Origin of the sequence: Nonomuraea sp. NPDC050536 (assembly GCF_044457685.1) — a bacterium.
Taxonomy (GTDB): domain Bacteria; phylum Actinomycetota; class Actinomycetes; order Streptosporangiales; family Streptosporangiaceae; genus Nonomuraea.
Map to the genome: position 1 here is coordinate 110,312 of NZ_JBITHD010000002.1, position 56,048 is coordinate 166,359.

At 71.1% G+C, this 56,048-nt stretch carries 51 protein-coding genes and 1 pseudogene (2 of these 52 running past the window's edge); 22 read left to right on the forward strand and 30 right to left on the reverse strand.

Annotated features, from left to right (window positions below; all coding sequences use genetic code 11):
- Positions 1-373: the end of an alpha/beta hydrolase gene (locus tag ACIBHX_RS07510; RefSeq protein WP_397065222.1), read on the forward strand. The gene continues 449 nt to the left of window position 1, outside the view; only the last 373 of its 822 coding nucleotides appear in the window; the start codon falls outside the window, past its left edge; it ends in the stop codon at positions 371-373.
- Here ACIBHX_RS07510 and ACIBHX_RS07515 read toward each other — a convergent pair.
- Together ACIBHX_RS07515 and ACIBHX_RS07520 are read right to left on the reverse strand one after the other, a co-directional pair.
- Entirely contained in the window at positions 366-542 is a 177-nt protein-coding gene (locus ACIBHX_RS07515) for a hypothetical protein (protein WP_397065223.1), read from the reverse strand. The genes ACIBHX_RS07510 and ACIBHX_RS07515 overlap by 8 nt on opposite strands.
- Positions 539-748 (reverse strand): annotated as a pseudogene (locus tag ACIBHX_RS07520) (UTRA domain-containing protein); the annotation flags it as partial. The gene ACIBHX_RS07515 and the pseudogene ACIBHX_RS07520, both read right to left, overlap by 4 nt.
- Before the next feature lie 275 nt (positions 749-1,023).
- On the opposite strand from ACIBHX_RS07520, the gene ACIBHX_RS07525 reads away from it, so the two are divergent.
- On the forward strand, positions 1,024-2,427 hold the full coding sequence (locus ACIBHX_RS07525; RefSeq protein ID WP_397065225.1) for a tetratricopeptide repeat protein: 1,404 nt from the start codon (positions 1,024-1,026) through the stop codon (positions 2,425-2,427).
- Between the two features lie 188 nt (positions 2,428-2,615).
- Here the strand turns inward: ACIBHX_RS07525 and ACIBHX_RS07530 are convergent, their stop codons facing one another.
- The gene (locus tag ACIBHX_RS07530; protein WP_397065226.1) at positions 2,616-2,987 is read right to left on the reverse strand and encodes a VOC family protein; all 372 of its coding nucleotides are present in this window, start codon (positions 2,985-2,987) and stop codon (positions 2,616-2,618) included.
- A gap of 60 nt (positions 2,988-3,047) precedes the next feature.
- On the opposite strand from ACIBHX_RS07530, the gene ACIBHX_RS07535 reads away from it, so the two are divergent.
- Both ACIBHX_RS07535 and ACIBHX_RS07540 read left to right on the forward strand, forming a co-directional pair.
- Positions 3,048-3,365: a PadR family transcriptional regulator gene (locus tag ACIBHX_RS07535; RefSeq protein ID WP_397065228.1), complete on the forward strand. Its 318-nt coding sequence runs from the start codon at positions 3,048-3,050 to the stop codon at positions 3,363-3,365.
- Positions 3,362-3,808, forward strand: a complete 447-nt coding sequence (locus ACIBHX_RS07540) for a VOC family protein (RefSeq protein ID WP_397065230.1) — start codon at positions 3,362-3,364, stop codon at positions 3,806-3,808. The genes ACIBHX_RS07535 and ACIBHX_RS07540 overlap by 4 nt, the downstream gene beginning before the upstream one ends.
- A gap of 157 nt (positions 3,809-3,965) precedes the next feature.
- On the opposite strand, the gene ACIBHX_RS07545 is transcribed toward ACIBHX_RS07540, so the two are convergent.
- Genes ACIBHX_RS07545 through ACIBHX_RS07555 form a run of 3 tightly spaced genes read right to left on the reverse strand, consistent with a single transcriptional unit; the run spans position 3,966 to position 7,148 of the window.
- The gene (locus tag ACIBHX_RS07545; protein WP_397065232.1) at positions 3,966-4,298 is read right to left on the reverse strand and encodes a recombinase family protein; all 333 of its coding nucleotides are present in this window, start codon (positions 4,296-4,298) and stop codon (positions 3,966-3,968) included.
- 6 nt (positions 4,299-4,304) lie between these two features.
- Positions 4,305-5,462, reverse strand: a complete 1,158-nt coding sequence (locus tag ACIBHX_RS07550; protein WP_397065234.1) for a cytochrome P450 — start codon at positions 5,460-5,462, stop codon at positions 4,305-4,307.
- Between the two features lie 45 nt (positions 5,463-5,507).
- Positions 5,508-7,148 (reverse strand): MFS transporter, encoded by a 1,641-nt coding sequence (locus tag ACIBHX_RS07555; protein ID WP_397065236.1) that lies wholly within the window; start codon positions 7,146-7,148, stop codon positions 5,508-5,510.
- On the opposite strand from ACIBHX_RS07555, the gene ACIBHX_RS07560 reads away from it, so the two are divergent.
- Positions 7,111-7,611 carry a MarR family winged helix-turn-helix transcriptional regulator gene (locus ACIBHX_RS07560; RefSeq protein WP_397065237.1) on the forward strand — a complete coding sequence of 167 codons (501 nt, stop codon included), beginning with the start codon at positions 7,111-7,113 and terminating at the stop codon, positions 7,609-7,611. The genes ACIBHX_RS07555 and ACIBHX_RS07560 overlap by 38 nt on opposite strands.
- A gap of 186 nt (positions 7,612-7,797) precedes the next feature.
- Here ACIBHX_RS07560 and ald read toward each other — a convergent pair whose 3' ends face one another.
- Positions 7,798-8,913, reverse strand: a complete 1,116-nt coding sequence (gene ald / locus ACIBHX_RS07565; protein WP_397065239.1) for an alanine dehydrogenase — start codon at positions 8,911-8,913, stop codon at positions 7,798-7,800.
- Between the two features lie 95 nt (positions 8,914-9,008).
- A complete protein-coding gene (locus ACIBHX_RS07570; RefSeq protein WP_397065240.1) occupies positions 9,009-10,391 on the reverse strand; it encodes an aspartate aminotransferase family protein in 1,383 nt (460 codons plus the stop codon).
- 231 nt (positions 10,392-10,622) lie between these two features.
- On the opposite strand from ACIBHX_RS07570, the gene ACIBHX_RS07575 reads away from it, so the two are divergent.
- Positions 10,623-11,966: a dipeptidase gene (locus ACIBHX_RS07575; RefSeq protein WP_397065242.1), complete on the forward strand. Its 1,344-nt coding sequence runs from the start codon at positions 10,623-10,625 to the stop codon at positions 11,964-11,966.
- Here the strand turns inward: ACIBHX_RS07575 and ACIBHX_RS07580 are convergent.
- Positions 11,963-12,472, reverse strand: a complete 510-nt coding sequence (locus ACIBHX_RS07580) for a pyridoxamine 5'-phosphate oxidase family protein (RefSeq protein WP_397065244.1) — start codon at positions 12,470-12,472, stop codon at positions 11,963-11,965. The genes ACIBHX_RS07575 and ACIBHX_RS07580 overlap by 4 nt on opposite strands.
- Before the next feature lie 22 nt (positions 12,473-12,494).
- Entirely contained in the window at positions 12,495-13,121 is a 627-nt protein-coding gene (locus tag ACIBHX_RS07585; protein WP_397065246.1) for a winged helix-turn-helix transcriptional regulator, read from the reverse strand.
- 45 nt (positions 13,122-13,166) lie between these two features.
- Between ACIBHX_RS07585 and ACIBHX_RS07590 the strand changes: the two genes are divergently transcribed.
- The 7 genes from ACIBHX_RS07590 (at position 13,167) to ACIBHX_RS07620 (ending at position 19,231) form a co-directional block, all read left to right on the forward strand.
- Positions 13,167-13,670: a pyridoxamine 5'-phosphate oxidase family protein gene (locus tag ACIBHX_RS07590; protein ID WP_397065248.1), complete on the forward strand. Its 504-nt coding sequence runs from the start codon at positions 13,167-13,169 to the stop codon at positions 13,668-13,670.
- A 5-nt stretch (positions 13,671-13,675) separates the two neighbouring features.
- Positions 13,676-14,332 (forward strand): alpha/beta fold hydrolase, encoded by a 657-nt coding sequence (locus tag ACIBHX_RS07595; protein WP_397065250.1) that lies wholly within the window; start codon positions 13,676-13,678, stop codon positions 14,330-14,332.
- Positions 14,333-14,394: 62 nt separating this feature from the next.
- Entirely contained in the window at positions 14,395-14,958 is a 564-nt protein-coding gene (locus tag ACIBHX_RS07600; protein WP_397065251.1) for an ATP-binding cassette domain-containing protein, read from the forward strand.
- A complete protein-coding gene (locus ACIBHX_RS07605) occupies positions 14,958-17,000 on the forward strand; it encodes a YhgE/Pip family protein (protein ID WP_397065252.1) in 2,043 nt (680 codons plus the stop codon). The genes ACIBHX_RS07600 and ACIBHX_RS07605 overlap by 1 nt, the downstream gene beginning before the upstream one ends.
- 28 nt (positions 17,001-17,028) lie before the next feature.
- The gene (locus ACIBHX_RS07610) at positions 17,029-17,595 is read left to right on the forward strand and encodes a TetR/AcrR family transcriptional regulator (protein WP_397065254.1); all 567 of its coding nucleotides are present in this window, start codon (positions 17,029-17,031) and stop codon (positions 17,593-17,595) included.
- A 24-nt stretch (positions 17,596-17,619) separates the two neighbouring features.
- Positions 17,620-18,084, forward strand: a complete 465-nt coding sequence (locus ACIBHX_RS07615; protein WP_397065255.1) for an RrF2 family transcriptional regulator — start codon at positions 17,620-17,622, stop codon at positions 18,082-18,084.
- 28 nt (positions 18,085-18,112) lie between these two features.
- Positions 18,113-19,231 carry an MFS transporter gene (locus ACIBHX_RS07620; RefSeq protein ID WP_397065256.1) on the forward strand — a complete coding sequence of 373 codons (1,119 nt, stop codon included), beginning with the start codon at positions 18,113-18,115 and terminating at the stop codon, positions 19,229-19,231.
- On the opposite strand, the gene ACIBHX_RS07625 is transcribed toward ACIBHX_RS07620, so the two are convergent.
- Entirely contained in the window at positions 19,232-19,753 is a 522-nt protein-coding gene (locus ACIBHX_RS07625; RefSeq protein WP_397065257.1) for a cysteine dioxygenase, read from the reverse strand.
- Between the two features lie 110 nt (positions 19,754-19,863).
- On the opposite strand from ACIBHX_RS07625, the gene ACIBHX_RS07630 reads away from it, so the two are divergent.
- From ACIBHX_RS07630 to ACIBHX_RS07640, 3 genes are all read left to right on the forward strand, one after another.
- Complete coding sequence (locus ACIBHX_RS07630; protein WP_397065259.1) at positions 19,864-20,763, forward strand: LysR family transcriptional regulator; 900 nt, start codon at positions 19,864-19,866, stop codon at positions 20,761-20,763.
- 10 nt (positions 20,764-20,773) lie between these two features.
- A complete protein-coding gene (locus tag ACIBHX_RS07635; protein ID WP_397065260.1) occupies positions 20,774-21,397 on the forward strand; it encodes a LysE family translocator in 624 nt (207 codons plus the stop codon).
- 107 nt (positions 21,398-21,504) lie between these two features.
- On the forward strand, positions 21,505-22,857 hold the full coding sequence (locus ACIBHX_RS07640) for a hypothetical protein (protein ID WP_397065262.1): 1,353 nt from the start codon (positions 21,505-21,507) through the stop codon (positions 22,855-22,857).
- On the opposite strand, the gene ACIBHX_RS07645 is transcribed toward ACIBHX_RS07640, so the two are convergent.
- Genes ACIBHX_RS07645 through ACIBHX_RS07665 form a run of 5 tightly spaced genes read right to left on the reverse strand, consistent with a single transcriptional unit; the run spans position 22,838 to position 29,014 of the window.
- Complete coding sequence (locus ACIBHX_RS07645) at positions 22,838-24,409, reverse strand: acyl-CoA synthetase (RefSeq protein WP_397065264.1); 1,572 nt, start codon at positions 24,407-24,409, stop codon at positions 22,838-22,840. The two genes, ACIBHX_RS07640 and ACIBHX_RS07645, sit on opposite strands and share 20 nt — an antisense overlap.
- Positions 24,409-25,557 carry a thiolase domain-containing protein gene (locus ACIBHX_RS07650; protein ID WP_397065265.1) on the reverse strand — a complete coding sequence of 383 codons (1,149 nt, stop codon included), beginning with the start codon at positions 25,555-25,557 and terminating at the stop codon, positions 24,409-24,411. The genes ACIBHX_RS07645 and ACIBHX_RS07650 overlap by 1 nt, the downstream gene beginning before the upstream one ends.
- Before the next feature lies 1 nt (position 25,558).
- On the reverse strand, positions 25,559-26,572 hold the full coding sequence (locus tag ACIBHX_RS07655; RefSeq protein WP_397065267.1) for a lipid-transfer protein: 1,014 nt from the start codon (positions 26,570-26,572) through the stop codon (positions 25,559-25,561).
- Positions 26,572-27,471, reverse strand: coding sequence for a Zn-ribbon domain-containing OB-fold protein (locus ACIBHX_RS07660; RefSeq protein ID WP_397065269.1), 900 nt, complete (start codon positions 27,469-27,471; stop codon positions 26,572-26,574). The genes ACIBHX_RS07655 and ACIBHX_RS07660 overlap by 1 nt, the downstream gene beginning before the upstream one ends.
- On the reverse strand, positions 27,461-29,014 hold the full coding sequence (locus ACIBHX_RS07665; RefSeq protein WP_397065271.1) for an acyl-CoA synthetase: 1,554 nt from the start codon (positions 29,012-29,014) through the stop codon (positions 27,461-27,463). Before ACIBHX_RS07665 ends, ACIBHX_RS07660 begins: the two co-directional genes overlap by 11 nt.
- Positions 29,015-29,185: 171 nt before the next feature.
- Between ACIBHX_RS07665 and ACIBHX_RS07670 the strand changes: the two genes are divergently transcribed.
- Entirely contained in the window at positions 29,186-29,992 is an 807-nt protein-coding gene (locus ACIBHX_RS07670) for a crotonase/enoyl-CoA hydratase family protein (RefSeq protein WP_397065273.1), read from the forward strand.
- A 31-nt stretch (positions 29,993-30,023) separates the two neighbouring features.
- Here ACIBHX_RS07670 and ACIBHX_RS07675 read toward each other — a convergent pair whose 3' ends face one another.
- Entirely contained in the window at positions 30,024-31,130 is a 1,107-nt protein-coding gene (locus ACIBHX_RS07675; protein ID WP_397065275.1) for an NAD(P)H-dependent flavin oxidoreductase, read from the reverse strand.
- Between the two features lie 178 nt (positions 31,131-31,308).
- On the reverse strand, positions 31,309-32,211 hold the full coding sequence (locus tag ACIBHX_RS07680) for a DUF3068 domain-containing protein (protein ID WP_397065277.1): 903 nt from the start codon (positions 32,209-32,211) through the stop codon (positions 31,309-31,311).
- Between the two features lie 141 nt (positions 32,212-32,352).
- On the opposite strand from ACIBHX_RS07680, the gene ACIBHX_RS07685 reads away from it, so the two are divergent.
- On the forward strand, positions 32,353-33,078 hold the full coding sequence (locus ACIBHX_RS07685) for a class I SAM-dependent methyltransferase (RefSeq protein WP_397065279.1): 726 nt from the start codon (positions 32,353-32,355) through the stop codon (positions 33,076-33,078).
- Positions 33,045-34,253, forward strand: coding sequence for an acyltransferase family protein (locus ACIBHX_RS07690; RefSeq protein ID WP_397065281.1), 1,209 nt, complete (start codon positions 33,045-33,047; stop codon positions 34,251-34,253). The genes ACIBHX_RS07685 and ACIBHX_RS07690 overlap by 34 nt, the downstream gene beginning before the upstream one ends.
- On the opposite strand, the gene ACIBHX_RS07695 is transcribed toward ACIBHX_RS07690, so the two are convergent.
- From ACIBHX_RS07695 to ACIBHX_RS07715, 5 genes are all read right to left on the reverse strand, one after another.
- A complete protein-coding gene (locus ACIBHX_RS07695) occupies positions 34,180-38,223 on the reverse strand; it encodes an alpha-(1->3)-arabinofuranosyltransferase family protein (RefSeq protein WP_397065283.1) in 4,044 nt (1,347 codons plus the stop codon). The two genes, ACIBHX_RS07690 and ACIBHX_RS07695, sit on opposite strands and share 74 nt — an antisense overlap.
- On the reverse strand, positions 38,220-39,344 hold the full coding sequence (locus tag ACIBHX_RS07700) for a glycosyltransferase family 4 protein (protein WP_397065285.1): 1,125 nt from the start codon (positions 39,342-39,344) through the stop codon (positions 38,220-38,222). The genes ACIBHX_RS07695 and ACIBHX_RS07700 overlap by 4 nt, the downstream gene beginning before the upstream one ends.
- Positions 39,341-40,144 (reverse strand): glycosyltransferase, encoded by an 804-nt coding sequence (locus ACIBHX_RS07705; protein WP_397065287.1) that lies wholly within the window; start codon positions 40,142-40,144, stop codon positions 39,341-39,343. Before ACIBHX_RS07705 ends, ACIBHX_RS07700 begins: the two co-directional genes overlap by 4 nt.
- 11 nt (positions 40,145-40,155) lie before the next feature.
- The gene (locus ACIBHX_RS07710) at positions 40,156-40,290 is read right to left on the reverse strand and encodes a hypothetical protein (RefSeq protein ID WP_275956272.1); all 135 of its coding nucleotides are present in this window, start codon (positions 40,288-40,290) and stop codon (positions 40,156-40,158) included.
- 104 nt (positions 40,291-40,394) lie between these two features.
- Complete coding sequence (locus ACIBHX_RS07715) at positions 40,395-41,933, reverse strand: hypothetical protein (RefSeq protein ID WP_397065289.1); 1,539 nt, start codon at positions 41,931-41,933, stop codon at positions 40,395-40,397.
- A 38-nt stretch (positions 41,934-41,971) separates the two neighbouring features.
- Here ACIBHX_RS07715 and ACIBHX_RS07720 point away from each other — a divergent pair, with 38 nt between their 5' ends.
- Positions 41,972-43,780, forward strand: a complete 1,809-nt coding sequence (locus ACIBHX_RS07720; protein ID WP_397065290.1) for a hypothetical protein — start codon at positions 41,972-41,974, stop codon at positions 43,778-43,780.
- Positions 43,781-43,828: 48 nt separating this feature from the next.
- On the opposite strand, the gene ACIBHX_RS07725 is transcribed toward ACIBHX_RS07720, so the two are convergent.
- Together ACIBHX_RS07725 and ACIBHX_RS07730 are read right to left on the reverse strand one after the other, a co-directional pair.
- The gene (locus tag ACIBHX_RS07725) at positions 43,829-46,006 is read right to left on the reverse strand and encodes an acyl-CoA dehydrogenase (protein ID WP_397065292.1); all 2,178 of its coding nucleotides are present in this window, start codon (positions 46,004-46,006) and stop codon (positions 43,829-43,831) included.
- A gap of 102 nt (positions 46,007-46,108) precedes the next feature.
- The gene (locus ACIBHX_RS07730; protein ID WP_397065294.1) at positions 46,109-46,954 is read right to left on the reverse strand and encodes a hypothetical protein; all 846 of its coding nucleotides are present in this window, start codon (positions 46,952-46,954) and stop codon (positions 46,109-46,111) included.
- Between the two features lie 125 nt (positions 46,955-47,079).
- Here ACIBHX_RS07730 and ACIBHX_RS07735 point away from each other — a divergent pair, with 125 nt between their 5' ends.
- On the forward strand, positions 47,080-48,507 hold the full coding sequence (locus ACIBHX_RS07735; protein ID WP_397065296.1) for an AMP-binding protein: 1,428 nt from the start codon (positions 47,080-47,082) through the stop codon (positions 48,505-48,507).
- Positions 48,508-48,526: 19 nt separating this feature from the next.
- Positions 48,527-49,582, forward strand: a complete 1,056-nt coding sequence (locus tag ACIBHX_RS07740; protein WP_397065298.1) for a S1C family serine protease — start codon at positions 48,527-48,529, stop codon at positions 49,580-49,582.
- On the opposite strand, the gene ACIBHX_RS07745 is transcribed toward ACIBHX_RS07740, so the two are convergent.
- The 5 genes from ACIBHX_RS07745 to ACIBHX_RS07765 form a co-directional block, all read right to left on the reverse strand.
- Positions 49,579-50,523, reverse strand: coding sequence for a D-2-hydroxyacid dehydrogenase family protein (locus tag ACIBHX_RS07745; RefSeq protein WP_397065300.1), 945 nt, complete (start codon positions 50,521-50,523; stop codon positions 49,579-49,581). The genes ACIBHX_RS07740 and ACIBHX_RS07745 overlap by 4 nt on opposite strands.
- 58 nt (positions 50,524-50,581) lie before the next feature.
- Entirely contained in the window at positions 50,582-51,148 is a 567-nt protein-coding gene (locus tag ACIBHX_RS07750; RefSeq protein ID WP_397065302.1) for an OmpA family protein, read from the reverse strand.
- Positions 51,132-51,740: a hypothetical protein gene (locus ACIBHX_RS07755; RefSeq protein ID WP_397065304.1), complete on the reverse strand. Its 609-nt coding sequence runs from the start codon at positions 51,738-51,740 to the stop codon at positions 51,132-51,134. Before ACIBHX_RS07755 ends, ACIBHX_RS07750 begins: the two co-directional genes overlap by 17 nt.
- A gap of 84 nt (positions 51,741-51,824) precedes the next feature.
- On the reverse strand, positions 51,825-54,569 hold the full coding sequence (locus tag ACIBHX_RS07760; protein WP_397065306.1) for a BTAD domain-containing putative transcriptional regulator: 2,745 nt from the start codon (positions 54,567-54,569) through the stop codon (positions 51,825-51,827).
- Between the two features lie 3 nt (positions 54,570-54,572).
- Positions 54,573-56,048 carry the 3' portion of a serine/threonine-protein kinase gene (locus tag ACIBHX_RS07765; RefSeq protein ID WP_397065308.1) on the reverse strand. 27 nt of this gene lie beyond the right edge of the window, so the window shows 1,476 of its 1,503 coding nt (coding positions 28-1,503); the start codon falls outside the window, past its right edge; its stop codon occupies positions 54,573-54,575.

The following is a 56,048-nucleotide window of genomic DNA, read 5'->3' on the forward strand; positions in this document are numbered from 1 at the left end:
CCTGATCAAGTCCGTGGTGCCGATCGCCCTGCCCGCCCCGATCTGGGTGGCGTCGGGGGACAAGTTCAACGTGGGCCAGCTCACCTGTCCCGTGCTGTTCCTCAGCGGCTCCAACGACATCATCATCTCGCCGAACTCGGCCGTGACCGCCTACTACAACGCGGTGCCGGGCGCGGCGGCCAAGGCGCTGCTCAAGGGCGCCGACCACAGCACCATCACGGGCACGGGCGGCGGCTTCGTCGGCTACCTGACCGCCTGGCTGATGTACACGCTGCAGGGCGACACCTACGCCAGAGGCGCGTTCGCGGGCACCACACCGGAGATCAACACGAACACGAGCTGGGAGAAGGCGGCAGAGAAGAACCTCACGTGACCGTCAGCACCCGGCTCTCGAACCACCCTCCGCCCCCGGCGTGGAGCCCGCCCGAGTCGTCCGGCTCCACGCCGAGCAGGCGCAGGTAGGCCAGCAGCGGCTGGGCCTGACTGTGCAGGCGGAAGGCGGGCAGGCCGTGGCGCGTGGTCCACTCGCCGAACGCGCTCACTGCTCGACCCCCAGCGCGTTCTTGGCGTCGTTCAGCTCGACGGAGAAGACCGCCAGGTCGCCGCGGGCGTGCCGGATCGTGTACTCCATCGGCAGACCGGCGGCCGTGACCGTGGTGCGCGAGGTGGCCAGCAGCGCCGCGGCCATCGGCACGTGCAGCAGGCCCGCCAGGCGGTAGTCGGCGTTGACCGCGCCCACGGTCTCCCTGCCCGAAGCCGCAGGCCGTACAGCGAGCCCGTGAGATCCTCTCGCAGGATGCCGGGGACCAGCGCGGCGGCTCGCGCAGCTGGTAGTAGCGCGGCACCACGGCGCCGGCGTCCAGAGTCAGGCGGCGTTCCCAATCCATGACGGAAATTGTACGGACGACCGGACCTCTTTGTGCGCTCCAGGTGAGGAAGTCTTCGATTACGCTCCGCTGCCACATGGTCACGTGCAACGCTGTGCGCGAGTAAGGAGGGCACATGCGGCAAGGGAGTTCCGATGTGACGGTGCCCGTGAGGGTTCCCTCCCCGCGGCGCTCCGTGTCCGAGGCCGACGCCGAGCTCTTCGCCGCCGCGCAGGACGGTGATCCGCAGGCGGCGCACCGGCTCGGCAAGCTCTACGCCCAACGCGGCGACCGCTCGGCCGCCCGCCACTGGTGGGAGCGTGCGGCGGCGGGCGGCAACATCGACAGCACCTACAACCTGGGCGTCTGGCACGAGAAGCACGGCAGCCTGGACGAGGCCGTCAGCTGGTACGAGCTGGCCGCCGGCACCGGCGACGCCGAGGCCGCGCTCAACCTGGCCACTCTCCTCCTGGAGCAGCGCGGAGACCTGGCCGGCGCCAGGAGCTGGTTCGAGTCCGCCGCCAGGGCGGGCTCCGGCACTGCGGCCCGCAGGCTGGCGCTGCTGTGTGAGGACGCGGGCGAGATCGCCTCCGCGCGGGACTGGCACCGCGAGGCGGCCGGTGACGGTGACCTGGCCTCGGCCCACGACCTGGGCTTCCTGGCCTACTCGGCGGGCGAGGACGAGGAGACCGTGCGCTGGTGGGAGTACGCCTCGCGCGGCGGCCATGCCGAGTCCGCCTACTGCCTGGGTCTCTTCCTGCAGGCCGGCCGCGATCCCGAAGGGGCCGAGGCGTACTACCGGCTCGCCGCCAAGAGCGAGCACGCCGGTGCCGCCTCGCAACTCGGCGGCATCGCGCTGTCACGCAGGGACCTGCGCACGGCGCTGGGCTGGTACGAGCGGGCCGCCAACGCCGGGCGGCTGGACGACCAGCGGATGGCCGGTTTCGTCTGCGTGGAGCTGAACGACTCTCAGGGTGCCAGCCACTGGTTCGGCCGCGCTGCGGCCAGCGGTGACGCCGAGTCCGCCTACAACTTCGGGCTGCTGCTGATCGCCGAGTTCGGCGACCTGGCGGGCGGGCAGCACTGGTTCCGCCAGGCCGCCCTGGCCGGGCACCACCGGGCGACGCTCGAGCTCGGCGGGCTGCTGTCAGCGGCCGGGCAGCAGCAGGAGGCCGAGCGCTGGCTGGCCGACCCGCCGCCGCCCACCTGGGACCGGCTCGCCGAGCCCGAGCTCACGGCCCGGGCCGAACTGGCCTCCGCGGCCACCGGGCGGCGGGACGGGGTACCGCTCCCGGTGCCGGACCTGACGGAGATCCTCGGCACCTGGGACCTCATGACGCGCCCGCTGCGCGACCACGCGGACGTGGCGGTGTGGCTCGTCGAGCGCAGCGGCCTGCACCAGAGCGCCGTCGACCACCTCGCCTCGGTCCGCACCACCCTCCTGCGACCCGGCACGTCCCCCTGGCCGAGCGCCACGGAGGTCGAAAGCGTCCTGACCACGGCCCGAGCCCTCCGCCACCGCCTCAACCTCCCCCAACGCCACCCGCCTCTGCCTTGTTAAGTGCTCTTGTCTCGTTGAGTGCTCTTGTCTCGTTGAGTGCTCTTGTACGGCAAGCCGCGGTAGCCGCCGCCCACCGCTCTTCGGCTGAGGGCCCGCGACCGGCGCTACTGGCGAGTCGTAAAGATGGCCGGCCATACAGCAGCCCGAGATGGCCTGCTGTACAAGAGGCACTGAAAGCCGAAGAACGATCATCGCTGGCTGAGGTGGAAGGCGTGGCCCTCGTTGTCGGTGAAGACGGCGGACCAGCCCCAGTCCTCCTTGACCGGCGCCTGGGTGAAGTGGACGCCGCGCGCGGAGAGCTCCTCGTGCGCCTTGACGATGTCGTCGGCGTCGAACAGGACGTAGTTGGGCTGCTCGGAGCTGAGCGCGGGCCAGTCGGGGCCGGCCTTGAACAGCACGAGCCGGGCGCCGTCGCCGGGTGGTGTGACCTCGATCCAGCGTGCGCCCGGGCCGTAGGGCATGTCCGTCGTGACGTTGAAGCCGACCTTGTTCGTCCAGAAGTCCACCGCCGCGTCCTGGTCCTCGACGTACAGCGTGACCTGGCTGACCTTGATCTCCACGTGTACCCTCCTTCGTTATATCCGACTTGGATATAACCACTGCGGTGCTATCGTGTCAACGTGCTGACCGCGGCGGGTTTCCAGGTGCTCCTGGCGTTGGCCAGCGGACCCGCCCATGGGTACGCCGTCATGCGTTTCGTCGAGGACATCGGCGACGGATCGGTCAAACTGGGTCCGGGGACGCTCTACCGGACCATCAGCAGGCTGCTGGCCGACGGCCTGGTGGAGGAGACGGAGGAGGGCGACCCCGCCGCGCCGCACGACGCGCGGCGTCGCTACTACCGGCTCACGCCCGAGGGCGTGGCGGCCGCCAGATCCGAGGCCGCGCTGATGGCGCGGATGGTCGCGGCGGCGCGAGAGGCAGGCCTGATCCCTTGACATCGCTACGGCCCACGGGGCTCAGCCCGCACCTGTTCGTCCTGGACACCGAGGCGGCGATCGAGTTCTACCGGAACGCGTTCGGCGCGGTGGAGGTGTTCCGCAACACCCTGCCCAACGGCGTGATCCTCTTCGTCGAGCTCCAGCTGGGCGCCGGCCGCCTCCTGGTCAGCGAGGAGACGCCCGCCCTCAACGCCCTCGCCCCGCCCACGCTCGGCGGCAGCCCCGTCATGATCCTCCTCGAGGTGGACGACCCCGACGGCGTCGCCGCCCGCGCCCTCGCCGCCGGCGCGGAGGTCGAGATGCCGGTGCAGGAAATGTTCTGGGGCGAGAGGTACGGCGTGCTACGCGACCCCTTCGGCCACCGCTGGTCCATCACCACAGCCCGCGAACAACTAACCCCCGACGACATAACCCACCAAACCCCCCACAACCTCCCCTAACCCACCCCCAAACCGCGGCCAGGAACACCACGAGGGGATCCAAACGCCCCACCCCGCCCCCGGTCGGCGGGAGGCGGACGCCCCAGCGCGAGGGGATACGTCCGCCCACACCGCGCGCCGGGTCGGCGGGACGCGGTACGCCGAACCCGGCGCGCATCTACGGCGAACAAGGCGGAAGCACCACGAACGGGCGGGAGCGCCAACACAGGGGGCTGGTAACCGGGGTCAGAGTGTGGCGGAACGAGAACGTACGCCAAGGCTGTATCACGTGTAGGCCGACCTTCCGTGCTCGTAGGTCCGCGCCGAGCGTCACCAGGTGCAGGACCGAGCGCGACAGGCAGTCCAGGCGGGCGGCCTTCAGCTTGTCGCCCTCCCGCGGGAGCTGCAGGACGAGGTCGAGTTTCGGGCGGGGGGCCGAAAGTCGGCCGTGTGCCGTCCGATCGGGCCCTCCCAGGTCAACGAGCTGACATCGGGCCGTCTTCGCCGGCAACGGACATCAGCTCCGCAGGTTCACCGGGAGAGCGGTCAACCGGCTTCCCTGTATGCCGCCGAGGTCGGTCTGCTGGAGTTCGGTGAACGGCACCGCGAGGCGTGCGTCGGGGAAATGGGCCCGCACGACCTCTACGACCGCGCTCAGCTCGAGTTGAGCCAGTTGCGCTCCCGTGCAGTAATGGGGGCCGGCGCCAAAGGTGAGGTCCGGTCCGATCGAACGGCCGGGATGGAGGTTGATGCCCTGGATGTCGATGAGCACCGGGGAGCGGGCGGGGAGCCGGACTCCGGCGAGATCGATGTCGGCGGAGGTGAACCGCCACAGGGTGAAGGGCGCCGGCGCGTGCAGGCGCAGCGTCTCCTTGACGAACTCCTCGATCGTGGCTTCCTTCGCTGGGACGCGGTCGGCGTCGAAGACGCGGGCGAGCAGGAATCCCAGCGACGGGTCGGTGGTGAGCTGCCCGGCGTAGATCAGTGTGAAGATCAGGTAGTGCAGTTGTGTTTCGGTGAGCTCGTCGGGGACCCGTTCGCGTAGCTCGGCGGCCAAGCCGTGTGGGCCTTCGCTGAGCGCGGCGGCGGCCAGTTGCCCGAAGGCGGTCATCGCCGCCCCCACCTCCTGAGGGTTGGTGCTATGCATGCCCCGGCAGGCCGCGATGGCCTGCTCGATTCGGTCGAGTGGAACGCCGAGCACGTCGCAGACCACGGTGAGGGGGAACCGTGTGGTGAAGTCGGCCATCAGGTCGACCGTTTCACCGGTTGCGGCGAGTTCGGCGAGCTGGTCGCGGGCGAACCTCGTGATCCGTTCGGCATAGCCCTGCATCCGCCGAGCGGTGAAGAGCGGAGCGTGCGCTTGGCGCAGCCGGATGTGCGCCGGGCCGTCGAAGGTGGTCAGCGATGGCTGTGCGGCGGCGGTGGGTTCCAGGCCCGCGGTTCGCGGGTCCCAGTGCGCCGGCGCGTAGGCGGGGTCCTTCACGATGTGGGGGTGGACGAGGGCCTCGCGGGCGAGGGCGTCGTCGGTGATGATCCACACCGGGCCGCCGGCCGGTGCGTCTGCCCGGACGATGGGGCCTGCGGCGCGCAGGGCGGCTCGGGCGGGATGAGGTTCGCCGATACCGCGGACAGTCACGGCGAACGGGTCGACGGTGGCACGGGGCGCGTCGGTCATCAGGTCTCCTTGCGAGCTGTCTGGATCGGGGTGGTGAGGCATGCCTCACTCGTGAGGGGTCTGGGCGTGTTTGGGGAGGAGGAGCATGAGCGCGGCTGCGGCGATGTAGCAGGCGACCTGCCAGGGCAGGATCGCGGTGAGAGCGTCGCCGTAGGCGATGAGGCTGGAGGCTCCGTCGGTCAAGGAGTCGTCCAACCGGGTGAAGAACACGACACCGAGGACGGCGACGCCGAGCGCGTTGCCGATTTGGGTGAGGGTGGTGAGGACACCGCCCGCAGCGCCGGCGTCTTTGGCGGGAACCCCGGCGAGAATGACGTTGATCAGGGACGGGGCGGTGAGCCCCAGCCCCAGACCTCCCACGAACAGAGGCGTGGCCAATCCCCAGTAGGAGGGTTCGGCGCCATCGCCGACGATGAGAAGCAGCAGGATCTGCGATACGGCCAGGAGCAGTGCGCCGCAGAAGAGGAGGGCCCGACCGGCGCGGTGAGCGAACCGGACGCCGATCCCGGAGGTGATGATCGAAGCGATGGCGTAAGGCAGGATCACCAGCCCGGTTTCGAGGGCGGTACGTCCGGCGCCGAGCTGGAGGTACAGCGACAGGAGAAGAAAGAAGGAGCCGAGCGCTCCAAAGAACAGCAGGGAAACTGAAAGGCCGCCGGCGAAGGCGCGCACACGCAGGAGCGCGGGATCGAGAATCGGCTGCGCGCCGCGTACGACCAAGCGCCGTTGCCTGATGAGGAACAGAGCCGCCACCGGAACCGAGAGCGCCAGGATGGCGAAGCCCCACCAGGGCCAGCCCCACTCTCGTCCCTGCATCAGAGGCAGGAGAAGGAGCACTGCGGCGATGGCGGCAAGGACCGCGCCCGTCAGGTCCAGCCGGGTGTGGCCCGACGAGCGGGACTCGGGCATGGTTCGGGCCCCCACGATCAGCGCGATGATCGCGATCGGCACGTTGACCCAGAAGATCGCCCGCCACCCCAGACCGAACAGGTCGGCTTCGACCAAGAGTCCGCCGAGCAGCGGTCCGGCCACCGAGGCCAGGCCGAGCACGGCACCGTAGGCGCCCAGGGCCCTCGCGCGTGCGCCGGGCTCGAACGATGCGCGGATGATGCCGAACACCTGCGGGATCATCAGCCCCCCGGCCAGGCCTTGCGCGACCCGCATGCCGATCAGCGCACCGGGGTTCTGCGCCAGCCCGCAACCGGCCGAGGCCAGCATGAACGCGGCCAGGCCGAGCAGGAACACGCGGCGGCGGCCGTACAGGTCACCGATGCGGCCACCGGTGATCAGGCCTGATCCGACGGAGAGGGTGTAGCCGGCCAGCATCCATTGCAGGACGGCCTGGCCGGCGCCCAGGTCCTGGGCGATCGCCGGGGCCGCCACGCTGACGATCGTGGCGTCGAGGAGCTCCATGAAGGATGCGGTGAGGATCGCGGCCAGAACGACGGCGGCCGTGCGCCCGGACACAAGGGTGGCGGGCGGTGCTCCGCCGCCGTTGAGGTGAGTGGGTGTGGTCATGCTGCGCCGTACTCCTCTGCCGGAGGCGATGGGATAATATGACTGCGCAGCGCAGTGACTGCGTCGCGCAGTGAAAGTATCACGGATTTCACTGCGCGACGCAGCGATACTGAATGGGGTGGGTGTCGCGATGACGGCGGACAGGGAAGCGCAACTCTCCGAGATCACCAAGGACGTGGTGCCCAGCTGGGCGATCTTGGTCGTGCAGCTCAACAGCCTTGTCGCCGAGCGCCTGGGTGTCACCGACACCGACGTGCAATGCCTGCACGTGCTGGGCCGTCACGGTCCGACGACGCCGGGCATTCTGGCCAAGCATGTGAACCTCACCACCGGATCGGCCTCGCGCATGATCGACCGACTCGTCGCCGCAGACTGCGTCCGACGGGTGGCCGACCCCCACGACCGCAGGCGAGTGCTCATCGAGCCCACCCAGAACGGCCTCGACCGGGTCAGCGCCGCCTACTCAGGGCTGATCGCGCGCACGCGAGAGGACCTCGGCGACTTCGACGACGCGGAGCTCAGCACCATCGTCCGCTTCATGAGAACGGCCGAGCACAGCACCGCCGCGGAGATTCACCGACTCCAAACCGCGCCCGATGACGCGGAACGCCCCACGGGAACCCACGCGTAGCCCGTCGACCCGCTTTCTCGGAGCACGCGGCGTAGCCAAGGGTGAGCGTCGTACCTCGGGGCGCGAGGGTGCGTGGTCGGGTCGCTGTGGGCCAGGGTCGGCGGGCGGCGCCGGGGGTGAGATGGGCAGAGGGCCCGGCCCGAGGGTGTCGGGGCGGGCCCTCTGGTGGGGCTGTCTGGAGAAGGGTTAGGCGGAGAGGACCTCGGGGACCGAGGTGAAGGGGAGCGCGAGCGCGTCCGCCACCGGCTTGTTGGTGAGCACGCCTGCGTGGGTGTTGAGGCCGCCCGCGAGCCCGGCGTCCGCCTTGAGCGCCTCCTTCCACCCCAGGTCCGCGAGCTTGACCGCGTACGGGAGGGTGGCGTTGGTGAGGGCGTAGGTGGAGGTGTTGGCCACCGATCCGGGCATGTTGGCCACGCAGTAGAAGACCGACTCGTGCACCTTGTAGGTGGGCTCGGCGTGCGTGGTGGGCCGGGAGTCCTCGAAGCAGCCGCCCTGGTCGATGGCGATGTCGACGAGCACGGAGCCCGGCTTCATGCGGGAGACCAGGTCGTTGGAGACCAGCGTCGGGGCCTTGGCACCGGGGATGAGCACGGCGCCGATGACCAGGTCGGCCGCCAGGACCTCCTGCTCGATGGCGTAGGCGTTGGACACCAGCGTCTTGAGCCGGCCCTGGTAGATGGCGTCGATGAAGCGCAGCCGGTCGACGTTGGTGTCGAGGACGGTGACGTCGGCGCCCATGCCGACGGCGATCTGCGCAGCGTTGAGGCCGGAGACGCCGCCGCCGATGACGACGACCTTGGCCGGCGCGACGCCGGGGACGCCGCCGGGCAGGACGCCGCGGCCGCCGTTGAAGCGCATCAGGTTGTAGGCGCCGACCTGCGGGGCCAGGCGGCCCGCGACCTCGGACATCGGGGCGAGCAGCGGCAGCGCGTTGCCCACCTGGACGGTCTCGTAGGCGATGCCGGTGGTCTTCGACGTCAGCAGGGCGTCGGTGCAGGGGCGGGAGGCGGCCAGGTGCAGGTAGGTGAAGAGCACCAGGTCCTCGCGGAGGCGGTGGTACTCCTCCGCGATCGGCTCCTTGACCTTGAGCACCATGTCGGCCTCGGCCCATACGGCGTCGGCGCTCTCGATGATCTTCGCGCCCGCTGCCAGGTACTCCTCGTCCGTGATGCTCGAGCCCAGGCCCGCGCCGCGCTGGACGGTGACGTCGTGGCCGTGGCGAACCAGCTCGTGCACGCCCGCCGGAGTGGCGGCGACGCGGTATTCGTGGTTCTTGACCTCGGCGGGCACGCCGATCTTCATCGCAGGGTCCTTTCAGGAAATATCCGGTACGGCGTGCCGTACCTCATCGTGGGGGGACGGGTCCGGTACGGCATGCCGTACCGGACCCAGGAGCGTCAAAGCCGAGCAGACGCTTCGGTGAGGACGCCGCGCAGGATGGAGCCGATCTCGTCGAACTCCTTGGGCCCGGCGATCAGCGGCGGGGCGAGCTGGATGACGGGGTCGCCGCGGTCGTCGGCGCGGCAGTAGAGCCCGGCGTCGAACAGCGCCTTGGACAGGAAGCCGCGCAGCAGCCGCTCCGACTCCTCGTCGTTGAACGTCTCCTTGGTGGTCCTGTCCTTGACCAGCTCGATGCCGTAGAAGTAGCCCGCGCCGCGCACGTCGCCGACGATCGGGATGTCCTTCAAACCATCCAGGACGCCCCTGAAGACCGGCTCGTTCTTGGAGACGTGGCCGAGCAGGTCCTCGCGCTCGAAGATGTCCAGGTTGGCCAGCGCGACCGCGGCGGAGACCGGGTGGCCGCCGAAGGTGTAGCCGTGGGCGAACATGGAATCGCCGTCCTTGAACGGCTCGAAGAGCCGCTCGTGCGCGATCATGGCGCCGATCGGCGAGTAGCCGCTGGTCATGCCCTTGGCGCAGGTGATGATGTCGGGCACGTAGTCGTACTTCTGCCCGCCGAACATCGTGCCGAGGCGGCCGAAGGCGCAGATGACCTCGTCGGAGACGAGCAGCACGTCGTACTGGTCGCAGATCTCGCGCAGGCGCTGCCAGTATCCGGGCGGCGGCGGGAAGCAGCCACCGGCGTTCTGCACGGGCTCGGCGAAGACGGCGGCCACGGTCTCGGGGCCCTCGAACTCGATGGCCTGCGCGACCCGGTCGGCGGCCCAGCGGCCGTACTCCTCCTCCGACATACCGGATACGCCGGAGGACTCCTCGGCCCGGTAGTAATTGGTGTTCGGAACCCGGATCGAGCCGGGTACGAGCGGCTCGAACGGGGCCTTGAAGGCCGGGATGCCGGTGATCGACAGGGCGCCATGCGGGGTGCCGTGGTAGGCGATGTTGCGGCTGATGACCTTGTGCTTGAGCGGCTTGCCCTTGAGCTTGAAGTACTGCTTGGCCAGCTTCCATGCCGTCTCGACGGCCTCGCCGCCACCGGTGGTGAAGAAGACCCGGTTCAGCTCGCCCGGGGCCTCAGCCGCCAGCCTGGCCGCCAGCTCGGCGGCCTTGGGGTGGGCGTAGGACCAGAGCGGGAAGAAGGCCAGCTCCTGGGCCTGCTTGGCGGCGGCCTCGGCCAGCTCGCTGCGCCCGTGACCCACCTGGACCACGAACAGGCCTGCCAGGCCGTCCAGATAGCGCTTGCCGTGGATGTCGTAGATGTACGACCCCTCACCGCGGACGATGGTCGGGATCTCGGACTGCTCGTAGGAACTGTGTCGGGTGAAGTGCAACCACAGGTGATCCTGCGCGGCCTTGAGGATCTCGTTTTCCGGCTGCGTCATCGTTATCTTCCCTCGTGTCTGAACTCCCCACAGTCTGCATGCTCACCTGCGGTTTGCCAAGCGAAAGCGTCGCAACACTCTGCAAGAAATTCGAGATTCGCAGAACCGGTATGTAACAGCTGCGAAATCCGCATGTAGATTTGGGTCCGGGACACCCGCCTTTCCATCGTGCGGAACCTTCTGTGATCCAATGAGACGTACCTGTCGAGAACCCACCCGGGGGACCATCCCGTGACTCCTGACCAGATCCAGAGCGCCGTCGCGGCGGCGATGCCGCAGGCGGTTGAGGACCTCAAGCGCCTGTCCGCCATTCCGTCCGTGGCCTTCCCCGGGCATCCCGAACAGCCCGTCCTGGCCGCCGCGGCCGTGACCGAGGAGCTCCTGCGCAGCGCCGGACTGCCGCACGTGCAGCAGATCCCGGTCGAGGGCAGCTTCCCCGCCGTGTACGGCGAGGCCCCCGCGCCGCCCGGCGCGCCCACGGTGCTGCTGTACGCGCACTACGACGTGCAGCCGCCCGGCGACCCCGCCGCCTGGCGCACGCCCCCGTTCGAGCCCACCCTGATCGACGGCAAGCTGTACGGCAGGGGCACCGCGGACGACAAGTCCGGCATCATCTCCCACGTGGCCGCGCTGCGCGCCTTCCAGGGGCGGTTCCCCGTCGGCATCAAGGTCATCGTGGAGGGCCAGGAGGAGTACGCGGGCGAGCGCCTTGAGGCGTTCGTCGACCGGAACCCGGACCTGCTGCGGGCCGACGCGATCGTGGTCGCCGACACCGGCAATCCGCGCGTGGGCGACCCGTCGGTCACCACCTCGCTGCGCGGCATGGCCGCCTTCACCATCGAGGTCCGCACGCTCAAGGAGCCCGTGCACAGCGGGCAGTTCGGCGGCGCGGCGCCCGACGCGCTGGCCGCCCTGATGCGGATGCTGACCGCGCTGCACGACGAGAACGGCGACATCCGCGTTCCCGGCCTGCCGCGCGGCGCGTTCCTGGGCCAGGGGCCGTCGGAGGACGAGTTCCGCAAGACGGTGGGGGTGCTGGACCAGGTTTCGCTGGTCGGTTCCGGCTCGCTGGCCGACCGGCTGTGGTCCTCCTACGCGATCACCGTCACCGGCCTGGACGTGCCGAATGTGTCGGGCGCGATCAACGCCGTCCAGGCGGTGGCCAGGGCCCGCGTCACGGTCCGTGTCCCCCCGGCCGGCGACCCGAAGACCACGGTCGACGCGGTGATGGACTTCCTCCGGCAGGTCACGCCGTGGAGCGCGAAGGTGACGATCACCGACTTCGTGGTCGGTTCCGGCTTCCACGCCGACTCCGGCGGCAAGGCGCGCGCCGCGGTCAACCGGGCGATGGAGCGCGCCTTCGGCCGCCCGCCGCGCGACGTGGGTGCCGGCGGCTCGATCCCGCTGGTGAACACGCTGGTCAAGCAGTTCCCCGCGGCGGAGATCCTGCTGTTCGGCGCCGAGGACGAGGACGCCGCCACGCACGCGCCCAACGAGCGGGTCGACCTGGAGGAGCTGCACCGGGTGGCCCTCACCGAGGCGCTCTTCCTGCTGGAGCTGGCCCAGGACGCCTAGGCCGCGGGGAAGCGATACCTGGTCTGGGCGAAGTCGCCCTTCCTGAACGAGAACACCACGACCGGCGCCACCTGGAACACCAGCGCCCGGCCGCCGCCCTCGGTCAGGAAGGCGCCGTCGCCCACCTGGAAGGCCCACTCGGGCCCGTACTTGCCGACGTAGGCCTCGGCGACGGCCTTCAGCGCCCCGGTGTCGCGCACCGGCTCGGCGACGCCCTCCACGACGACGTCGAGGCCGCCGCTCATCGAGCTCACCCCCGTGGTGAGCGCGACGTTGCGGTTGGCCTCGAGATTGAGCGCCTTGCGCTCCTCCGGGCCGGTGGTGAAGTACATCGAGCCCTCGTGCCAGAGGGCGATCAACGTGGTGACGTGCGGCCGCCCCTCGGGGCGCACGGTCGTCAGCCAGTACGTCTCCGCCCTGGCCAGCTGCTGCCTGGCCTGCTCCCACGGGGTGGCCTCGGCGCCCTCGGCGCTGTAGCGCGGGTCGATCTCGGTGATGGGTTCCATACCTGTGTAGACGGCTCCCGGGTCAGGAACTCATCGCGGGGCGCGGGAAGAGCCCGAGAAACCGCTCGACGACCGTGAGGTCACCGGTGACCATGGCGGGATCCACGGCCCGCCCCTCGAAGACCAGGGCGCGCAGCGTGTCCGGGTCCGTCTCCAGCACGGCGTCGGCGCCGCCGGAGGCCCTGGTCAGCGCGAGTCCGCCGGGCGAGACGGAGGCCTGGAAGCGGTTGTGGTCCAGCCGCAGCTCCACCACGGCAGCGAAGCCGCGCGCCGCCTCGGCGTCGAAGGTGGACTTCAGCGCCGTCATCAGCGCGTCCACGCTCAGCGAGGCCGCGGACGTCATCGGCGCCTGCGAACCCCATCTGGCCAGCGCGAGCACGACCGGCTCCAGCGCCAGCCCGCGCTCCGTCAGCTCGTAGATCCAGCTAGCCGCCGGCGGGGGCAGCTTGCGCCGCCGTACGATCCCTGAACCCTCCAGCTCGCGCAGCCGCTGCGACAGCACGTTCTGGCTGGCGGACGGCAGGCCCGCGCGCAGGTCGGTGAAGCGCTTGGCGCCGAGCAGCAGCTCGCGCACGACCAGGAGCGCCCACCGCTCTCCCACGTGATCGAGTGCCCGGGCGACCCCGCACGGGTCGTCGTAGCTCCGCATCGCCACCTCTTGTCATCTAGGACCATCTAGTCCTAGTTTAGGACTATGGACGTGAACACGCTACCCCAGGGAGATGTCCGGCTGCTCGCCCACGAGGTGGCCCAGCAGCTGCTCAGCGGCACGGAGCTGGCCAGGATCGCCTACGTGGCCGCCGACGGGACGCCGCGGGTCTTTCCGACGATGTTCCAGTGGACGGGCGAGGAGTGGGTGATGGGGACGTTCCCCAGGAGCGCCAAGATCGCCGCGCTGCACGCCAGGCCGGACGTGGCCATCACCATCGACACCGCCTCGTTCCCGCCGCAGCAGCTGCTGCTGCGCGGCAAGGCGGAGGTCACCGACGTCGAGGGCGTCGTGCCCGAGTACGCGCAGGCCCACTACCGTTACGCGGGTCCCGAGCAGGGCGCCAGGAACATCGCCGAGGTCGACAAGCCGGGCCTGCGGATGGTCAGGATCGCCGTACGGCCGACCTGGGTGGGCGTGCTCGACTTCCAGACGCGACTGCCCGGCGGCGCGACGCCCGATGAGTTTGCCCGGCGCGGGCGGTCATAACCGATATGACGACTTTCGCGCTGATCCACGGTGGCGGCGGCAGCGCCTACGACTGGCACCTGGTCGAGGCCGAGCTGCGCGCCAGGGGCCACGACACCGTCGCGATCGACCTGCCCGTCTCCGATCCCGAGTCGACCCTGTGGGACTACGCGGACGCGGTGGTCAAGGCCACCGCGAACCGCGAGGACCTGGTGGTGGTCGCCCACTCCTGGGGCGGCTTCGTCGGCCCGCTCGTCTGCGAGCGCGCCAGGGCCAGGGCCCTGGTCATGCTCACCGCGATGATCCCGGCCCCGGGCGAGGCGCCCGACGACTGGTGGGAGCGCTCCGGGTACCCGTCGTCGGGGATCGAGGACGAGATCGAGCTGTACATGCACGACGTCCCGCGCGACCTGACGGAGGCGGTGCTCGCCCACGACAGGGCGGTGTCCAAGGACATGAACATGGCCAGAGCAGGGCGCGAGCCCTGGCCACTGGCCGCCTGGCCGGACGTGCCGACGCGCTACCTGCTCTGCCGCGACGACCGCTTCTTCCCGCCCGGCTTCGTGCGCGGGCTGGTCAGGGAGCGGCTCGGCATCACGCCCGACGAGCTGCCCGGCAGCCACATGGCGATGCTGTCGCACCCGCGCGAGCTGGCCGACTACCTGGTGAGCATCCTCACATAGCACTCCATTTGCGGATGAACTATCTTTTGAACTGACCGGTCAGTTCAAAAGATGGAGCCGCAGTGATCGTCGCCAAGGGCCTAACGGTCGAGGGGGTGTACCCCGCGACCTCGCTCGAAGCGGGCAAGGGCACGCTCACCGTGGTCGCGGGCCAGACGGGCAGCGGGCGCACCAGCCTGCTGCTCACGCTGGCCGGGCGGATGAAGCCTACGGGCGGCACGCTGAGCGTCGCCGGGCACACCCGCCCGCGCGCGATCCGCCGCGTCGCCTCCCTCGCGCTGGTCGACGGCGTCACCGATCTCGACCGCTCGCTCACGGTCGCCGAGCACCTGCGCGAACGCCGGCGCAAGCCGTACACACAGGCGCTGAAGACGGCGGGCCTGGACGTCGACCCGCGCACGCTCGCACGCGAGCTCGACAGGGAGCAGCAGGTACGGCTGGGCGTCGCGATGGCGTTGCTGGACGAGCCCGCCGTGATCGTGGCCGACAACCTCGACGCCGGGCTGCCCGACGGGCACCAGGACAGGCTCTGGGCCATGCTCCGCGAACTGACCGCCAAGGGCTTCACCGTGGCCGCCTCCTGCGTGCAGGCCCCGGCCCGGTTCGACCACCTCGTGGAGTTGTGATGAAGGGCATGCTGCGTTCCCGGCTGACACGGGCGGCGCTGGCGGCGGTGGTCGTGCTGCCGCTGCTGTACGCGGGGCTGTATCTCTGGTCGTTCTGGAACCCGCAGGGCAACCTCGACAGGCTGCCGGTGGCGCTGGTCATGGAGGACCGGCCGTCGGGTGACCTGCACGCCGGCCAGGACCTGGCCGACGAGCTGGAGTCCCGCAGGATCTTCGGCTGGCACAGGGTCAGCGCGCAGGAGGCTGCCGACGGGGTGCGCGACGGCAGCTTCTACCTCGCGCTCACCATCCCCGCCGACTTCAGCACCAGGCTCGCCTCGCCCGCCGAGAAGGGGACGCCGAGCCCGGCACAGCTGGGACTGCAGGTCGACACCGGGCGCAGCTACATCATGGGCACGATCTCCGACTCGGTGTTCAACGAGGTCAAGGCGGCCGCCGCGCGCACCGCGATCCACGGCTACTTCGACAACGTCTTCGTCTCCATCGGCGACATCCACGACAAGACCGACCAGGCGGCCGACGGCGCGGGCAAGCTGCACAACGGTGCGCTCAAGGCAGGCAACGGCGTCTCCAAGCTCAATGACGGCCTCGGCACCGCCGAGAACGGCGCGCAGCAGCTCTCGTCCGGCCTGAGCACCGCGGGCACCGCCAGCGGCAGGCTGCACGACGGTTCCGCCCAGGTCACCCAGGGCATCGGCAAGGCGCGCGACGCGATCGGCACGCTCAACGACGGCATGGCCAAGCTCGAGCGCGGCACCGGCAAGCTCTCCGACGGCGCGAACCAGGCCTACCGGCAGGTGCATGCGCAGATCGGCGCGGTCAACCAGCTCGCCGACAGGTACGTGCCCGTGCTGAACGAGTACGGCCCGCGGATCGCCGACGACGCCGAGGCTCTGGCCCAGCTCGCCGACCAGGTCGACGGCAACCCCGAGCTGGCCGCCAAGGCCCGCGAGGTGGCGGCCACCGCGCGCAGGATCGCCGACGTGGCGCCCGGGCTCGGTGACAAGGTGGACGGCGTGCGCGGCAAGGTCAACCAGCTCGACGACGGCCTGGCCAAGCTGGCGGACGGCGCGGCGACGCTGGACGCGGGCGTCGGCAAGGCGGGCCGCGGCACGGCCAAGCTCTACCAGGCCTCCAACAAGCTCTACAACGGTTCGCAGCAGGTCACCGACGGCATCGGCAAGCTCGGCGGCGGCCTGGTCCGGCTCAGCGACGGCGCCAGCCAGCTGCAATCGGGCGTCGACAAGCTGCACGACGGCGCGGGCAAGGTCGACAGGGGCATGAACCAGCTCGCCAAGGGCTCGGCCGACCTGGCCGACGGGCTCGGCGACGGCGCCAAGCAGATCCCGGCCTACTCCGCCCAGGAGCGCGATGCCCGCTCCGACATGATGAGCGACCCGGTACGGCTGGCCAAGTCGGTGGACAACGCGGTGCCCAACTACGGGACCGGGTTCGCCCCGTTCTTCCTCCCCTTGGCGCTGTGGGTGGGCGCGATGATCGCCTACATGGTGCTCAAGCCGCTCAACCAGCGCAGGCTCGCGGGCACCTCGGGGGCGCTCGGGATCGCGCTGTCGGGTTGGCTGCCCGCCGTGGGGCTGGGCGCCGCGCAGGTCGGCGTGCTGCTGGCGGTGCTGCGGTTCGGGCTCGGGCTCGAGGCAGAGCACTGGGCCGGGGTGGCGGGGCTCCTGCTGCTGGCCGTGGCCGCGTTCCTGGCCGTCGTGCAGGCCATCAACGCGCTGCTCGGGGCGCCCGGACGGGTGGTCGCGCTGGCGCTGCTGATGCTCCAGCTGACCTCGGCCGCGGGGACCTACCCGATCGAGACCTCGCCCGGCTTCTTCCAGACGATCTCGCCGTGGCTGCCGATGAGCTGGGTGGTGTCGGCGCTGCGCCGCCTGATCAGCGGTGGCGACCTGACCGTGGTGTGGCAGGCTTGCGGCGTGCTGTCGGCCTTCCTCGTCCTCGGGCTCGCACTCACCACGCTGGCCGTGGAGCGCAGCCGTACCTGGTCCATCAAGCGCCTGCACCCGGAGCTGGCCCTGTGAGAGAGCGCAGACCGACGGAGTCGGGCCGATGACCAGACAGGACACCCGGCTGAAGGTGTTCGGGGCCGCCGTCGAGCTGATCGCCGAGCAGGGGTACTCGGCGACGACCGTCGACGCCATCGCCGAACGGGCCGGGGTCGCCAAGGGCACCGTGTTCTACAACTTCGGCAGCAAGGAGGGCCTGTTCTCCGCGCTGCTCGAGCACTCGACAGGCAAGCTGGCCGACGCGCTGTCCGCGGCCGCCGTCGGCGACACCGCGCTCGAGGCGCTCGACGGCGTGGTGCTCGGGCAGCTGCGCTTCTTCGAGGAGTACGGGCCGTTCGCCCGCGTGCTGCTGGCAGAGATGTGGCACGCGGCCTGGCAGGAGGCGGTGGCCCGGCTGCGCGAGCAGGTCCTCGGGGTGTACGCGGGGGTACTGCGGAGGGCGGTCGAGAGCGGCGAGATCCGGGCCGACCTGGACGTGGATACCGCCGCGACCGCGGTCTTCGGCATGGTACTGACGGTCTCGATCGAGCACCGGGTACTGCATCCGGAGCGGCCGGTGACCGACGTGCACGCCACGCTCGTCGACCTGATGCACGGCCGCCTCCGCTAATCGGGACGTGTAATATCCCCTTTTATGCGGATCGGTGAAGGGGTTGAGTGGGGGCTGCACTGCTGCCTCACGCTGGCCTGGCTGGACGACGAGCCCGTTTCGACGGCAAAGTTCGCCACGCTCTTCGAGCTGCCGCCCGCCTACCTGAAGAAGCGGCTGCAGGCGCTCGTGCGTGCCGGGATCCTCGTCTCCACCCCGGGCGCCAGGGGCGGTTTCCTGCTGGCCAGGCCGCCGGAGAAGATCACCCTGATGGACGTCGTGGCCGCGGTCGAGGGGCCGGACGAGGCGTTCCGCTGCACCGAGATCCGGCAGCACGGCGTCGCCCACACTCAGGAGTTCGACCGCCCGTGCGGCGTCGCCACCGCGATGCGCAAGGCGGAGCTGGCCTGGCGGCGCGAGCTGGCCACCCAGACGATCGCCGACCTCGTCGCCACCGCCCCCGCCGGGGCGGCCGCGCGCATGCGGCAGCGCCACGCCCGCCTCACCTAGCGCTTTTTTCATGGAAGGAATCGGTACATTGAATATCCCGATTCGGACGCTTGCCGTCGGCACCTTCGCGGTCGGGACAGACGCCTTCGTGGTGGCCGGGTTCCTGCCCGCGATGGCCGCCTCGCTCGGCGTCTCCCCCGCCGCGGCCGGGCAGTCGGTGACCGTGTTCGCCGCGGCGTACGCCGCCGGGTCGCCGGTGCTGGCCACGCTGACCGCCAAGCTCCCGCGCCGCCCGCTGCTGGTGAGCGCGCTGGTCGTGCTGGGCCTGGCCAACCTGGGCTCGGCGCTGGCGCCCAACCTGGCCGTCCTGATGGTCACCAGGGTGGTGGCGGCGTTCGGCGCGGCGGCCTACACGCCGAACGCGGGCGCCGTGAGCGCTTCGCTGGTCGGGCCGGAGAAGCGGGCCAGGGCGCTGTCGGTGGTCGTGGGCGGGCTGACGATCGCCACCGCGCTCGGCGTGCCTCTGGGCGGCCTGGCGGGCCGGCTGCTCGGCTGGCGGCCCGCGCTCGGGCTGGTGGCGGCGGTCTGCCTGCTGGTCGCCTGCTGCGTCCGCGCCGTCCTGCCGACGCTGCCCGGCAACCCCCGTGTCACCCTCCGCACGCGCCTTGGCGCACTCCGGCGGCCCGGAGTCCTCCCCGTGCTTGGCCTGACCGTCCTGGGCATGGCCGCGAGCTACACGGCCTACGCCTACAGCGCCCCCGCCCTGGCCGCCGTCGGCATCACCACGCCCGCCCCGATGCTCTTCGTGTACGGCGTCGGCGCCATCGCCGGCAACCTGGCCGCGGGCCGCGCCACCGACCGCTGGAACGCCCTGGTGGTCCTCCGGTCCGGCTACGCCCTGATGGCCGCCGCCCTGGCCGCCCTCGCCCTCCTGGCCGCCACGGGCGCCACTATCCCGGCCCTGGTCGGCGTCCTGATGACGGCCTGGGGTGCGAGCAGCTGGTGCCAGACCCCGCCCCAGCAACACCGCCTCATCGGCATCGCCCCCGACGCGGCCGCCCTGCTGGTCTCGCTCAACTCCTCCTGCATCTACCTGGGCATCGGTCTCGGCACCGCGCTGGGCGCCCTCACCCTCCCCGCCGTCTTCGCCGTCGGCGCCGCGCTGGCCGTACTGGCCATCCCGCTGACAGCGGCGAGAACCCGATGATCAGGCCCTCACGGGGAGGTCGTAGACGCGGCGGACACTGCTGCCGAGTTTGGCGACGTCGGCGCCGTAGACGTGGAGGGAGACGCCGATCTCCGAGCTGGTGTTCTGGACCTTGTGGATGTCCCCGGGCGGGGCGAAGCCGCTGACCTCGCCGGGCATGTTGGCGGCCCGCCCGATCTCCACCAGGTGGTCGCCCATGTCCCGGTAGAGCGTCTCGTACTCGATGCCGGACAGGATCCCGAACGCGCACCACGACACGTGATCGTGGATGATCGTGCCCTGGCCCGGCCGCCACACGACGGACACGATCGAGAAGTCATCCTGGCAGTAGAGCGGCTTGGAGACGTACCCGTCGGGCGAGCCCTCGCGCTCCTCCTCGGTCAGGATGTCCAGCCCCGGCAGCCCCGCGCGCAGCAGATCCGCCACCGCGAACGCCGTCTCCCGCAGGGGCATCCGCCTGGCCGCGATCCGGTCGATGTCCGTGACGAGCTCGTCCAGTCCCGGGCGCACGATAGTATTCATGGTTTCCCCCTAGGAAATAAAGCCATCAACCCTTCCCCTTCTACGGTGCTCCATCCGGATAAATAGGTCCAACAGAAGTCTTTGGGCCTATTCATAGATAAGCTTGATGAATGCTCGATGTCGTACGGCTCCGCGTCCTCGTCACCGTGGCCAGGCGCGGCTCGCTCACCGCGGCGGCCAAGGAGCTGCACTACTCCCAGCCGTCCGTCAGCCACCACCTGGCCCGCCTGGAGGCCGAGACGGGCGCCAAGCTGATCCAGCGGGCCGGGCGCGGCATCCGCCTGACGGAGGCGGGCAAGCTGCTCGCCGAGCGCGGCGCGGAGATCATCGGCCGGCTCGACGCCGCCTCCGAGGAGCTCGCCTCGCACGTGGGCCTGCGTTCGGGCCGCGTACGGCTGGCCGCCTTCCCCTCCGCGCTCGGCACGTTCGTCCCCGCGGCCGTGACGCGCCTGGCGAGCTCGTACCCGGGGCTGCGGCTGAACCTGACGGAGACCGAGCCGCCGGAGGCGATGCGGCTGCTCCGGTCGGGCCGGGTGGACGTGGCCGTGGTCTTCCGCTACGACGACACCGCGCCTGAAGACGGCGACATCCAGCTGATCCCGCTCTTCGACGACCCCAGTTACCTGCTGTCGCCCACCCCTCCCGGGGAGCTGTGGGAGCACGCGGACTCGTCGTGGATCGCCGGGTGCGACCGCTGCAGGAGCCACCTGCTCGAGATCTGCGGTGCGGCGGGATTCGAGCCGCGGATCTCCTTCACCAGCGACGACATCGTGGCCGTGCAGGCGCTGGTGGCCGCGGGCATGGGCCTGACGCTGCTGCCGGGACTGGCACTGAGCGCCCACCGCAACCCCGACATCCACATTCGCGAGGTTCCCGGCTCGACCAGGCACGTCTACGCCGCGGTGTACGGTGACCCGCCCCACCCGCCGTCCACCGAGGCCCTGCTGTCGACGCTCCTCGCGGCCGCACCCGCGCAAAACCCTCTGGCATCACAACCGCTGCCTTCCTAAGCTGGGCGACATGCCCAGCCCCAGCACGCTGGCGCTCTTCTGCGCCGCCACCCTCGCCCTGCTGCTCGTACCCGGTCCCGCGGTGCTCTTCATCGTCACCCGCAGCGTCGCCCAGGGCAGAGCCGCGGGCCTGATCTCGGTGCTCGGCGTGCACGCGGGCTCGCTGGTGCACGTCGTGGCCGCCGCGCTGGGCATCAGCGCGCTGCTCGCCGCCTCGGCGACCGCGTTCACCATCGTCAAGTACGCCGGCGTCGCCTACCTGGTCTACCTGGGCGTCCGCAAGCTCATGCGGGGCAAGCCGATCGAGGAGCCGCTCGAGCCGCAGATCAAGTCCAAGCGGCGCATCCTCAGCGAGGGGTTCGTCGTCAACATCCTCAACCCGAAGACCGCCATCTTCTTCATGGCGTTCCTGCCCCAGTTCACCAACCCCGCGGCGGGGCACGTCTGGGCGCAGATGCTCGTCCTCGGCCTGATCTTCACCGCGCTCGGCATGGTGACCGACGGCTCCTACGCCTTCATGTCCTCGGCCGTGGCGGGCCGCTTCCGGAGCTCCACCACCGCCCGCCGCCGCCTCGACATCGGCAGCGGCCTGGTCTACCTCGGCCTCGGCGCCTTCCTGGCCACCTCGAAATAGCGCGAGAAAGGGCCGATCTGCCATGCCGGTCGAAGTCGCTCAGGAGGCGTAAGACCGACGGCATCAAAGGTCGTGCCTCGAGTGAAGGTCGGTGGGATAGTGAGGTAGTGGCGGACATCGTCCCTCTGGCCGCGGACACCGCGCTCGACGAGCTTTCCGACCGCCTGGACGCGTGCGGCGACTTCTCCGAGCTGATCGCCTCCGTCCCCCCGCTGCTCGCCGAGTTCCCCGACAGGCGCCGCCTGTGCGGATACCTCGGCTGGTTCCCCGACAGGCGCCGCCTGTGCGGATACCTCGGCTGGTTCGCCGACCGGGCCGCCGTCGCGGGGGCGGCCGACGCCGCCGTGGTGCTGGCCGGGATGGCCGTGGAGGTCCTCGAGGAGCAGGGCACCGACCGGGTGCGGCTGGGCATGGCGCTGGCCACCCTCGGCAGGCTGGAGTACGAACGCGACACCCCCGACCTCGAGCCGCTGGAGCGCGCCGCCGACCTGTGCGACGACATGGACGAGCCGGTCGTCGCCGCCACCGTCTACGCGCATCTGGGCGCCACGCTCGCCGCGCTCGACCGACCGAAGGACGCGCTGGCCGCCATCTCCTGGTCACTGGCCGAGCAGGATCGGGTGCTCATCGCCCGGCCCGACCTGCGGCCGGCGCTGCGCCCCCTGCGCGCGGAGGCCGACCGCGTGCGCGGGCTGGTGCTGCGCGAGCTGGGCCGCGCCAGGGAAGCCATGGACTACCTGGCCAGGGCCATCGAGGCCGCCACCCCGCACACCCCCGCGCAGCGCGTACGGCTGGCCGAGGCGGCCGCCGCCGTGGTGGACGACCTGCTGGCCGAGGGCCGCCCGGAGGAGGCCACGCCGTACGCGCGAGCCGCACTCGAAGCCCTGGCGCCCGGTGCGGACGGTGCGCCGGTGAAGGTGGCGCTGGCCAGGCAGCGGCTGGTGCGGTGCCATCTGATGCGCGGCGAGCTCGAGGCGGCCAACCCGGTCATCGAGGAGCTCATCGCGCTGGCCAGGCAGGAGCCCGGCGAGCCGACCTTCCGCGCGGTGCTGGCCGACTCGCTGGCCCAGAGCGCCGAACTGCTGCCGTTGCTCGGCCTGGACGACGGGCCGGAGGCCGAGGCGCGGGCCAAGGAGTCGATCGGGATCTACGACGAGCTGCTTGCCGCCGGGGTCGACGCTGAAGGCGTGCACACGGGCAGGTCGGCGGCGGCGCTGGCGCTGGCGTGCGCCCTGGAACTGCGCGGCGCCTACGCCGAGGCGGTCGGGCCGCTGCGCGAGGCGGTGTCGGCGCTCGAGCGCTTCGCGCCGGGCAACCGGGCGCTGAACGCCTACCTGGCCAGGGCGCTGCTCATGCTGGGTGACGCGCTGGTGGAGGCCGACCAGGCCATGGAGGCCACGCTGGTGCTGCGCCGCGCCACCCAGGTCGAGGGCGAGCTGCTCACGAGGAAGCCGCGCTAGCGGTCTCCTTGGCCCAGCGGTAGTCGGCCTTGCCGGCGGGCGACCGTACCATCTCGGCGACGAAGGCGTAGGTCCGCGGCACCTTGTAGCTCGACAGCCGCTCCCTGCAGTGCGCGTCCAGCGCGGCGGCGGTGACCTCGATCCCTGGCCGGGGTTCGACGACGGCCGCCACCCTGGTCCCCCACCGCTCGTCGGGGATCCCGGTGACGACCGCGTCGAACACCCCGGGGTGCCCCTTGAGCACGGCCTCCACCTCCTCGGGGAAGACCTTCTCGCCGCCGGTGTTGATGCACTGCGAGCCGCGCCCGAACACGTTGACGGTCCCGTCGGCGTCGACGGTCGCCAGGTCACCGGTCAGCAGCCACCGGGTGCCGCCGGCGTCGGTGACGAACGTGCGGGCGGTCTTGTCCGGGTCGTTGTAGTAGCCGAACGCGATCCTGCCTGCCTTGGCCACGGTGCCCAGCTGACCCTCGCCGACCGGCTTGAGATTCTCGTCCAGCACGGCCAGCCGCGAGGTCGCGTTCGGCTGGTAGCGCAGCCCCTTCTCCGGCGAGGAGCCGGCCACGCCGGAGGCCGTGTAGCCGGACTCGGTCGAGCCGAAGTTGTCGAGGATCATCACGTTCGGCAGCAGCTCCTGCAGCCGTTCGCGCACCGAGCCGGACAGGATCGCGCCCGTCGAGCCCACCACGAACAGCGAGGACAGGTCGTAGGACCCCGTCTCCAGCGCCTCCGCCAGCGGCCTGGCCATCGCGTCGCCGGTGATGGTGATCGTGTTGACCCGCTCGCGCTCGATCGTGCGCCACACCTCGCCGGCGTCGAACTTGCGCACCAGGACCATGGTGGCGCCCATCCACCACGCGATGAACGTGGCCATCTGCGCCGCGCCGTGCATCAGCGGCGGCGCCGCCATCATGATCATCGAATTGGCCTTGGCCGCCTCGTCGATCACCTCCTGCGGTGTCGCGCGTGGCTCGCCGTACGGGTTGCCGCCGCCGAAGGCCATGAACAGGTCCTCGCAGCGCCACATCGCGCCCTTGGGCATGCCCGTGGTGCCGCCGGTGTAGATGATGTACACGTCCTGCCCCGACCGCTCGGGGAAGCCGCGGCCCGCCGTACCGCTCTCCAGGGCCTTGCCGTACGGCACGGCCGCGCCGATGGCCGACTGCCCGCCCACCGAGACCAGGTGAACCCCGTCGGGCACGACGGCGGCCACCCGGGCGTCGAACTCCACGTCGTAGACCAGCGCCACGAGGCCGGAGTCCTGGTAGAGGTAGCGCAGCTCGGCCTCGACGTAGCGGTAGTTGACGTTGATCGGCACGGCGCGCAGCTTGAGCGCGGCCAGGTGCGTCGCCAGGTACTCGATCCCGTTGTAGAGCTGGATCCCCACGTGGGCGCCCGGGCCGACGCCCAGGCTCGCCAGGTAGTGGGCCACGCGGTTGGCCTCGGCGTCCAGCTCGGCGTAGGTCCGCTTCTCCGCGCCGCAGACGATCGCCACCCGGTCGCCGATCGCGTCGGCCAGGCCCTCGAACAGGTCGGCGTGGTTGAACTCCATCAGGGCTTCTCCCGTCCCACGACCCACATCGCGAAGAACTGCGCCCCGCCGCCGTAGGCGTGGCCGAGCGCCCGCCGCGCCCCGTCCACCTGGTGCTCGCCCGCCATGCCGCGCACCTGCAGCGCCGCCTCGGCGAAACGGATCAGGCCGGAAGCGCCGATCGGGTTGGACGACAGCACGCCGCCGGAGGCGTTCCACGGGATGTCGCCGTCGAGCGCGGTCGCGCCGGACTCGGTGACCTTCCAGCCCTCACCCTCGGCCGCGAAGCCCAGGTTCTCCAGCCACATCGGCTCGTACCAGGAGAACGGCACGTACACCTCGGCCGCGTCGATCTGCCGCCGCGGGTCGGAGATGCCGGCCTGCCGGTAGACGTCGGCGGCGCAGTCCTTGCCGGCCTGCGGGTTCACCGTGTCGCGCCCGGCGCGGAAGATCGGCTCGGAGCGCATCGCGGTGCCGTGCACCCAGGCGGGCGTGCCCGTGACGTGCTTGTCCGATGCCAGGACCATCGCGCAGGCACCGTCGCTGGACGGGCAGGTGTCCAGGTAGCGGATCGGCTCCCACAGCATCGGCGTCGACTCGACCATCTCCAGGCTGATGCCGGGGATCTTCAGGTGCGCGTAGGGATTCTTCAACGCGTTCTGCCGATCCTTGACGGCCACCAGGTGGCCGATGTGGCCGGGCGCGCCGGATCTGCGCATGTACTCCCTGATGTGCGGGGCGAAGTAGCCGCCCGCGCCCACCACCAGCGAGGAGTTGAACGGCAGGTGCGTCGACAGCGCCCAGGTCGCGTTGGACTCCGACTGCTTCTCGAAGGCGACCACCAGCACCCGGTCGTGCACCCCGCCCTGGATCAGCGAGGCCCCGACCAGCGCCGTCGAGCCGCCGACGCTGCCCGCGGTGTGCACGCGCATCATCGGCTTGCCCGCCGCGCCCAGCGCGTCGGCCAGGTACGCCTCGGGCATCATCACACCCTCGAACAGGTCGGGCGCCTTGCCGATGACGACGGCGTCGATGTCCTTGAACGTCAGCCCGGCGTCCTCCAGGGCGCGGATCGCCGCCTCGCGGACGAGCCCGGCGATGGAGACGTCGCGCCGTTTGGTCGTGTAGTGGGTCTGGCCCACGCCGATGACAGCACAGGGGTTGCCCATCTCACGCCTCCAAGACCGTGACGAGGTTCTGCTGCAGGCACGGCCCGCTCGTGGCGTGCGCGACGGTACGGCTCGCGCCCTCATGGATCCTGCGCGCCGCCTCACCGATGCGGATCAGGCCGGTGGCCATGACCGGGTTGGCCGCCAGCGGCCCGCCCGACGGGTTGACCACCGTGTCGTCCGGGAGTTCGAGCGCGTCCCTGAGCAGGATCTCCTCGTGGCTGAACTGGGTGTGCAGCTCGGCCACCTCGACGGGAGCCTTGCCGACCCCCGCCGCGCGGGCGGCATCGGCGGCGGAGGCCGACAAGGCCAGGTCTCGCATGCCCAGATAGTGGGGTTCTATGCGATGCGCGATACCCCTGATGTAGGCGGGACGCTCGCACAGCTCGCGCGCCAGGTCCCCGGCGGCCAGCACGACGGCCGCCGCCCCGTCGGTGATCGGCGCGATGTCGCCCGCCTTGAGCGGCTCGACCACGAAGTCCCCTACCTCGTCGGGCAGGTCGAGCGCGTAGGGGTTGTCCCTGCCGGCCGTACGGCTGCGCCGGACGATCTCGTCGAGCCGGGCGCGGTCGGCGTCGACGGCGGCGGCCTGGAGCGCGGCGTAGGACAGCTGGTCGAGACCGAGCGGCGCCAGGTAGTAGGGGTCGAGCTGCAGCGTCATGATCGTGCGCAGGTCGCCCAGCGAGGACTTGCCGAAGCCGTAGACGAGCGCGGAGTCGACGTCGCCGTGCTGCAGCCGGACCCAGGCCTCGTACAGGGCCCAGGCGCCGTCCATCTCGACGTGGCTCTCGGAGATCGGCGGCCAGGCGCCGATGGCGTCCAGCGCGGAGACGAACGAGAACGGCGCGCCTGCCAGGTAGTCGCAGCTGCCTGAGCAGGTGAAGCCGAAGCGCGCCAGGCCGGTGCGCTGCTTGACCTCGTTGATCACCGGGAGGATGAACTCCGGCTCCGACAGCCCGCTGTCGTGGGGGGTGTGGCGGGTCTGGGCGAAGGCCACGATCGCTACGTCACGCATCACAGCTCCACGTCGGGCTCGCCGGTCGGTGCGAACCACCGGATGTTGGACATCGACGGGCCGCGTTCCGCCTCGGGGACCCATTCGGCCCTGACCCGCATGCCCTGGCGTACCTCGTGCGCGGGGACACCGCCGACCAGGGTGATCATCGGGATGTCCGCGCCGTCGAGCAGGATGTAGGCCGAGACGAAGGGCACCTCGGGGGCGCGCGGGTCGGGCAGGTTGTTGATGGCGAAGGTGGTGATCGTGCCGGTGTCGGGCAGCTCGATCTCCTCGGCGATCGCGCTGCCGCACTGCGGGCACGAGCGGCGGTAGGGGACGTACACCTTGTCGCAGGTGGCGCAGCGCCCGCCGAGGAAGACGCCGCGCTCGATCCCGTCGAGGAACCTCCTCAGCGCTCCCCCGGCCTGGAGGCGGTAGGCGCTCCGCACGTTGGACACGATCCTCGTCACCTCGGGCGCGAAGTGCTCGATGTCGGTGATCTGGCCGGTGCGCCGCGAGCGCCAGACCGGCCACACGCGGGCGCCCCGTGCCAGCGCCTTGGGGTTGCCCGCGTCCACGGCGTGCACGAGCGCGGTGTCGGCGCCGTCGAGCTCGATCAGCGCCCAGGCGAACGGGCGGTCGAGCGGGTGCTCGGGTAACGGATCGCTCACCCAGGCCCAGCTCCTCACGGTGCCGGCGGGGCCGACCTCGACGTACTCGCCGGTAACCGGCTCCCCGGTGGCCGGGTCGTACTCCAGCGGCGGCACCAGGACCCGGCCCTCGGCGGTGCGGACGCCGACGATCCGCCCGTTGCGCAGCTCGGTCAGGAAGCGGCCGATGACCGGGCCCGTCGTGCGGGTGTAACCGCCGGGGAACTCCAGGACGTGCTCGGCCACCAGCGGTTCTTCAGATGGCACGGTCGTGGCCCTCCCAGTAGGGTGCGCGGAGCTTGCGTTTGAGGAGCTTGCCGTTGGGCTCGCGGGGCATCTCCTCGATGAAGTCGATGGATCTGGGCCACTTCATGCGCGCCAGCCGTCCCTCGAGCGAGGCGAGGATCTCCTGGGCCAGCTCGGGGCCCGGTTCGGAGCCGGGGGCGGCCTCGACGACGGCCTTGATCTGCTCGCCCCACTCCTCGTCGGGGATGCCGAACACGGCCACGTCGGCGACCTTGGGGTGGATCATGATCTCGTTCTCGATCTCGGCCGGGTAGATGTTCGCGCCACCCGAGATGATCATGTCGGCCTTGCGGTCGCAGAGGAACAGGAAGCCGTCCTCGTCGAGATAGCCGATGTCGCCGACGGTGAAGTGCTCCTTCAGCCTGTTGGCCTCGGTCTTGTCGGGGTCGCCCTTGTAGACGAAGCCGGTGCCGAGCATCTTCATGTAGATCGTGCCCGGGGTGCCGGTGGGGACGGGCTGGCCGGCGTCGTCGACGATGAGCAGTTCGCTGATCGGCCAGGCGGTGCCGACCGTGCCGGGGTGGGACTTCCAGCCCTCGGGGGTGGCCAGCGTGCCGCCGCCCTCGGTGGCCGCGTAGTACTCGTAGATGCAGTCGCCCCACCACTCGAACATCGCCCACTTCACCGGGACGGGGCAGGGGGCCGCCGCGTGGATCATCCACTTGAGGCTGGACAGGTCGTACTTGCTCCGGGTCTCCTCGGGCAGGGCGAGCAGGCGCTTGAAGTGGGTGGGGACCATGTGCGAGTTGGTGACCCCGTACCGCGCGCACAGGCGCAGGGTCTCCTCGGCGTCCCACTTGTCCATGTAGACGAGCGTGTGGCCCATGTGCAGCGCGGTCCCGCCGAACTGGGTGACCGCCGTGTGGTAGTTCGGCGAGGTGACCAGGTGCGCGTTGGGCTGTCCCGGGGTGATGCCGAACAGGCCGGGCAGGAAGGCGAGCAGCTCCGCCGCATCGTCCGGGTCCAGCCCGCTCAGCGGCCGCTTGACGCCCTTCGGCTTGCCCGTGGTGCCCGAGGTGTAGTGCATGGTGGCCCCCGCCGTGCGGCCCTCCGGCGTCGTGTCCGGCTGCCCGTCGGTGAGCTCGCCGATCTGGCGGAAAGGCACAGGAGGTACGGCGGAGCCGATCAGGAAGCGGCGCTCCGGGGTGATCGCCTCGGCGCCGCGCGCGCCCTCGGCCAGGTAGCGCTCGTCCACGATGAAGGCCTTGGCCTCGCTGTCGGCCACGATGTAGGCGATCTCCGGCCCGGTCAGGTGCCAGTTGATCGGCGTGTAGTACCACCCGGCCTGCAACGCCGCCAGGTAGAGCGCCAGCCCGTCGACGCCGTTGGGCACGAGCCCGCAGACGCCGTCGCCGGCCTCGAGCCCCAGCGAGCGCAGCCCGTGCACCAGCCGGTTGGCTTGAGCCAGCACATCACCAGCGCGATGTTCGCGGCCGTCGGGATCGACCGCGGCGATCCAGTCCGGATCCGCCTGCGCCAGCCTCCAGAAACCGAGCGTGCCCATGGGGACTCCTCAGGCCGTCAAATGAGAACCTGTTCTCGTTTGCCAAGGCAGCGTAACCCTGTCGCCGAGACCGTAGCAAGCGCTTGATTCTGCGCCGGACGATGTCGTCGTCTCCGCGCGCCTGACAAGGTAGCCTTCCACCAAGCGCTTGCTCAATAAGGGAGGCACTCCGTGGAGACACTGCCCATCAGCACCCCGCACTGCCGCGTCGAGCGCGACGGCCACGTCGTGATCGTCACCATGGACCGGCCGGAGGCGCGCAACGCGCTGTCCACGGACATGCTGGTGGGCCTGGCCTCCGCCTGGGCCTACGTGTCACAGGAGCCGGGCGTCCGGGTGGCCGTCCTGACCGGGGCGCACGGCGTGTTCTGCGCGGGGGCCGATCTCAAGGCCATGGGCCGGCCCTCTGACGACCCGTCGGTGCGCGAGCGGGCGGCGCAGATCGCCGACTTCCACTGGAAGGGGCTGCTGCGCGAGGACCTGCCCACCAAGCCGATCGTGTGCGCGGTCGAGGGCTACGCGGTGGCGGGCGGCACCGAGCTGCTGGTGGGCACGGACCTGCGGGTGGTGGCGGAGTCGGCCACGCTGGGCCTGTTCGAGGCCAAACGGGGACTGTTCCCGATGGGCGGCAGCGCGGTCCGGCTCCCCCGGCAGATCCCCTACTGCCACGCCATGGACCTGCTGCTCACCGGCCGCGCCATCACGGCGGCGGAGGCGCTGTCGATGGGCCTGGTCAACCGGGTCGTGCCCGACGGGCAGGCCCTCGCCGTCGCGCGGGAGATCGCCGACGACCTCGCGGCCTCCGCGCCGCTGGCCGTACGGGCGATCCTGCGGACCTATCGCGACACGCTCGGGATGGACGAGGCCGAGGCGCTGAAGGTGTCGGACGAGCTGGGCTGGCCGGTGATCGGGTCCGAGGACGCCAAGGAGGGCTCGCGAGCCTTCAAGGAGAAGCGCCCCGCCGTCTGGCACGCCTAGCCCGAGCGCCGCGGCCCCCGGCGAACGGTGGTCAGTCGCCGACGATGCGGTCGAGGCGTTCCACCGCCTCGCCGTACTCCTCCATCAGGCTGAAGATCACGTCGCGGGTGGACCGCACCTGGTTGGTGATGCCGATGATCTGACCCGCGGGGAACGTGGCCAGCTCGGCGGCGTCGGAGCGGCCGATGCGGCGCAGAGCGTCCGAGACCAGCATGAACTGCAGCGGCATCGGCAGCGTGCCCGGCGAGTCCTCGCCCTCCCACGCCTCGGTCCACTCGTTCTTCAGCAGCCGGGCGGGCTTGCCGGTCCAGCTCCTCGACCTGACCGTGTCGCGGGAGGTCGCCTCCAGGATGCGCCGCCTGGCCATCTCCGGGGTGTCGGCCTCCTCGACCGTCAGCCAGAGCGAGCCGGTCCACACGCCCTCGGCGCCCAGCGCGAGGCCCGCGGCCATCTGGCGGCCGTTGCCGATGCCGCCCGCGGCCAGCACCGGTACGTCGACAGCGTCCACGACCTGGGGGATCAGCACCATCGTGGAGATCTCGCCGGTGTGCCCGCCGGCCTCGGTGCCCTGCGCGACGACGATGTCCACGCCCACCTCGACCTGCTTGAGGGCGTGCCGGGGCGTGGAGGCGAGCGCGGCGACCTTCACACCGTGCTCGTGGGCCTGCTTGACGACGTCGGCGGGCGGCGGGCCGAGCGCGTTGGCCAGCAGCGCGATCGGGTGCCTGAGCGCCACCTCGACCTGCGGGCGCGCGGTCGCGTCCGTCCAGCCGAGCAGCACCTTGCCCGCGTCGGCCTCCTGCGACAGCTCGGGCACCCCGTGGGAGGCCAGCAGTCCCTCCACGAAGCGCCGGTGCCCCTCGGGGATCATCGCCTGCAACCTGCCGACCAGCTCGTCGGCGGCGAAGTCGGCGCCCTCGTAGGAGGCGGGCATGACCACGTCGACACCGTACGGCCGGCCGTCCACATGGTCGTCGATCCACTTGAGCTCCAGCTCGAGCTCTTCCGGGGTGAAGTAGAGGGCGCCGAGGACCCCCATCCCGCCCGCCTTGCTCACCGCTGCGACGACGTCCCGGCAGTGGCTGAACGCGAAGATCGGGAACTCGATTCCGAACATGTCCGTGACACGTGTTCGCATGGCCCGACAATACGGCGACACCCAAACAAACTGCAACGCGTTCTACTCTAGAACCTTTTATCGGTACTGGCGAGTAACCTACCAGGCAGAACGAGTTCTAGTAACGGTGCGTGACAAGTCCGGCCAAAAAAGTACGGCGGGACGCACGGAATCCGCGCGGCCCGCCGTAGCGGTTGGATCAGGAGGAGCGGCGGCGCGCCAGCAGCACGCCGGCCACCACGGCCGCGACGCCCACGATCAGCAGGATCAGCGGGACGATGTTCCGCAGCAGGTTCATCTGCGACTTGTTGGACTCGGCGCTGTTGACCAGGTCGGCCACCGTCTTGTCGGTCATCTTGAGCGTGCCGATGAAGGCCGCCGAGCGCTCGATCCCGTCCTGGGTCTTGAGCACCTCGTGCCGCTGCACCTCCTGGTTGACGGGGGCGCCGGTGGTGGGCTCGATCCAGAACGTGGTCTTGCCGTCGTACCAGCGGTCCACCTGCACGTCGCCCGTCTCGGTCATGCCGAGCACCGAGGCGGGGGCCGTGAGCGTGGCCACCTTGGTGGCGGGGACGCTCTGCTCGAAGACGTACACCGGCAGGCCGTTGACCTGGTCCTCGCGCACGAACGTGGCGTCGAAGGCCTTGGCCGCCGAGGAGTTGAACACCTTGTAGGTCTTCTTCTCCACGTCGAACGGGAACTTGTAGATCTGCCCCTCCAGCGTCACGGGGGCCTTGCCGATGTTGACGCCGCAGCAGTTCACGCCGACGCCGCTGTACTTGTCGAAGGCGCTGCGCCGGTCCGACAGGTCGATCTGCGGACGGCTGTTGGTGACGTCGTTGATCACGGTGGCCTCGTCCCAGACGACGCGCTGGGAGTTGGCCTCCTTGACGTCGCCGCGAGTGGTGACGATCACCCGCAGATCCGCGGTGAGGACCTTGAGGTCCTGCTTGGAGAAGTACTGCGCGCCCTTCGCCTCCAGTTCGGTGATGCCGAACTGGTTGGCGGGGGCAGCGATGAGCTTGGGCGCCGCCCAGAACTTCAGGAGCGGGGCGAGCGCGATGAAGAACGCTCCGACCCCGATGAGGACAAGCGTGGACATGCGACCCATCAACGCCTCCGCGTTCCTAGAACCTGTTGCCGAGTATTGGGCAACAAAGTATGACAGAGTGTGACATGCGTCACGGGCCGGTATTGAGCCGCAATCAAATCGATAGAAACAGGTTCTATCGTGGTTTCACATATGAAAGCGGTAGATATCCGAGAGCGCGCCGATCTGGCGCGGTCTATTCGCCTGTTCCGTGCGTTCCGCACCGAGCAGAACGACAGGGACGGCTACTACACCGCCCTGGCCGCCGACACCTCGGCGCAGCTCAGACAGTATGCCGACCTCCAGGGCAAGATCGTGCTCGACGTGGGCGGCGGGCCCGGCTTCTTCGCCCGCGAGTTCGCCCGCCACGGCGCCCGCTGCGTCTGCGTCGACGTGGACGCCGGCGACCTGAGGGAGGGCGGCGGCATCCTGGGCAGCGCGATGGACCTGCCTCTCGGCGACGGCAGCGTGGACGTCTGCTTCTCCTCCAACGTCCTGGAGCACGTGCCGGAGCCGTGGCGGATGGCCGGCGAGATGGTGCGCGTGACGCGCCCGGGCGGGCTGATCTTCCTGGCGTACACGAACTGGCTCTCGCCCTGGGGCGGCCACGAGACCTCCCCCTGGCACTATCTGGGCGGCTCCTTCGCCGCCCGGAAATATCGCGAAAAGTACGGCACGCCGCCCAAGAACCACTTCGGGCGCAGCCTCTATCCGGTCTCCGTCGCCGGAGGTCTCCGGTGGGCGCGGGCACGGCGCGACGTGGAGCTCGTCGACGCCTTCCCCCGCTACCTGCCCTGGTGGTACCGCCCGATGCTCAAGGTCCCGATCGTCAGGGAGTTCGCCACGTGGAACCTGGTCCTAGTGCTGAGAAGGGCATAAAAGCCGAGAATCCGATCGGAGGGAGCCCCGGCGCAAGAGATGGCGCCCTCGACGGCATCCGGGCGCTGGCCGCGCTCGGCGTCTGGGTGCTGCACGTGGGTGGGAACACCGGCGTCATCTACCGCGACGGCATGTTCGCCTGGATGACCACCCGGCTCGGCATCGCCGTGCCCGTGTTCTTCCTGCTGTCCGGTCTGCTCCTGTACCGGCCGTGGGCCAGGTCCGTCATCGAGGGGACTCCCCCGCCGGGCGCCGGCCGCTACCTGTGGCGCCGCGTGTTACGCGTGATACCGGCCTACTGGCTGGTCACGATCCTGGCGCTGGCCGCCTGGGGCACCTCGCTCGACTGGGGCACCTGGGCCAAGTGGCTGCTCCTGCTGCAGAACTACTTCGAGCAGAAGCGCGCGCCCGACGGCCTGTACCAGATGTGGACGATGCCCATCGAGATGGCCTTCTACCTGGTCCTGCCCCTGCTGGCCTGGCTGCTGCACGCCTGGGCGCGCCGCGGCGACCGCCCGGTCAGGCTGCTGACCGGCATCGCCGTGCTGCCGGCGATCTCCATCGGCACCGCGATCGCCGCGCACGTCTGGGACCAGCCGCAGCTCGCGCTCTGGCTGCCCTACCACCTGATCTTCTTCGCCGCGGGCATGGCCATGGCGGTGCTGTCGGTCTGGCTCAAGGAGATCAGGATCATCGACCAGCTCGCCCCGCAACTGCTCGTGCTGGCCGTACTGCTGTACGCGACCCTGAGCACCGAGCTGGCGGGGCCGCGTACGCTCACGCTGCCGTCGCTGTCGCAGTCGCTGTGGCGGATGATCCTGGAGGCCACGGTCGCGATCCTGGTGGTCGCCCCGTTCGCGCTGGCCTCCCGGCACGACACGCTGCGCCACCGGGTGCTCGGCAACCCGGTCACCGCCTACCTGGGCCGCATCTCCTACAGCTTCTTCCTCTGGCACGCCCCGGTGATCACGTTGTTCTACAAGGTGACGGGCAGCCAGCCGTTCGCGGGCAACTTCACCCAGGTGGCGATCTTCACCTTCGTCGGCTCGGTGCTGGCCAGCGTGGGCAGCTACCACCTGCTCGAGGAGCCCATGCTGCGCCTCAGCGGGCGCCGGTCAGCACCTCTGCCTCCGCCGGAAGCCCCGGTTCCGCAGCCTGCGGCTCCTGCTCCGTGACCAGCCTGCCGAACAGCACGCCCATCGCGGCGCAGGACAGCAGCTGCGGCACCTGATCCGTCAGTATCTGCGTGTCCACGCCGTACTCGCGGATCACCATGGCCGCCGCCAGGCTCGCCGTGGCGCCGCAGAACAGGCCCGCCGCCCACCATTCGGCCTGCCGTACGCGGTGGAAGCCGACCGTGGCGATCACCACGGCGAGCATGCCCGGCCAGCCCGCGACCCACCCGCCGAAGGCCAGCCCCAGCACGATCGCGTACGGCAGGCGCAGCCGGGACACGCGCGAGTCGCCCGCCACGGCGGTGGCCATGACGTGCTCGGGACGCGGGCCGCGCAGCACCAGCGAGGCAAGGGCGAGCAGCGCGATCCCGGCAAGGCCCAGGACCAGAGCGAGGAAGTAGGACCGGTCCGGCAGGTACTCGAGCCGCACGGTGCCCGCGGTGCCCGCGGGCAGCTCCCAGGCCTGCTTCCAGCCGTCGATCCTGACCGGGCGCAGCGCCCCGCCGTCGATCGTGGCGCGCCAGCCGGGGTTGTAGTTCTCGTCGACGACGAGGAAGGCGTCCTTGGGCGCGTTCACCTTCACCTCGCGCAGCGACTGCGTCCACGTGCCGCGCACCGCCGAGGCCTCGACCTGCGGCGTGCCGGCGGGCAGCGTCCCGACCACGAGGTTCTCGATCGCGAACGGATCCCAGCCGGCCGCGCGCACCCGGTTGTCCCCGCCGACGAGCCTGGGCTTGGCGCAGGCGGCGAACCGCACGGGCCGCTGCTCGAGCAGGTCGTCGTAGGTGCCGCTGACCTGGGTCTGCACGGCGGCGCCGTTGATCTCCAGCCGCGGCCCCTGCCCGCACGGCAGGCGGAACGGGATGCCCTCCGGCCGGGAGGCGGGCGTGATGCCGGGGATGATCAGCTCGGTGACCTCGAGCCGCTTGGAGACGGGCAGGAAGTGGATCCGCAGCTTCCTCGTGGTGAGGGGCTTGAACTTCAGGACTCCGCCGGCGTTCACCCGGCCGCTGCGGACCACGTCGCCGTCGCCGGTGACGATCACGTCGAGCGGCTGTTTGTCGCCGCCCGGCCTGGCCACCTGCAGCTGCGACACCTTCCGCGCGCCCGACCAGCCGAGCGTGAGCGTGGGCTCGGTGTCGCCGGGCGCCGGGATCCACGTGGTGGAGGCATCGGCGTCGAAGGCGGACCGCGCGCCGGCGACCGGGTCATGGCCCGCCTGGGACGTCCCGGACACCTGGGTCAGGTCGCCGCTGAGCCGGGTGTACCGGTCGACGAGCGCGGGGTCACGCAGGATGGCCGAGCCGCGCACGTTGCCCTTGGCCGCGCTTTCCAGCGTGAAGGTGCGGTCGAAGCCGGCGCCCTCCTCGTCGGGGCGGCCGAGCAGCGGGTTGCAGATCCACCTGTCCTGGTTGCGCATGCACTCGGGACGGCCGTCCAGCCCGCGGTCCATGACGAACGCGTCGCCGCCCGCGCCGGGCAACCGGATCGTGCGGCTGGGCAGGATGCCGGGGATCGTCACCTCGGTGATGCCGACCCGCTGCACGAAGCTCCACTTGGCGTTGTAGGTGGCCAGGATCTTGATCTTCACGTAGCTGGTCGGGCCGGATGCGGTCTTCAGTATCTGCGGCGTGTTGGTCCGCTGCACGTCCTGCTCGACCGTGCCGCCCTCGGTCTCCACCGCGACCCGCCTGATCGACTGGCCGAGCAGGACGGTGTTGGTGAAGGTGACCTTGAGCTGCGGGATCTCCCGCGGCCTCGGCAGGTCGACGCGGAGCCACTCGCCCTGCGGCCGGTCCCAGCCGCCGCTCTCCCAGCCGGTGGTGTAGTCGCCGTCCATGGCCGCCCACGGGCCACGGCCCGCCGTACTCAGGCCTGGGACGGCGCCGGCGTCGGCCACCGAGGAGGAGGCGGTGATGTTCGCGATGCCGTCGTACTGGGCGGTCGCGGCGTCCTGCAGCCAGCCGTCCTCCAACAGGTCGAGCGCGCGCACGCCGGTGAAATCCTCGCGCTTGTCGGCGGTCAGCGTCGGGGTCCAGTTGGACCTGATCTCGCCGAAGGCCCGCTCGCGCAGCCGCAGTGCGTCGCTGACCACGGTCGGCGCCTCGCGCTTGCCCGCATCGCCGTTGACCAGCACGGGACCCTCGCTCAGCAGGCCGAGGTCGCCCATGGTGAGCAGCGACTCGGGCCCGCCGCGCACCCGCAGCGCCTCACCGGCCGGCTGCACGCCGACCAGGTCGCTGCTGCCCGACACCTCGTACAGGTCCAGGGCGGGGAACGGCCAGTCCACGGAGTTGACCACGTCGTCGGTGAAGCCGTCGCCCACCTCGCCGCCGAAGGAGCGGACCTTGGTGATGCCGGGCGAGTCGCGCAGCGCCTGGTAGATCCGCGCCGGCCAGGCGCCCTGCAGGTTCGCCCGGATCAAGTCGTTCCTGACGAGCAGGTAGTGCACGCCCAGCCTGCGCAGCACGTCGGTCAGGCCCTGCGAGCCGTACCCGGCGGTGAGCCGCTGGTCGACGGCGTCCAGCAGCCGGGTCAGGCCGACCGATCCGGCGGCCGTCACCTGGCGGGTGGTCCAGCGGGCGTCGAACAGCGGCTGCATCGGGTCGTCCTGCGGCCTGCCCCACAGGTACTCGCCGAACTTGGCGCCGGGCACGACCAGCACGCCGTCGTCACCGGCGTTCTCGTTGATCCACGCGGCCGCCTGCCGCCAGTACAGCGGCACCTCCTTGAAGTCGCCCGGCGAGGCCAGCCCCTGGTTGAACACGGGCAGCACGAGCCCGGCGAAGGCCAGCAGCGCCAGGGCCCGCAGCGGCAGCCGGATCCTGCCCGCCACGCAGGCCAGCAGGTGCGCCAGGCCGAAGGCGAGCGGCAGCCGTACCAGCGGGTCGAACTTGCGCAGGTTGCGCAGCGGGGCGAGCGGCCCGTCGAGCAGCCAGCGCACGGGCTCGGCCACGACCGGTTCCAGGTCACTGATGTGGCCCGCGACCAGGGCGGACACGCCTATCACGAACAGCGCGATGATGAAGCCCTTGGCGGGCAGGTCACGTCTGGCCAGCCCGGCCAGGCACAGCGCGGCCAGCACGCCGGTGACGACCACGCCCAGGGCCGAGGTGGCGATCGCGTACCCGGCGGGCTGGGTGGTCGTGCCGTCGATGGGCAGGAAGCGCACCCAGTCGGAGGCGCCGCGCAGCACGTTCGTCAGCCCCGTGACCTGCGTGGTGGCCGAGGAAGTCTCGGTGTAGGGCAGGAAGGAGAAGGCGTAGCGGCCTACCAGCAGCAGCGGCAGCCACCAGAACAGCGTGGCGACGGCCACGGCGCCGCTCCACCAGGCCAGCAGACGCCAGCGCGGCACCGGCTTCGGCCTGGTCAGGATGTAGAGCACGGGGGCGATCAGCACGGCGAGCACGGCGACCGCGTTCACGCCGCCGCACAGCGCCACCGCCAGGCCCGACCTGACGGCCGCCCTGGCCCGCTGGCCGGTCTCCGAGGCGGTCAGCAGCGGTATCAGGATCCACGGCAACATCGCGGCGGGCAGCCACTCGATGGAGATCTCACCGATGATCGACAGCGCGCGGGGCGCCAGCGCGTAGGCCAGCGCGGCCACGATCCTGGTGCCCGGCGTGCCGACGCCGAGCTGCCTGGCCAGGCGTTCCACGCCCAGGAAGGCCACGCTCATCAGCAAGGTCAGCCACAGCCGCTGGGTGACCCAGGGTTCCAGGTTGACCAGCTTGCCCAGGGCGAAGAACGGGCCCATCGGGAAGAGGTATCCGGCGGCCTGGTTCTGCAGCTGGCCGAAGTGCTGCAGGTCCCACAGGTGGGCGGCGCGCTGCAGCCAGCCGATCGGGTTCAGCGCCAGGTCGATCTTGGTGTCGGCGATGATGTTGCCCGGCCTGGTGGTGAAGGCCAGTACGGCGAAGCCGAGACAGCAGAGCGCCAGCCACAGCCGCTGCCGGGCCCGCCCGCTCACTGCTCCTCACCCACCACGCGCGAGGCGATCGGCCAGGCCATCCGGTTCCGCTCGGGTTCACCGTGAAGCAGCGCGGCCACCTTGCCCGCGGTCTCGTCCCAGGAGAAGGTCGCCGCCCACGCCCTGCACCGCTCGCGGTAGGCGTCGTCGAGCTCGTCGAGCGCGGCCGTCACGCCCTTGGCCAGGTTCGCGCCCTCGGGGATCAGCCATCCGGTCTCGCCGGGCCGGATCGCGTCGCGCAGCCCGTCGACGTCGAAGGCCACGGTCGGGACGCCGAGCGCGGCGGCCTCCAGGACGCACAACCCCCAGCCCTCCCCCTGCGACGCGCTGACATGCAGCCAGGCCCTGGCGGTGAGCCGGGCCTTGTCCTCCTCGGGCAGGTAGCTGTGCATCGTGACGCCTTCCGGCAGGCGAGCGCGCAGGCGGTCCTCCTCAGGACCACGCCCGACGATGTCCACGGTCAGATCAGGCCACCGCTCCCGCAGCGCGGGTACGGCGTCGAGCAGCAGGTCCACCCGCTTGTGCGCGACCAGCCTGCCGACACACACCAGGGACGGCTGCCGGGTTCTCCCGGCATCTCCTGGCTGGTGAACGCTCACCCCGTTGTGGGCGATGTGGATGGGGCCGCGCCACCCCAGCCGCTCGCGCATGGCCAGCACGGTCGACGGCGACACGGCCACGCTCTCGCGCCGCCGGTAGGTCCACCGTGACACCGGCCCCTCCAGGAAGCGCCCGACCGCGGCCAGCCAGCGCGACATGTGCACTCCGAACTGCCGGTCGTGCACGTGGTGCAGCACGCACAGCACCCTGGTACGGCGCGGCAGCACCCACGGGCTGAAGAACGGGATCCCGTTCTGGCAGTCGAGCACCGCGTCGAACCGCCACCGCCTGACCAGCAGCCAGGCCAGCACCAGCGGGTAGAGGGTGAACGGCCCGCCCATCCGCGCCAGCCGTACCCCCTCGACGACCTCGCCTCTGGTCTGGCCGGGGGCGCGGGCCGTGACGAACCAGACCCGATCGCCGCCGGCCGCCAGGCGCCTGGCCAGTTCCCAGGCATAGGTCTCCGCGCCCCCGGCTGCGGGGTGCCATGGGTCACGCCAGTTGAGCACGGCGATGTTCACGGATAACCGACGGGGTCGAGAGGCGGGTCCCAGGCCGGCTTGGCGCGCGTGCGGGACTCGACGCGCAGCCGTAGCCAGATCCTGGTCAGCTCCAGCAGGATGGCGGTGCTGTGCCGGGCGGGCGAGAAGCGTGAGCCCGGCATGTCCCGCCACTGGACGGGGATCTCCAGCACCGCCGAGCCGCGCCGCACGCAGCGGGCCAGCAGCTCGACGTCGAAGGCGAACCCGGTGACGGACAGCTCCGCCGCGACCTCGCGGGCCAGCGGGCCGTCGAAGAACTTGAAGCCGCACTGGGTGTCGCTCACCCCGCGCACCAGCAGCCTGGCCAGCGCGCGGAAGCCGACCGCGCCCAGCTCTCGTACCTTGCTGTGCCGGTTCTCCACGTCGGAGAAGGCGTGCGCGCGCGAGCCGATGACAACCCGCTCGCCTGACAGCAGCAGGCCCACGGCGACGTCGATGGCGTCCAGGTCGGTGGCCATGTCGGCGTCACAGAAGCCGACGAGTGGAGCCCTGGTCAGCGACAGACCGGCGCGCACCGCGGCGCCCTTGCCCGGGATGGGGCAGGTGGCCAGCCGTACGGGCACGGGACCCGGCGTCCACGCCTCGACGATGGCGGCGGTGGAGTCGGTGCTGTCGTTGTCCACGACGATGACGGCGGTCGGGAACGGTAAACGGGCAAGCTTCGCGCACAGCTGCAGGAGCCCCCCGGGGAGTCGCCGTTCCTCGTTGTACGCCGGAACGACGATCTCAAGCAGTGGTCGTCGGCTCGCCCGTTCGTCCCCCTGATGGGAGGGCGGCATGACTTCGCCGGTTACCGGTCGCCGTAGTTGTAGAGCGGCTTGTTGACGGGTGTCGCGGTGGCGCCGGTGAAAGATACTGTCGTGACCGTGGTCACCAAGGCTGCCACGGCAATGCCGATGATCGCGGCTAGCAGAATCTTGATCACGGGAGGGTTCCTCCTCGAGCTGGGGGCCCCACCTAACCTAGAACCAATTCTTGCTACTCGGAAGTAGCTCAACGAAATCTTAATAAATCCGCTGATCAGTGGACTTATTCGGACGAAGGCCGGGCGACTGGCCCTTCCAGCCGATACAGTCGCAGCTCAGCCGCGTCGACCAGGGGTCGTGCACCCTTCAACCAATGGGTGAAGGCCTGGAGCTCCTCCGGGGTACCGGCATCGACTAGGACATACCGAAACCCTGCTGCGGCAAGGTCCGGCGAAAGCCCTTCTAGTACGTGTTCTACTTTTCGTGCTCGCGGATCCTCGCTCCCGACGCGCGTCGAACCCACCCGCATGACGTCACTGGCGACCACCTGCCGGCCCGGCGTCGCGAAGTACCGCTGCGCCGGATCCAGCACCGCCCGCCCGCCGTTCCAGCCGAACCTGCGGTAGGACTCGAACGGCAGCACCAGCACATCACCCGGCTCGCCGTCCCGCGCGATGACCGCCCGCGCCCGTTCCCAGCTGTCCGGGTACGGCACCGCCGTCAGCCGCCCCGCCAGCCCCCAGGCCATCGTCGGCAGCACCAGCACGGGCACGACCACCAGCGCCGCCACCCACGCCCGCCCCGGCACCCTCGCCGTGAGCTGTCCCAACCCCACCGCCGCGAGCAGGGCGAGCGGAGCCAGGAACTGCTGCGCGTCCCGCACCACCGCGAACCCGCCCCACACTCCGACCAGCCACCTGAGCACGTCCCGCCCGGGCTCGGTCACCCCCAGGCACGCGATCGCGAATCCGGCGGCCGCCGCCACCCCCAGCCCCTTGGCGTACGGCAGGCCACGCCGCGCCAGCCAGAACCCGCCGATCCCCGCGATCATGACGACCAGCCGCGCCACGGCACCCACCACCGAGCCGAACCCCTCGGGCACCGCGTAGGCGTTCCAGATCCCGCCCAGCGACAGCAGGCTCGCCACCACTCCGAGCGGCCCGTCAGCCCGGGCGGCGAACGCGTCCACCCCGGCGGGATCCCCGGTGAGCCCCTCGGGCCGTAGCATCGTGACCGCGAGCCACGGCAGGCTGAAGGCCACCAGCAACCCCACCACGACCAGCGCTCCACGCCAACGGTCACGAACGGCCCTGCCGTACATCCCGATGAGCGGCACGGCCGTGAGGCCGGTGATCAGCATGGCGGCGAACCCGCCCACGGCGGCCGGCAGCAGCGCCACCCACAGCCGCCGCCCGCGGACCATCGCGTGCACCACCCACGGCAGCCCCGCGTACCCGAGCAGCAGCGCCCACTGCCCCATCAGCAGCCGCTCGGCCACGTACGGGTTCCACACGTAGAACGCGCCCGCGACCAGGCCGCCGAGCCTGGCCGCCCCCGCGCACCCCAACACGAAGATCGCCAGGAGCAGCAGCTTCTGCACCAGCTCGGCGGGCAGCACGTGGGCCAGCAGGGTGACGACCGCGTCGCTGGGCACCACCCGCGCCGCCCCGCCCGCCAGCCCGAACGTGAACGGCGAGAACGCCGGCGACGGCACGAAGACCATGTCCTGGATCAGCACGAACCCCTGCCCCAGGCCGGGCCCGAGCGCCAGCAGCCCGAGCGCCAGCCCCAGCACGGGCGCGACTCGGGTCAGTGACGGCATCCAGCTATTGTGGCTAATGTCCTCCCCAGGAGGCACGGGTGAGCACAAGCGGTAGGCGAGCGCACGGCGAGATCGTGCTCGGTGTCGCCCTCGTGATGATCGCTTTACAACTGGCGTGGAAGTTCGACCTCGTCCGCAGGACCTACTTCAGGCAGGACGACTTCGTCTTCATCACCCGTGGCCTGGAGAACAGCCTGAGCTGGGACTACCTGATGCGGGTGGACTACGGCCACCTGGTGCCGGGCCCGTTCGCGATCCAGTGGGCGATGGGGCGGCTGGGCGTCTACAACGACGTGCTGGCCCACGGCGTGGTGATCGGGCTGCAGGCACTGGCCTGCCTGGCGCTGTTACGGCTGCTGCGGCTGCTGTTCGGGGCACGGCCCGCGATCCTGGTGCCGCTCGGGCTCTACCTGGTGACGCCGCTGACGATCTCATCGCTGTCGTGGTGGGCGGTGGCGATCGAGACGCTGCCGTTCCAGCTCGCGCTGCCGATGGCGCTCAGCTCGCACGTCCTCTACACCCGCACCGGGCGCCGCAGGCACGCCATCGCGGCAGCCGCCTGGACGCTGTTCGCGATGGTGTTCTTCGTCAAGGCGCCGTTCATCCTGGTGCTGGCCGTGGTGCTGACGCTCGGCTGGCTGCGGCCGAGGCGCACGGCGTGGCCGCTGTACCTGGCGGTGGTGGCCGGATACGCCGCGGTGTTCTTCCGCCAGCTGTTCACCTCGGTGCAGCTGACCAACGACCTGATCAAGCCGTCGCTGCCGAGCCTGGACGTGACCGCGCGCTTCGCCTGGACGCTGCTGTCGGGCGCGCTGGTGCCCGGCGCGCTGGGTGGGCCGTACCAGTGGCGGCCGATCGGCGACGACTACGCCACCGCCGCACCGCCGCCCGCGCTGGTGTGGGCCGGGCTCGGCGTGGCTTTGATCGTGGTCGCGGTGTCGATCGTCTACCGGCGACGCGCCTGGCTGGCGTGGACGATGCTGCTCGGCTACTTCGCGCTGGCCGACGTCGTGCCGGTGCTGATCGGCCGGATCCAGCAGCTCGGCCCCGAGGTCGGCGGCTACGAGCTGCGCTACGTCTCCTCCACCGCGACCGTGCTGGCGATCGTGGCCGGCCTGGCGTTCATCCCCGTCCAGGGCGAGGAGCAGCCCTGGCGGCGCCCGCTCCCCGCGCTGCGCAGGGTCTGGTTCGGGCTGGCCGCCGCCGTCCTGGTCGGCTCGATCTGGTCGGTCGTCGCGTACGGCAGGCTGCCGCTGGGCCTGCACGTCAAGAGCTACGTGGAGACCGCCAGGCTGGCGCTCGCGCGGGCCCCGCAGGACGCGGTCATCCTGGACGCCAACGTGCCGCCGAAGGTCGCCTACCCGATCTTCTTCTACGAGTACGCGCGCACCTCCAAGCTGCTCGGGCCGATCGCCCCGCACCCGGTCACCTGGGCCACGCAGCTCAGCGGGCCGGTGCGCAACCCGCTGGCCTTCGACGAGCAGGGCCGCCTGCGGCCGGTGGACATCGAGGGCCTGACCATCCCGCGTCCCGGCTGCCTGCCGGTCAAGGGGACCGACACCCGCATCCCGCTCCCGCTGCCGCTGCCCGAAGGCCAGTGGACGGTACAGGTGGGCTACCTCAACCCCACCCCCACCACGCTCTCGGTACGGCTGGGCGGCGCCGGGACCCAGGTGGCCGCGGGCAAGGACTTCGGCTGGACGTTCGCCACGCTCAAGGCCGCCGGGAACGAGCTGGTGCTGCGCACGGTGGACGGCCGTACGACGTGCGTCGGCGAGATCAAGATCGGCGTCCCGCTCCCCGGCAAGGCCGCCACCCCCAGCCCGCTCCAACCCGTCCAGCCCTAGCCGTTGACGGGGAAGGGCGCCTCCCGCCGGGAGACGCCCTTCGGCTGCTCAGCGTCCCGGCTCGGGGTCCCTGGGCAGGCCCAGCATGCGCTCGCCGATGATGTTGAGCTGGACCTCGGTGGTGCCGCCGTAGATGGTCATGGCCCTGGTGGCCAGCACGGCCCTGTTCCAGTAGCCGGCGTCGCCCAGCTTGATGTCGGCCGCCACCACGGCCGCCGAGCCGAGCAGGTCCACCGCGGTCTCCGACACGTGTTGCGCGTGCGAGGTCGACAGCAGCTTGCGGACCGAGGCGTCCGCGCCCGGCTCCGAGCCTGCCAGCTGCTTGAGCGTCACCCGCAGCGACAGCGCGTTGATCGAGTGGCCCTCGCAGATCACGTCCGCCACCGCGTGCCGCTCGACCGGCGTGAGCTCCCTGCCCAGCCGCGCGACCAGCCCGAGCAGGTCGGGCACCGAGGCGCCGGTGCCGCCCGAGCCGGATGACAGCGACACCCGCTCGTTGGACAGCGTGTTGCGCGCCACCTTCCAGCCGTCGCCGACCTCGCCCACGACCAGGTCGTCGGGGACGAACACGTCGTCCATGAAGACCTCGTTGAACAGGTTCTCGCCGGTCATCTCGGTCAGCGGCCTGACCGTCACGCCGGGCGACTTCATGTCGACCAGGAAGTAGGTGATGCCCTCGTGCTTGGTGCCTTCGGAGGAGTTGCGGGCGATGCAGATGCCCCACTCGGCCACGTGCGCGACCGAGGTCCAGATCTTCTGCCCGTTGAGCTTCCAGCCGCCCTCGACCTTGTCCGCCTTCATCTGCAGCGAGGCCAGGTCGGAACCGGCGCCGGGCTCGGAGAAGAGCTGGCACCAGATCATCTCGCCGCTCAGCGTCCTGGGCAGGAACCGCTGCTGCTGCTCCGGCGTGCCGTACGAGACGAGCGACGGGACGACCCAGGCGCCGATGATCATGTTGGGCGTGCGGACCTTGGCCGCCTTCAGCTCCTGGGCGATCAGGACCTGCTCGAGCGGCTTGGCGCCGCGGCCCCACGGCTTGGGCAGGTGCGGCATGACGAACCCGTGGTCGGCCAGGGCGCGGTTGCGCTCCTTGCCCTCCAGCCGGGCGATCTCCGCGATCTCCTGGCCGATCGCCTCGCGCAGCGGCGCGGCGTCCTCCGGCAGGTCGATCTCCATCTCCCTGGCCACGCCGCCGAGCGCCAGCCCGGTCACCGAGTCCGCCCACTCCGCCGCCGGGCCGAGCAGCGCGCGCAGCGTGAGCGCGCGGCGGAAGTACAGGTGGGCGTCGTGCTCGAAGGTGTAGCCGATGCCGCCGAAGGTCTGGATCGCGTCCTTGGCGCAGCGCACGGCCGCGTCCGGCGCCATCACCCCGGCGATCGCCGCGGCGAACTCCAGCTCACCGCCTTCGGCGCGGGTGGCGTCCCACACGGTGGCGCGCGCCTGCTCCAGCGCGACCAGCATGCGCGACAGCTTGTGCTTGATGCCCTGGAACTGCCCGATCGGCCGCCCGAACTGCACCCGCACCTTGGCGTAGTCGGAGGCCGCCCGCACGCACCACGCCGCGATCCCGGCCGCCTCCGCACCCAGCAGGATGGCCGCCAGGTTCAGCACGTCGGGCCCCTCGACCCCATCCAGCACCCGCTCTGCCGGTACGGCTACCGCCACCAGCTCCACCCGGGCCACCGGCCTGGTCAGGTCCAGCGACTCGAGCTTGGTGACCGTGGCGTCCGAAGCGTCGACCGCCACCCACTCCTCACCCTCGCTCGTCGTCACCGGCAGGACCAGCAGGTCGGCCAGCGAGCCGCCCAGGACGGGCTCCGCGGTGCCCTCGACGACCAGCGTGCCGTCCTCGCCGCGGGTGCCGGTGAGGTTGCCCGACAGGGCCACCGCCGCGGTGCGCTCGCCGCTCGCCAGCGCGGGCAGCAGGTCGTGCCGCTTGGAGGCGTGGATGACGGCGCCGGCCAGCACCGTGGGCACGAACGGGCCGGGGGCCAGCCGCTCGGCCAGCGCCTCGATGACGACCGCGGCCTCGAGCAGGCCGTAGCCCGAGCCGCCCGCCCCCTCGGGCAGGTGCAGGCCGAGCAGGCCCTGCTCGGCCAGGCCCGGCCAGAACGCGGGGCGCTCGTCGCCCCCGGACCGCGTCAGCTCGGCGGGGATGTTCCGCTCCGCCCAGCCGCTCACCGATTCGCGGAGTGCTTCGTGCTCCTCGCTCAACCCGATCGCCATCGCTCATCCTCCAGCCGAGTCCAATGCCAGAACCATATTCTAGAGGATGCTTCTGCGGTACCGCCTCCCCCGAGTTCGAAGTGGGGGCAGCCAAAGAGTCCCCTAGAGAGGACGAAGCCCCTTGGCGAGGACGTTCAGGTCGGGCCAGTGGGACTTGCCGGAGTCGGGGATGGAGGCCAGGAGCATGGCGGGCTTGGTCTTGCCGACCTCGACCACCGCGATCAGGGCCTGGGCCACGTGCTGCGCGCCGCCCGAGGTGAAGGTGACCTTGTAGCCGAGCAGCCAGCCCTTGCCGAGGGCGAGCTTCTGCGAGCCGGTCCAGGCGAGCGTGGCGCCTGCCGGGTACTGCGTCCGCATCGTCCACCTGACCGCGCGGGCCGCGAGGGCCCGGTAGTCGGCGTCCGTGGAGGGCTTCTTGAGCGCCTCGTTCCCCGGCAGCATGGCCGAGGCGATCACCGTGTGCGGGATGGCGACCTTCCCGATCCGCTGCGCGACCGAGAACGGCGGGTACGAGCGGGCCTGCCACGGCTTGGCGAAGCGCGGGTAGGTCAGCCCCGTCGCCTTGTCGGCGATCACGCCGTCGGTCACGGTGGCCTTGCCCGGCAGCGGGGCGAGCTTCATCGACTCCGGCACCGCGGGCAGCGCGATCTGCGCCGCGCTCGGTTTGGGCGCCGGCGTGGCCGAGGCCGTGGCGACCTGGCTGGGCCGGTCGCTCGGCGCCTGCTTGGGGACGTCGCCGGAGAAGATCACGAACACCAGCACGACGGCGAGCACGGTCACCAGGATCGCGCCGATGAGGTACACGACCTTGATGGGGATGTCGCCGAGGCGGGCGAGGGGCCCCTGCCTGGGCGGAGGCACCCGGGGCGGGAGCGGCCTCGGCGCGGGCGGACGCGGGATCTTGGTTGTCTGCTCGCTGTCGGGCAGGGCGACCTTCCTGAACGGCATGGTCGGCGCTTCGTAACTGGGTCTCTGTTCGCCGGGGTCCGCCATGGCCTTGAGGCTACGTCACTCCAGGTAGGGATATTTCCGCTATTCACGGAGTAGAACCTCATTCTGTAGTCTCGCGGGATATGAGCGGCTTCTATGAGATCGCGGCCGATGATCCGTCCCGTCCCGCCCTGCTCGGCGAGGACGGCGTCACCTACGGGGAGTTGCTCGCCGACGTCAACCAGGTGTCCCACGGTCTGCGTGCCCGCGGCGTGGAGCGCGGCGACGCCGTCGTGACCGTGCTGCACAACGGGGCCGACATGCTGGCCATGATGCTCGCCACCTACCAGATCGGGGCGTACCTGACGCCGGTCAACTGGCACTTCACCGAGGACGAGATCGCCTACATCGTGGCCGACTGCGGGGCCCGGGTGGTGGTCCGCTCAGCTGACGACGTCTCCGCCCTGGCGGCCGGACAGCCGGACACCGCGCCGGTCGACCGCAGGGCCGGGTCGATGATGCTCTACACCTCCGGCACCACCGGACGGCCGAAGGGCGTGCGCAGGCGGCTGCTCGATCTCACGCCGGAGGAGCTGTACCCGATCCTGATGCGCAAGAGCTGGAAGCACTTCGGGCTGCCGCTCGGCGGGGTCCACCTGGTGTGCTCGCAGCTCTACCACTCCGCCCCGTACAGCCAGGCCATGATGGCGCTGCAGTTCGGCCATTCCCTGGTGACCCCCGGGCGCTTCGACGCCGCGGGCACCCTAGAGCTGATCGAGCGCTGCCGGGTGACGAACGCGTTCATGGTGCCCACCATGTTCCACCGGCTGCTCGCCGTACCGGATCGGGAGAAGTACGACCTGTCCTCCCTCACCCACCTGTACCACGGCGCGGCGCCCTGCCCACCGGCCACGAAGAAGGCGATGATCGACTGGCTCGGCCCGGTGCTGTGGGAGTACTACGGCTCGACCGAGGCGGCCATGGCCACCATGGTCTCGTCGCAGGAGTGGCTGGCCAGACCAGGCACGGTCGGGCGGGCGCTGGACGGGATGGCGTTCACCATCGTCGGCGAGGACGGCCACGAGGTCCCGCAGGGTGAGCCTGGTCTGGTCTACATCGGCGGCGTGAACCGCTTCGAGTACCACGGCGACCCGGACAAGACCGCCGCCGCCATGCGGGGCCGCGACTACACGCCGGGCGACATCGGTTACCTGGACGCCGAGGGGTACCTGTTCCTGCTCGACCGGCGTACCGACCTGATCATCTCCGGCGGGGTCAACATCTACCCCGCCGAGATCGAGGCGGCCCTGCTCGAGCACCCGGCCGTGGCCGACGTGGCGGTGATCGGCGTGCCCGACCCGGAGTGGGGGCACCGGGTGGTGGCGCTCGTACAGCCCGCCGACGGGTTCACGCCTGGCGAGGAACTGACGGCCGAGCTGCTGCGGCACTGCGAGCCGCGGCTGGCGCGGCTCAAGCACCCGCGGGTCATCGAGTACCGCCAGTCGTTGCCGCGCACGCCCACGGGCAAGCTGAGCAGGCGGAACGTCCGCGAGGCGTATCTTTCTGGCTGAGCTGGGAAGATACCCCCGCATGAGGAGGATCGCCACGGGCATGGCCGTGGTCGCACTGCTCGCCGGCTGCTCGGCCCCTTCGGGAAGTCCGAGTCCCGTCGCCTCCGCGTCGCAGACCACCTCGGCTCCCGCGGCTGCGAGCCCGAACTCGCTCGAGGCGGCCTACGAGCAGGTGATCACCAAGGTGCTGCCCTCCATCGTGCAGATCAACACCAAGGCGGGCCTCGGCTCCGGCATCGTCTACGACAACTCCGGGCACATCGTGACCAACGCCCACGTCGTCGGGCAGGCCACCCAGATGGAGGTCACGCTCGCCAGCGGCGGCGCGGCCCGCAAGGCCGACCTGGTCTCCTCCTTCGTCGGGGGCGACCTGGCGGTCATCAAGGTGCGGGATCCCAGGGGGCTCACACCGGCGAAGTTCGGCGACTCGAGCAAGCTACGCGTGGGTCAGCTCGTCCTGGCCATGGGCAACCCGCTGGGCCTGTCGGGCAGCGTCACCGAGGGCATCGTGTCGGCCGTCGGCCGCACGGTCAGCGAGCCGCAGGAGCCGGACTCCCCCGGCGCCACGATCAGCGGCGCCGTCCAGACCTCGGCTTCCATCAACCCCGGCAACAGCGGCGGGGCCCTGGTGGACCTCAACGGCGAGGTCATCGGCATTCCCACGCTCGCCGCCACCGACCCCGACCTGGGCGGCGGAGCGGCGCCTGGCATCGGCTTCGCCATCCCCAGCAACACCGCCACGGACATCGCCGCTCAGATCGTCAAGGAGGGCAAGGTCACCAACAGCCACCGCGCCGCCCTCGGCATCCAGGGCAGCACCGTCATCGGCGTGAACGGCCAGCCGGCGGGCGTCGGCGTGGCCACAGTGCAACCCGGCGGCGCCGCGGAGAAGGCGGGCATCAAGACGGGCGACGTCATCGTCTCGGTGAACGGCACCAAGACGCCGACCATCGCGTCCCTGACGGAGCTTCTCACCACCCTCAAACCCGGGGACCAGGTCAAGGTGGAAGTCCTCAAGCCCGACGGCTCGACCACCACCGTCACCGCCACCCTCGGCCAGCTCCCGGGCGACTAACCGAGCCGGCGGATGGGGGTGCCGGATCGGTAGGCGTGGATGTCCTCCACGGCTTCCCGGAAGTACGTGGCGTAGTTGCCCCGGGTGACGTAGCCGATGTGTGGCGTGGCCAGGACGTTGGAGAGCGTGCGGTAGGGGTGGTCGAGGGGCAGGGGTTCGGTGTCGAACACGTCGAGGGCGGCGCCAGCGATGACGCCCGCGCGGAGGGCCGCGATGAGGGCGGGCTGGTCGACGATGGCGGCTCGTGAGGTGTTGACGAGGTAGGCGGTGGGGCGCATGAGGGCCAGGTCCTCGGCGCCGACCAGGCCGCGGGTACGGGCACTCAGGACCAGGTGGATCGAGACGATGTCCGAGGCGGCGAGCAGGTCCTGCTTCGACGGGGCGAAGCCGGCTCCCGCGGCGGCGGCGCGCTCTGGGGTGAGGTTCTGGCTCCAGGCGATCACGTTCATGCCGAACGCCCGCGCCACCCCCGCCACCTGGGTGCCGAGCTTGCCGAGGCCGAGCAGGCCCAGCGTGCTGCCATGGAGGTCGAGGCCGATCGTGTGCTGCCACGGGCCGCCCTGGCGCAACGACGTCGCCTCGGGAAGGATCCCGCGAGCCAGGCCGAGGATGAGGGCCCAGGTCAGCTCGACGGGCGGGGTGGAGCTGCTGGCCGTACCGCAGACCGTGACGCCGTGCCGGCGGGCGGCCTCCAGGTCGATCGAGGCGTTGCGCATGCCGGAGGTGACGAGCAGCCGCAGCCGGGGCAGGCGGGCGAACAGCTCGGCGGGGAAGGGCGTCCGCTCCCGCATGATGACCACGATCTCGCAGTCGTCGATCGCCGCGACCAGCTCGTCCTGGTCGGTGATGTGCTCGCGGATCGACCGCGCGTCCACCGCCGACCAGTCGGCCAGCCCCAGGGCCACACCCTGGTAGTCATCCAGGATCGCGCACTTCACCATTGCCCCCTTGACATCGCCTAAGGCCCGGTCGAGCAGCGTACCTGCCGGCCTCGAGGCGTCACTGTTCGGCGTCGAAGACGATCTCGACGCGGCGGTTCTTGGCGCGGTTCCTCGCGTCGGGCTTGCCGTCGACGAGGTTGGGCAGCTTGGGGCGGCTCTCGCCGTACCCCTGAGCCTGCAGCGTGAGACCGGACAGCAGCGGCTGAAGCGCCTTCTGCACGGCGAGCGCCCGCCTCCTGGACAGGGTGAGGTTGTAGGCGTCGGTGCCCTGGTCGTCGGTGTGGCCGTTGATCTTGACCACGCCGCCGGCGCCGTCGGACTTGACCTTGGTCGCGACCTGCCGCAGACGCTGCTTGGCCTGGGCCGTCAGCACCCACTTGTCCAGCGCGAACAGCACGTCACTGGTGAGCGCGACGGTGACCTGCTTGCCCTGCTTGGTCTCGCTCTCGGTGCCGTCGAGCGACTCGACCTCGCCCACGATGTCCTCGACGGGCAGGACCAGATCCTCTACCACTCCGCTCGCATCGGGCGGGACCGTGGGGTCCGCCCAGGCAGGACCGGCCTGCAGGCCGGCCAGCAGAACGGTCAGCACGACGGCCGGCGCGAGGCTAGGAGAGCGGAACATCGGTGAAGACCCCGAACGGCGGCATCTCGATGTTGACCTTGGTGACGTCGGGCGGCGGCGCGCCGAAGACGGCGTAGAGCGAGGTGGTCTGCCCCTTCTCCGGCCACACGCCCTGAGTGCTGGAGCAGATGCAGGCCGCGTCGGAGCCGGTGCCGTTGCGCGCCACGCGGTAGCGCTTGCCGTTCACGGTGTCGATGAGCGAAACGCGGCTGACGCTCAAGTCGAGAGGGCTGGCACCCATCTGGCCGTGCAGGCTGACCTTGCCGTCGAGCGCGGTCACGCTGAAGTTGAGTGAAACGACCTTGCCCTGCCGCTGGAGCAGCGTGATGTCGACCTTCGCCGTGCCGGAGGAGCCGCCGCTGGTGACCTTCACCTCGCGGCCGGCGATCGCCTTGTCGCTCTGCTGCGCCGGGGTGTCCTGCCGCGCGGGGGTGGTGGCCGGGGCCCCAGTGGAAGGCTCAGTGGACGGCTTGCTCGGGGCGACCGCGGCGGTCTGCTGCTTCTCCTCGCCGCCGCCGCCCTGCTGGGCGGGCAGCAGGCCGCACCCGGTGAGTGCCACGGCCGTGACGGCCAGTGCCAGAATCCGCTTCATCCTATGATCACCCTTGTCGGTGCGGGGGTTTGAAACTCAGGGCCCCGACGCTAGGCGAGCGACCTTCAGTTTCCGCATAGTCCGCTATATCGGCAGGCCACGCCGCCTCCGAGCCTCCTGCGCGAGCTGTTCTGACTCCGCGTGGCCGGGCCCGTCGCCGAGGACGTCAAACTCTCCCATAGCTCGCATAACTCCCTCAACTGCGGCATCAACCTCGTCGAGGTCGAGGCGTGCTCTGGCCATGGCGAGCAGCGCGTGCGCGCGGTTGCGGCGATCGCCGTGCGCGTCGTAGATCTCGTACGCCTCTCGCGCCGCTGTCAGGGCGGCTTCTGGACGGCCCTCCTCGAGCACGACGTCCGACAGGGCGAGCAGGCTCGCCGCCTCGGGCAGCCGGTCACCGAGGCGCCGGTTGATCAGCAGCCGCCGTTCCAGGTGGTCGCGGGCCTGGGTGAGCCGCCGGTCGGCCAGATGGAGCCTGGCCAGGTCGAGCAGGGACTCCGCCTCGCCGCGGGGATCGCCGAGCTCCCGATAGTCCGCCAGGCTCCGCTCGAGCAGGTTCGGATCGCGGCGCAGCGCGCCGAGCGCCCGCCGCGCGTCGGCCGTGCCGCGCACATCGGCCGCCTCCTCGAACACCTGCGACGCCCGGGTGAGGGCTCGTTCCGCGGCGGCCGGCTGCTCCTCGACGAGCCCGAGCCTGAGCGTGATCCTGGCCAGCTCCAGCCCCTCCACCAGCGGCAGCGCCGCCCGCAGCGCCGCCGCGGCGGCTCCAGGACGCCCCTCGGCGCGGTGCAGGTCCGCCAGCCCGCGCAGCAGCAGCGCCTCGCCCTGCCGATGTCCCGCGGCCCTGGCGGAGTCCAGCCCGATCGCGGTGGTGTCGTGCCAGTCGTCGTGCCGGGCGTCCAACTCGAACAGCGGGGTCAGGTAGAAGGCCAGCCGCCAGGCCGCCTCGTGCAGTCCCGTCCGGTGAAGGTCGCCGACGGTCGCCACCAGGAACACCCGCTCTGCCCGCAGCCAGCGGGCCGACTCGCGCAGCAGGGTGGTCTCCAGCACCTGCTCGGCGGTCGCGGCCACGGTCCGGCCCGAGCCCGGCTCGGCGGGCAGCAGCAGGGACCTGGCGCGGCGGGTCCTGTCGAGGATGCCCGGGGCGATCTCCGCCAGGACCGGGCGCGGGTCGCCGAGCTGTTCGGCGGCGTAGAGGCGGGTCAGGTCGTGCCAGCCGTACCGCTCCTGGCCGGCGACGTCCAGGCCGCGCGACTGCAGGAGCCCGGCGTCGGCGAGCGGGTCGAGGTCGGCGCCGAACACCCAGGGCGCGAAGTCGGGTGCCGTGAGCGCGCCGAGCCTGCGGAGCAGGTCGCGCTCGGGCTCGGGCAGGCCGCGGTAGCCGAGCGCGAGGCTGCCGCGGACGGCCAGGTCGCCGGCGCTCAGCTCGTCGAGCCTGCGCCGCTCGTCGCCGAGCCGTCCTGCCAGGTGCTCGAGCGTCCAGCCAGGCTTTCTGGCCAGGCGCGATCCGGCGATGCGCAGCGCCAGCGGCAGCCCGCCGCACAGCCGCGCGATCGTCCTGGCGGCGCCGGGTTCCGCCGCGACGCGCTCGGCGCCCGCGACGGCGGCGAGCAGGCCGACGGCCTCGGCCTCGGCCAGCACGCCCAGCTCATGGGCGCGGGCCGCCTCGAGCCCCGCGAGCGGGGAGCGGCTGGTCACCAGCGTCAGGCTGCCGGGGCCGGTCGGCAGCAGCGGCCTGACCTGGGCCTCGTCGGCGGCGTCGTCCAGCACGACGAGCAGCCTGCGGGTCGCGGTCAGGCCACGGTAGAGCCTGATGCGCTCGTCCAGCGCGGCGGGGACGGGGCCGCCGCCGAGCGAGCGCAACAGGTCCTCCAGGACGGCTGACGGCGTTCTGCCGCGGAGCGCGGCGTAGAGCGTGCCGTCGGGCATGTCCAGGCTTGTTGCGGAGTGTACGGCTATCGCGGTCTTCCCGCTTCCTGGCGGGCCGTGGACCACCAGGTGGACGGGGGCGCCGGTCCTGGCGGGCACGGCCTCACGGATCCAGGCCAGGGCGGCGGCCCGCCCCACAAAGTCCGAAATATCGGGCGGCGTCTCGGCAGGGACGGTTTTTGCTGAAATATCGTCGGAAAGCACGCGATCATGGGCGGCGCGCAGCTCAGGTCCGGGCTCCAGCCCCAGCTCGTCCACCAGCGTCGTGCGCGCGTCCTGGTAGGCCGCCAGCGCCTCGGACCGCCGCCCCGCCAGCCGCAGCGCGTCCATCAGCTGCCCCCACGCCCGCTCGCGCAGCGGATACGCCGCCACCAGCCCGCGCAGCTCGCCGACCACCTCGGCACCCCTGCCCAGCCGCAGGTCCAACTCGACCCGCTCCTCGGTCGCGGCCAGCCTGAGCTCCTCCAGAGGTACGGCATGCGTCCTGCGCAGATGCCCCGACTCCACATCCGCCAGAGCCGGACCCCGCCACAGCGCCAGCGCCTCGCGGAACCGCTCGGCCGCCTCGCCCGCCGAACCCGCCTCCCGCGCCCGCCGGGCCCGCTCGACCAGGCGCTCGAACCGGTGCGCGTCCACCTCGCCGGGATCCACGTCGAGCAGATATCCGCCGGGCACCGTGGCGATGCCGCCGACCAGCTTGCGCAGCGCGCTCACGTACACCCGCAGCACCGGCTCGGCCGACGCGGGCGGCCTGCCGTCCCAGATGACCTCGACGAGCCGGTCGACCGGCACCGGCCTGCCGGGCGACAGCAACAGCGCCGCCAGCAGCGCGCGGTGCTTGGCGGGGCCGGGAAGCTCACCGTCGCGGATCAGGAGCGGGCCGAGCACACCGAAGCGCACGGCCTAGCCCTTCGACGGCTGGACGGCGAACGTCGCGAAGCGCACCTGGACCGCCTGGTCGCCGCTGGGCGCCGCGAGCACGCCCGCCTCGCCGGACTCGAACGGCTGGTCGTCGGTGACCTTCGCGAGCAGCTCCTCGTTGACCCACAGGCGCAGCGTCGTGCCCGCGCACTCGGCGACGATGCGGTTGTCCTGCGCGGTCTTCGCGTCGGCCGGGCCGTACAGGATCGTGGGCTGACCGCCGTCGCGGCGCCTGACGATCGAGGCCTTGCCCTGGTCGTTCAGCGTGAACTCGTAGCGGCCGGCCGAGCCCTGTTTGCCGTGGCACCACACGCCGTACTCGCCCTTGCCCTGCTCCAGGCGGGCCCTGGCGCTGATCACGACGTCGCCGCCGGGCTCGCGCCTGGGCGCCGACTTCCACAGGCGCCACCCGGCGTTCGCGGTCAGCACGTACGCACCGCCGACCTGGCGCGCGCTGCCGCCCTGCGACGCGCCCACGGCCCACGCCTGGCGGAAGTCCGCGGTGTACGGCCAGCTCTCCCGAGCCGTGAGCGGCACCACGACGGCACCTGCCACCACGGCCGCCAAACCGGCGGCCGCCACGACCCACGGCCACCGCCTCCTGGCGGCCTTCGCCGGCTCCTCGTCCTGCCTCTGGACCTGGCTGCCGGGGCCCGTCCAGGTGTTCTCCACCACCTGCGTGGCCGTCTCCGGCGTGAACCGCCTGCCGCCCATCAGATCGGCCAGCAGCTGCTGGGCCGTCGGCCGCAGCCGGGGATCCTTGGCCATCGCCCGCTCGACCAGCCCCCGCATCCCCGCCTCGAGCCCGTCGAGCACGGGCCCCTCGTTGACGATGCGGTAGAGGACCTCGTGCGGCGCCCCGCCCCCGAACGGCAGCCGCCCCGTCCCCGCGAAGGCGATCACCCCGCCCCAGGCGTACACGTCGGCCGCCGGGGTCAGCGGCTCACCCCGCACCTGCTCGGGCGCCATGAACGCGGGAGTCCCCAGGATGGCCTGGCTGGCGGACGCGTCCCCGTCCACGAGCTGCGCGATCCCGAAGTCGATCACCCGCGGCCCGAGCGGCGACAGCAGCACGTTCGACGGCTTCAGATCCCGATGGATCACCCCGGCTCCGTGGATCGCGCCCAGCGCGGTCGCGATCCCCACGGCCAGCGCCTCCAGGTTCGCCCCGGAGAACGGCCCCTGCTCCCGTACGGCTTGCGCCAGATCGGGCCCCTTGACGTACTCGGTGACCAGGTAGGCGGTCTCCCCGTCGAACCCCGCGTCCAGCACGGGCGCCGTACAGAACCGCGCGACCCGCCGCGCGGCGGCCACTTCCCGCTCGAACCTTCGGCGGAACGCGGGATCGCGGGCCAGCGCCGGATGGATCACCTTCACAGCGGCCAGCGACCCTGTGGGTGTGGACGCGAGGTGCACCTCCCCCATCCCGCCCCGCCCGAGCACGCGCCGCAGCACGTA

Coding starts and splice junctions, on each gene's coding strand:
- ACIBHX_RS07740 (WP_397065298.1), top strand. CDS start 48,527: ATGAGGAGGATCGCCACGGGCATGGCCGTGGTCGCACTGCTCGCCGGC.
- ACIBHX_RS07610 (WP_397065254.1), top strand. CDS start 17,029: ATGACCAGACAGGACACCCGGCTGAAGGTGTTCGGGGCCGCCGTCGAG.
- ACIBHX_RS07615 (WP_397065255.1), top strand. CDS start 17,620: ATGCGGATCGGTGAAGGGGTTGAGTGGGGGCTGCACTGCTGCCTCACG.
- ACIBHX_RS07730 (WP_397065294.1), bottom strand. CDS start 46,954: ATGCCGTTCAGGAAGGTCGCCCTGCCCGACAGCGAGCAGACAACCAAG.
- ACIBHX_RS07550 (WP_397065234.1), bottom strand. CDS start 5,462: ATGACCGACGCGCCCCGTGCCACCGTCGACCCGTTCGCCGTGACTGTC.
- ACIBHX_RS07585 (WP_397065246.1), bottom strand. CDS start 13,121: ATGCGGAGCTACGACGACCCGTGCGGGGTCGCCCGGGCACTCGATCAC.
- ACIBHX_RS07650 (WP_397065265.1), bottom strand. CDS start 25,557: ATGGGCAACCCCTGTGCTGTCATCGGCGTGGGCCAGACCCACTACACG.
- ACIBHX_RS07675 (WP_397065275.1), bottom strand. CDS start 31,130: ATGCGAACACGTGTCACGGACATGTTCGGAATCGAGTTCCCGATCTTC.
- ACIBHX_RS07625 (WP_397065257.1), bottom strand. CDS start 19,753: ATGAATACTATCGTGCGCCCGGGACTGGACGAGCTCGTCACGGACATC.
- ACIBHX_RS07725 (WP_397065292.1), bottom strand. CDS start 46,006: ATGGCGATCGGGTTGAGCGAGGAGCACGAAGCACTCCGCGAATCGGTG.
- ACIBHX_RS07595 (WP_397065250.1), top strand. CDS start 13,676: ATGACGACTTTCGCGCTGATCCACGGTGGCGGCGGCAGCGCCTACGAC.
- ACIBHX_RS07755 (WP_397065304.1), bottom strand. CDS start 51,740: ATGAAGCGGATTCTGGCACTGGCCGTCACGGCCGTGGCACTCACCGGG.
- ACIBHX_RS07560 (WP_397065237.1), top strand. CDS start 7,111: ATGACGGCGGACAGGGAAGCGCAACTCTCCGAGATCACCAAGGACGTG.
- ACIBHX_RS07655 (WP_397065267.1), bottom strand. CDS start 26,572: ATGCGTGACGTAGCGATCGTGGCCTTCGCCCAGACCCGCCACACCCCC.
- ACIBHX_RS07680 (WP_397065277.1), bottom strand. CDS start 32,211: ATGTCCACGCTTGTCCTCATCGGGGTCGGAGCGTTCTTCATCGCGCTC.
- ACIBHX_RS07745 (WP_397065300.1), bottom strand. CDS start 50,523: ATGGTGAAGTGCGCGATCCTGGATGACTACCAGGGTGTGGCCCTGGGG.
- ACIBHX_RS07635 (WP_397065260.1), top strand. CDS start 20,774: ATGCCCAGCCCCAGCACGCTGGCGCTCTTCTGCGCCGCCACCCTCGCC.
- ald (WP_397065239.1), bottom strand. CDS start 8,913: ATGAAGATCGGCGTGCCCGCCGAGGTCAAGAACCACGAATACCGCGTC.
- ACIBHX_RS07580 (WP_397065244.1), bottom strand. CDS start 12,472: ATGGAACCCATCACCGAGATCGACCCGCGCTACAGCGCCGAGGGCGCC.
- ACIBHX_RS07750 (WP_397065302.1), bottom strand. CDS start 51,148: ATGTTCCGCTCTCCTAGCCTCGCGCCGGCCGTCGTGCTGACCGTTCTG.
- ACIBHX_RS07685 (WP_397065279.1), top strand. CDS start 32,353: ATGAAAGCGGTAGATATCCGAGAGCGCGCCGATCTGGCGCGGTCTATT.
- ACIBHX_RS07665 (WP_397065271.1), bottom strand. CDS start 29,014: ATGGGCACGCTCGGTTTCTGGAGGCTGGCGCAGGCGGATCCGGACTGG.
- ACIBHX_RS07590 (WP_397065248.1), top strand. CDS start 13,167: ATGGACGTGAACACGCTACCCCAGGGAGATGTCCGGCTGCTCGCCCAC.
- ACIBHX_RS07715 (WP_397065289.1), bottom strand. CDS start 41,933: ATGCCGTCACTGACCCGAGTCGCGCCCGTGCTGGGGCTGGCGCTCGGG.
- ACIBHX_RS07705 (WP_397065287.1), bottom strand. CDS start 40,144: ATGCCGCCCTCCCATCAGGGGGACGAACGGGCGAGCCGACGACCACTG.
- ACIBHX_RS07570 (WP_397065240.1), bottom strand. CDS start 10,391: ATGACGCAGCCGGAAAACGAGATCCTCAAGGCCGCGCAGGATCACCTG.
- ACIBHX_RS07645 (WP_397065264.1), bottom strand. CDS start 24,409: ATGGAGTTCAACCACGCCGACCTGTTCGAGGGCCTGGCCGACGCGATC.
- ACIBHX_RS07630 (WP_397065259.1), top strand. CDS start 19,864: ATGCTCGATGTCGTACGGCTCCGCGTCCTCGTCACCGTGGCCAGGCGC.
- ACIBHX_RS07735 (WP_397065296.1), top strand. CDS start 47,080: ATGAGCGGCTTCTATGAGATCGCGGCCGATGATCCGTCCCGTCCCGCC.
- ACIBHX_RS07605 (WP_397065252.1), top strand. CDS start 14,958: ATGAAGGGCATGCTGCGTTCCCGGCTGACACGGGCGGCGCTGGCGGCG.